Origin of the sequence: Kluyvera sp. 142486, assembly GCF_046569695.1 — a bacterium.
GTDB lineage: Bacteria > Pseudomonadota > Gammaproteobacteria > Enterobacterales > Enterobacteriaceae > Kluyvera.
Map to the genome: position 1 here is coordinate 1 of NZ_JBKHUI010000011.1, position 57,671 is coordinate 57,671.

Here is a 57,671-nt window from a genome sequence, read left to right on the forward strand (position 1 = left end):
AACGGCCACATCTGGCCCTGAAGTACAAAACGCCCGATGACGTTCATCAGGCGTTTTATCGACAGAAAACTGTCAACCTATATCAGGACTAGTCAGTTATAAAACTCGCGATACCAGTCGACGAAGTTTTTCACGCCTTCTTTGACCGAGGTTTGCGGGCGGAAGCCTACCAGGTCGTACAGCGGCTGCGTCTCTGCGCTGGTTTCCAGTACGTCACCTGCCTGCATCGGCATCATGTTTTTCTTCGCTTCAATGCCCAGCGCTTCTTCGAGCGCCGTGATGTAGTCCATCAATTCAACCGGCGCGCTGTTACCAACGTTGTAAACCCGGTATGGCGCTGAGCTGGTTGCCGGAGAGCCGGTCTCGACGGTCCATTCGCTATTGGCTGCAGGTATAACATCTTGCAGGCGGATAATAGCTTCTACGATGTCATCAATGTAGGTGAAGTCGCGCTTCATCTTACCGTAGTTGTACACATCGATGCTTTTCCCTTCCAGCATTGCCCTGGTGAACTTGAACAGCGCCATATCCGGGCGGCCCCACGGGCCATAGACGGTAAAGAAGCGCAGTCCGGTAGTCGGTAAGCCGTACAGATGGGAGTAAGTATGAGCCATCAGCTCGTTGGCTTTTTTCGTGGCGGCATACAGCGATACCGGATGATCCACGCTGTCGTCTGTCGAGAACGGCATTTTGCTGTTCAGGCCGTAGACCGAGCTTGATGAGGCGTACACCAGGTGCTGAACTTTGTTGTGACGGCAGCCTTCCAGAATATTCAGATGTCCAATCAGGTTCGCCTGCGCGTAGGCATGAGGGTTTTCCAGCGAATAGCGAACGCCTGCTTGAGCTGCCAGGTGGATGACGCGATCAAACTGCGCGTCGGCAAACAGTTCTGCCATGGCGGTATTGTCGGCGAGATCGATTTTCGCAAAATGGAAATTCGGCGATTGCAGCAGATCCAGACGTGCTTGCTTCAGGCTAACGTCATAATAATCATTGAGATTATCGATTCCGACAACGTGATGACCAGCAGCTAGCAGGCGTTGGCTGACGTGAAAACCGATAAACCCAGCGGCACCGGTGACCAAATATTTCATAGTAATCCTTCAATCTATTCAGATGCGAACATCCCTACTGGGCGCGATCATACCGTCTGTTAGCGAAAAAATATAATCGTTATATGCCATCAGGGTTATCGGAATGAGGACTAAATGAAAAACCCGGCGTGCAGGCCGGGTTAGGGGAGGCGGTTACTGATGCCGTTCGCGCAAATTATCGATAACGGTGGTCAAATCCAGCTCCTGATCCTGCAGCAGCACCAGCAGGTGATACATCAAGTCAGAAGCTTCGTTCTTCAGCTCGAACTTATCGTGCACCGTAGCGGCCAGCGCGGTCTCCACGCCTTCTTCACCCACTTTCTGCGCGATGCGCTTGGTGCCGCTGGCATACAGCTTCGCCGTATAGGAGCTTTCAGGGTCGGCAGTTTTACGCTCAGCCAGCAGTTGCTCAAGCTGATACAGGAACAGCCATTTGTGGCTGGTGTCACCGAAGCAGCTTGAGGTGCCTTTATGGCAGGTTGGGCCGATTGGGTTCACCAGAATCAGCAGCGTGTCATTATCGCAATCGGGCGCGATGCTGACGACGTTCAGGAAGTGGCCGGAGGTTTCACCTTTGGTCCACAGGCGCTGTTTGGTGCGCGAGAAAAAAGTCACTTTGCCCGTTTCCTGCGTTTTGGCCAGCGCTTCCTGGTTCATGTATCCCAGCATTAATACTTCGCCGGATACCGCGTGTTGGATAACGGCGGGCATCAGTCCGTCGGTTTTTTCCCAGTCCAGTTGTTCAGTTAACATACCCGTATCTCCACGCCCTGTGCTGCCAGGTACGCTTTTAGTTCACCAATATTAATGATTTGCTTGTGGAAGACCGACGCGGCCAGCGCACCGTCGACGTTAGCGTCGCGGAAGGCTTCCAGGAAGTGCTCCATGGTTCCCGCACCGCCAGAGGCGATCAGCGGTACGTGGCAGACGTCGCGCACTTTTTTCAGTTGTGCCAGGTCGTAGCCGTTACGTACGCCATCCTGGTTCATCATGTTTAACACGATTTCGCCTGCGCCACGTTTCTGCACTTCCTGCACCCAGTCCAGCGTCTCCCATTGGGTAACGCGAGTGCGGCTTTCGTCGCCGGTGTATTGATTGACGTGATATTTGCCGGTGTCGGCATCAAACCAGGTATCAATACCCACCACAATACACTGCACGCCGAAGCGATCCGCCAGGCGAGTAATCAGCTCCGGATCGGCCAGCGCCGGGGAGTTGATGGAAATTTTGTCTGCGCCGAAGGAGAGAATGCGCGCGGCATCGTCGATGGACTTGATGCCACCGGCAACGCAGAACGGAATATCAATCACTTCAGCAACGCGAGAAACCCAGCTTTTATCGACCACGCGGCCATCGCTGGAGGCGGTGATATCATAGAACACCAGCTCGTCAGCGCCTTCATCAGCGTAGCGTTTTGCCAGCGGAACGATATCGCCGATGATTTCGTGGTTGCGGAACTGTACGCCTTTAACGACCTGACCATCACGCACATCGAGACAAGGAATTATCCGTTTTGCCAGCATTGGATGGCCTCCGTTACGTTGAATTTACCTTCCAGCAGCGCACGCCCGACAATCACGCCGCGCACGCCGGTGCCGCGCAGGGCAGCGATATCGTTGAGGTCGCCAATACCGCCGGAAGACTGGAATGCCACCTGTGGATAGCGGGCGCAGACCTCTTCATACAGTGAGACGTTAGAGCCCGCCAGCGTGCCGTCGCGGGAGATATCGGTGCACAGTACGTGCTGTAGGCCAACCGGCAGATAGGTTTCAACCAGTTCTTCCAGCGTCACGCCGGAGTTTTCCTGCCAACCGCTGACCGCCACCTGTTTAGTGCCGTTCTCATCGATGCGCACGTCCAGCGCCAGCACCAGGTGTTCGGCGCCAAAACGCTTAAACCAGCCTTTGACTACTTCTGGCGATTTCACCGCCGTTGAACCCACTACGACGCGGGCGACACCGGCATCGAGCAGGGCGGCAACATCTTCTTCAGTACGTACGCCACCGCCAACCTGAACCGGCACCTTCACGCCGGCAACCAGCGTTTTCAGCAGTGGGATCTGCCGCTGTGCCGGGTCTTTCGCGCCGGTTAAATCGACCAGGTGCAGCACTTGTGCGCCCTGTGCCGCATAGTCCTGCAGACGCGGCAGCGGGTCGTTGCCGTAGTCGCGCTGCTGGCCGTAATCTCCCTGATGGAGACGCACCACTGTGCCGTTAATCAAATCTAAAGCAGGAATGATCATTACATCTCCAGGAAGTTTTTTAACAGCTGCGCACCCGCGCTACCCGAGCGCTCCGGGTGGAACTGCACACCGTAAAAATTGTCTTTCTGCACGGCGGCGGTGAACGGTTCGCCGTAATTGCACTGGGCGATGGTGTACTCATTGACCGGCATGGCGTAGCTGTGGACGAAGTAAAAATACGCGCCGTCCTCAATGCCGCGGAACAGACGATCGCCCGCTTTAGGGTAGACGCGGTTCCAGCCCATGTGCGGCAGCGGCAGACCAAAATCGGTCATCTTCGGTACGTCCTGGTCGATGATGCCGAGCAGGTCAACGCCGTTAGTCTCTTCACTGCGGCGGCCCAATAGCTGCATGCCAAGGCAGATACCCAGCACCGGCTGGGTACAGGCTTTGATTAAGTCGACCAGCTCGCGCTCGCGAATCTGGTCCATCGCGGCTTGCGCCGTGCCTACGCCCGGCAGAAAGAGCTTATCCGCGCGCAGCACCACCTCCGGGTCGCGGCTCACCACCGGCTCGTAGCCGTGGCGGGCAATCGCTGACTTCACCGAATTGAGGTTTGCGCAGCCGGTATCAAGGACAACCACGTTCATCACAGCACTCCTTTTGAGGAGGGAAGGGTGTTGCCGTCTACGCGAATCGCCTGGCGTAAAGTACGGCCGAAGACTTTGAACAGGCTTTCCACGCGGTGGTGATCGTTTTTGCCCTTGGTTTTCAGGTGCAGCGTGATGCCCATCGCGTAAGAAAGCGAGCGGAAGAAGTGCTCGATCATCTCGGTGCTGAGGTCGCCTACGCGCTGGTAGGTGAACTCTGCTTTATATTCCAGGTGCGGGCGGCCGGAGATATCCAGCGCGCAGCGCGCCAGACATTCATCCATCGGCAGCACAAAGCCGAAGCGGTTGATGCCGCGCTTGTCGCCAAGTGCCGCTTTCAGCGCTTCGCCGAGCGCCAGACCGGTATCTTCCACGGTGTGGTGATCGTCGATATACAGGTCACCCTTCACGGTGATGTTCATGCGGAAACCGCCGTGGGTGGCAATCTGATCCAGCATGTGGTCGAAAAAGCCGACGCCGGTGTTGATTTTGCTGCCGCCTTCGCGGTCGAGCCACACTTCGACATCAATCTGCGTTTCGCGGGTGTTGCGCTCGATGTGCGCGTAGCGGTCGCGGCGGGTCAGCTGATCGCCGATCATTGCCCAGTTCAACGTGTCGCGGTTATAGCGCAGGCCGGTAATGCCCATGTTGGTCGCCAGCTCAATATCGGTGGCGCGGTCGCCAATCACGTAGCTGTTGGCGGTGTCCATCACTTCATTCGCCAGCCACGCGGTCACCAGCTGGGTTTTCGGCTTACGACATTCGCAGTTGTCGGCCGGCAGGTGCGGGCAGATCAGCACATCGTCAAACACCACGCCCTGAGAGGTGAAGATCTGCATCATCAGGTTATGCGGGCCGTCGAAGTCTGCCTGCGGGAAGCTGTCGGTACCCAGCCCGTCCTGGTTGGTGATCATCACCAGCTTGTAGCCCGCTTTTTGCAGCTTGAGCAGCACCGGAATAGCGTCGGGTTCGAAGGCCAGCTTATCAAAACGGTCTACTTGATAGTCGCTTGGTGGTTCAGAAATCAGGGTGCCATCGCGATCGATAAAGAGAAACTTCTGGGTCATACGGTCTCCGCTTTCAAAGCGTCAATCACGCGCTGGCTTTCGGCACGCGTGCCGATAGTGATGCGCAAACAGCCGCTTAAAGAAGGTTGTTTATTCTGGTCTCGTAAGATAATGCCCTGATCCCACAAAGATTTAAATACGCTACTTGAGGCTTTGATGCGAGCCAGTACGTAGTTGGTCTCGGAATCAAAAACCTGCTCAACGCAGTCGATGGTGCGCAGCGCATCCACCAGGTATTCGCGCTCGCTTAAGATCTGTGCCACGCGTTCGCGCATCGCGGCAATTCCCTGCGCGCTAAGCGCCTGGGCGGCGATATCGGCAACCGGGGTCGAGAGTGGATACGGCGCAATCACCTTCATTAATAAGGCAATCACTTCCTCGTTGGCGAGCGTGAAACCGCAGCGCAGGCCAGCCAGAGCAAACGCTTTGGACAGAGTGCGCAGAATGACCAGGTGCGGATACTCCGCCAGCCATCCTGCCAGCGTCGCTTCAGGACAGAACTCAATATAGGCTTCATCGGCAACGACCAGCGCTTTGTCGCGGGTCATCTCCAGCAGGGTGCGGAAGTCCTGCGGGTTAATAATCTGCCCGGTCGGGTTGTTCGGGCTGCAGACGTAGACCACTTTCACATTGGTCAGGCTGTCGGCGATGGCAGGTAGGTCGAGCTGCCAGTCGGCTTTGGCCGGTACGGTGCGGCACTCTACGCCGATGGTTTCGGCGCTAACGCTGTACATGCCGTAGGTTGGTGGGCAGAACAGTACCGCATCGCGACCCGGTTCGCAGAAGGCGCGCACCAGCAGTTCGATACCTTCGTCCGCGCCGCGGCTGACCAGCACCTGCGTTGGCTTTACGCCCGCGTAGGCAGCGTAGTTTTCAATCACTGCTTTCGGCTGACACTCCGGGTAGCGGTTCAGCGTCTGCTGGCTCAGCTCGAAAGGGACCGCCGTTGGGTATTCATTGGCGTTCAGCCAGACGTCACCTTTGCCGCCAAGACGGCGGGCCGACTGATACGGGGTCAGGGCGCGAACGTTGTCGCGGGCTAACTGTTCAATGCTCATGCTTGCTCCTTCAGGGCGTTAACGCGCAGGGTGACGGCATTTTTGTGGGCGGTCAGCAGTTCGGCGGCGGCCAGCGTTTCAATCGTCGCGGCGAGAGCGCTAAAGCCTTCGCGGGACAGTTCCTGTACGGTCATCCGTTTCTGGAAATCGGCCAGCCCCAGGCTGGAACAGGTCGAGGTGTAACCATAGGTTGGCAGCACGTGGTTGGTACCAGAGGCGTAGTCGCCTGCGGACTCTGGCGACCAGTCGCCGAGGAAGACCGAACCGGCGCTGGTGATGTCGTCAACCAGCTCACGGGCGTTGCGGGTCTGAATAATCAGGTGCTCCGGGCCGTAGGCGTTGGAGATAGCCACGCACTGTGCCAGATCTTTTGCAACGATAAGGCGGCTGGCGGAGAGCGCCTGACGCGCGGTTTCGGCGCGGGAGAGCTCGGCGAGCTGGCGTTCTACGGCCTCAGCGACGCCTTCGGCAATCTTCGCGTCCGGGGTGAGCAGGATAACCTGGGAATCCGGGCCGTGCTCCGCCTGAGACAGCAGGTCTGAGGCAATAAAATCTGGCGTGGCACCGCTGTCGGCAATCACCAGCACTTCAGACGGGCCAGCGGGCATATCAATCGCCGCACCGTCGAGGCGCTGGCTGACCTGGCGTTTCGCTTCGGTAACGTAGGCGTTGCCAGGCCCGAAGATTTTATCGACCTTCGGAATGGATTCGGTGCCCAGCGCCAGTGCGGCAATCGCCTGCGCGCCACCGACCTTATAGACGTTCTCTACACCGCAAAGCTGCGCAGCATAGAGGATCTCATCGGCAATCGGCGGTGGCGAGCAGAGCACCACCTTTTTGCAGCCAGCAATGCGCGCCGGGGTTGCCAGCATTAATACGGTGGAGAACAGCGGCGCGGAACCACCGGGAATATAAAGGCCAACCGAGGCGATAGGGCGGGTAACCTGCTGGCAGCGCACGCCCGGCTGGGTTTCGATATCCACCGGCGGCAGGATCTGCGCCGTGTGGAAGGTATCGATATTGCGAACTGCCGCCTGCATCGCCTGCTTGAGTTCATCGCTCAGACGGCCGCTGGCCTGCTGAATTTCTTCTGCGGTGACTTTCAGCGCGCCGACTTCGGTCTTATCAAACTTCGCGCTGTATTCACGCAGCGCGCTATCACCGTTGGTTTTGACGTTGTCCAGAATCTCGGCCACCGTGCGGGTGATGCTGTCGGAGGCGGAGATGGCCGGGCGCATCAGCAGCGCTTGCTGTTGTTCGGGGCTACAGCTATTCCAGTCAATCAGGGTATTGAAGCTCATGGCGATTACTCCATCATCTTCTCAATCGGCAGCACCAGAATAGAGCTGGCACCCAGGGACTTCAGTTTTTCCATGGTTTCCCAGAACAGGGTTTCGCTGCTCACCATGTGCATCGCGACGCGCTGCTGATCGCCTGCCAGCGGCAGAATGGTGGGGTGTTCAGCGCCAGGCAGCAGGGCGATCACTTCATCCAGGCGCTCGGTTGGCGCGTGCATCATGATGTATTTCGATTCACGGGCCTGAATCACGCCCTGAATACGGGTTAGCAGGCGGTCGATCAACTGCTGTTTGGCTTCGCTCATCTCGCCGTCGCGCTGAATTAAGCAGGCTTTAGAGCGGAACATCACTTCTACTTCACGCAGGCCGTTGGCTTCCAGGGTTGCGCCGGTAGAGACCAGGTCGCAAATGGCGTCAGCAAGGCCAGCGCGCGGGGCGACTTCAACGGAACCGTTCAGCAGGCAGGATTTGAAGCTGATGCCTTTCTGGTCGAGGTAACGCTTGAGCAGGTGTGGGTAAGAGGTGGCGATACGTTTGCCGTCGAGCGCGGCCGGGCCGTTCCATGCTTCATCCGCCGGGGTGGCGAGAGAAAGACGGCAGCCGCCGAAATCCAGACGACGCAGGGTAAAGTAGCGCGGGTCTTCGCCCTGGGCGCGGCGGCTCAGCAACTCTTCTTCCAGCACGTTTTCACCGATGATGCCGAGGTCTACGACGCCGTCCATAATCAGGCCTGGGATATCGTCATCACGCACGCGCAGGATGTCGATTGGCATGTTCTCCGCCATCGCAATCAGGCGCTGGGTGTGGAGATTGATTTTAATGCCACAACGGGCCAGTAATTCGCGTGAATCATCGCTCAGGCGACCTGATTTCTGCATAGCTATGCGTAAACGGCTGTTATCTAACATTCTCTATTCCTCATTACCCTGCTGAATTTGGTTCAAAAAAAAGCCCCCGGAAGATATCTTCCGGGGGCTCTCTTGCGTTCATGCACCACTGGAAGATCTGAATGTCTCCCAGCACACATCGCCTGAAAGACTAGTCAGGGTGATGGTGATGATGGTGGTGTTTAAATTGAACGCGGCTCATAAATTTCTCGTTGAATGACTATTCACTTGATGTCTTTTAACCTAAACCACTTTTGTCATTGAACGCAAGCGCTTTTTACATTCATTAAATCAATTCATGTAGCGACTATAAATTGTCAGTTTTATCGTGGTGGCGTAGCCTTATAAAGGTAGTGCGGCAAGAACCAGGAGATAGCGCAATGAAGAAAGTGGCAATCGTCGGTTTAGGGTGGCTGGGTATGCCGCTAGCGCTGTCGTTGATGGCGCGTGGCTGGCAGGTGACTGGCAGCAAAACGACTGAGGACGGCGTGGAAGCAGCACGGATGTGCGGGATTGATAGCTATCCGTTGCGGCTCGACCCACAGTTGGTATGCGAGGCTGATGACCTCGATGCCTTAATGAATGTTGATGCGCTGGTGATTACCTTGCCAGCTCGTCGTAGCGGCCCGGGGGAAGATTTTTACCATCAGGCGGTGCAGGAGATCGTAGACTCGGCGCTGGCGCACCATATCCCGCGCATTATCTTTACCAGTTCGACCTCGGTATACGGTAATGAAGAAGGGACGGTCAAAGAAAGTTCGCCTCGCAACCCGGTGACCGCCAGCGGCAGGGTGCTGAAAGAGCTGGAGGACTGGCTGCATCAATTGCCGGGAACCTCGGTTGATATTCTGCGTCTGGCCGGGCTGGTTGGGCCGGAACGTCACCCTGGCCGTTTCTTTGCCGGGAAATCGGCATCGGACGGGCAGCAGGGGGTAAATCTGGTGCATCTGGAAGATGTGATTGCGGCTATTACGCTGCTGTTGCAGGCACCGAAAGGCGGCCACATCTACAACATCTGTGCTCCGCAGCATCCCGCCCGCGGCGTTTTTTATCCGCAGATGGCACGTGAGCTTGGACTGGCGGTACCCGTATTTAGCGACAGCGGTAAAGGGCAGGGGAAAATTATCGACGGTAGTCGTATCTGTCGCGAATTAGGCTTTGAATATCAATTCCCTGACCCATTGAGAATGCCTCTGGAGTAGCGCTTCATTGACATGTGGCGATGACATAACCGCCGTCGCCAAATCATTTAACATATAAATAGATACACTTTTCGCATGGGTATTGGTTATGGCAGCTAATTGCGTTTTAGCAAAAAGTGCTATAAATGTTCGCGCTGCTTTAGAGATTGCTTGTTAATCAGCCGGTTGGATGAGAAGTCGCATTATTACTTCTCTCACCGGCTTGTATTTTTACATTCGTTTGGTGCAAAATATGTCGAATGTAAAAAATGAGACTAACCGACGTGATTGCCACGTCGGTTATTTTTTTACATCAAAACAACCATCCAATAAAAGAGGCCGGGCTTCGTACCGGATAGATATTTACTTAAAAAACGACAGTTGTTGTCGCTGAGGAAACAGAAAAAAAATGGGGCAATTTTTCTTTTTTGCACCGGCAGTCGCCGTACAGGAGACTCACCGTGTCAAATAACGTTACTCCAAACACCTCTCGCGTGGAATTGCGTAAAACGCTTACGCTGATTCCGGTTGTCATGATGGGCCTGGCCTATATGCAGCCAATGACGCTGTTCGATACGTTCGGTATCGTATCTGGCCTTACCGACGGTCACGTTGCAACGGCGTATGCCTTTGCGCTGATCGCGATTCTTTTTACAGCGCTAAGCTACGGTAAACTGGTTCGCCGGTTCCCGTCCGCTGGCTCTGCATACACCTATGCTCAGAAATCCATTAGCCCGGTCGTTGGCTTTATGGTGGGCTGGTCATCGCTGCTGGACTACCTGTTCATGCCGATGATCAACATTCTGCTGGCTAAAATTTACTTTGAAGCGCTGATGCCTTCTGTACCATCGTGGATCTTTGTTGTCGCGCTGGTGGCCTTTATGACCATCTCTAACCTGCGCAGCATCAAAGCGGTGGCGAACTTCAACACGCTGATTGTGGTTCTGCAGATGGGTATCGTGGCGGTCATCGTCGGCCTTATCATTTACGGCGTAATGCACGGTGAAGGCGCAGGTACGCTGACTAGCACCCGTCCGTTCTGGTCTGAAGGCGCGCATGTTGTGCCGATGATTACCGGTGCGACCATTCTGTGCTTCTCGTTCCTGGGCTTCGACGGTATCTCTTCTCTGTCTGAAGAGACCAAAGACGCCGAGCGCGTGATCCCGAAAGCGATTTTCCTGACGGCGCTGATTGGTGGGCTGATCTTTATCTGTGCATCTTACTTCCTGCAGCTGTACTTCCCGGACATCTCTCGCTTTAAGGATCCGGACGCGTCTCAGCCAGAAATCATGCTGTACGTTGCGGGCAAAACCTTCCAGTGGGGCGTGCTGATCTTCTCCAGCGTGACCGTTCTGGCATCCGGGATGGCGGCGCATGCGGGCGTATCTCGTCTGATGTACGTGATGGGGCGTGACGGCGTGTTCCCGAACAGCTTCTTCGGTTATGTGCATCCGAAATGGCGTACCCCGGCGTTCAACGTGCTGCTGGTTGGCGCGATTGCACTGCTGGCGATTAAGTTCGACCTGGTGACCGCGACGGCGCTGATCAACTTTGGTGCGCTGGTGGCATTCACCTTCGTTAACCTCTCCGTGATTTCGCAGTTCTGGATCCGTGAGAAGCGTAACAAGACGCTGAAAGACCACTTCCAGTACCTGGTACTGCCAGTGTGCGGCGCGCTGACCGTTGGCGCACTGTGGATTAACCTGGAGCAGAGCTCAATGATTCTGGGCCTGATTTGGGGCTCCATCGGCCTGCTGTACCTGGCGTGCGTGACCAAGCGTTTCCGCAACCCGGTTCCGCAGTACGAAGACGTCGCATAATTCACGAACGTGAAATGATGAAACCGGAGGCCATGTGCCTCCGGTTTTTTTTGGTCTGAACAACACAGAATTAATAACCTTCAGGAATAATATAGAGCTTTTGGTTATTGGAGCCGAAAGGCGGGCTCGGGAATAATTTTACGACTGATAATATTGGGTTAATTAATTCTTATGTTGCACATGATAATAAGCGGAATAGTCTGCGGCGCGCTGCTGGGGTTTGTCATGCAGCGCGGACGCTTCTGCCTTACGGGCGGGTTCCGCGATATGTATATCACTAAAAATAACCGCATGTTCTATGCGCTGTTAATCGCCATCTGTATACAAAGCGTGGGTGTTTTTGCACTGATCCAGACCGGCCTGGTGCAGTACGACGCGGGCGCGTTTCCGTGGCTGGGCACGGTTGTTGGCGGCTTTGTCTTTGGTATCGGTATTGTCTATGCCGGTGGCTGCGCTACCGGGACGTGGTATCGCGCTGGGGAAGGGCTTATCGGCAGCTGGATTGCGCTGGTGACCTATATGGTGATGAGCGCGGTGATGCGTTCTCCACATGCCGCTGGCCTGAATAAATTCCTCGGTGAACATACCACGGCGCACAACGGTATTGCAGAAACGCTCAATATCTCCGTCTGGCCGATTATCGCGCTGCTGGTGGTGGTGACGCTGTGGTTTGTGCGTAAAGAGTTGCGTAAGCCAAAGCTCAAAGTGGCTTCATTACCGCCGCGCCGCAGCGGCCTGGCGCATTTGCTGTTTGAAAAGCGCTGGCATCCATTTTTCACCGCCGTGCTGATTGGCCTGATCGCATTGCTGGCATGGCCGATGAGTGAAGCGACTGGCCGTATGTTCGGTCTGGGCATCACATCGCCTACCGCCAATATTCTGCAGTTCCTGGTCGGCGGCGACAGCAAATACCTTAACTGGGGCGTGTTCCTGGTGCTGGGCATTTTCATTGGTTCCTTTATTGCCGCGAAAGCCAGTCGTGAATTCCGTGTGCGTGCCGCCGATGCGAGTACCACGCTGCGTAGTGCCGGTGGCGGCGTGCTAATGGGCTTCGGTGCAAGTATTGCCGGCGGTTGCTCGATTGGTAATGGTCTGGTCATGACCGCGATGATGACCTGGCAGGGCTGGATTGGCCTGGTATTTATGATCCTTGGCGTGTGGTGCGCGTCCTGGGTGTTGTATGTTCGCCCGCAGCGGAAAGCCAAACTGAAAACCGCGACGGCATAAGGAGTTAAAAATGGTTGTGAAGAAACTGGATGTAGTTACCCAGGTGTGCCCGTTCCCCTTAATTGAAGCCAAAGCGGCGATGGCCGAACTGGCTAACGGCGACCAACTGGTGATTGAATTCGACTGTACCCAGGCGACGGAAGCGATTCCACAGTGGGCGGCAGAAGAGGGCTATACGGTCACGGATTACCAGCAGTCCGGTGATGCAGCCTGGACCATCACGGTACAGAAGTAAATACGTCGCCCGGTTGGGCGACTATTGTTGAATGAACGGTAGGCCTGATAAGCGAAGCGCCATCAGATAATTTGGCGCAGATAGCCGGATGGCGGCATTGCCTTATCCGGCCTACAAATTACACAATTTCCTGCGCGTACTGATACAGCGCTTTCAGCAGCGATAGCTTCTCCGCATTCCCTTCATACTGCCCGTAGAGCATTTCGAGCTCCTGCGCGTAGGCCTGTAAAAACTCTGGTGTAAAGATCTGCCGACGGTGCTCTAACCAGCGCTGCTGCTCGCTTTCATCCAGGGTGCCGGGGAAATTGCGCGCCCGGTAGTTAAACAGCAGTTTCTCAATACGCTTATCGGCGAAGGTGATATCCAGCGCTGGAAGATTACGTGGCTCGGTCTCCAGTACGATTTTCATTGCCGTTTTGTCGGCATCGCTAAAGAAGCCGTTATAGAGTTGGGCATCAACGTTTTCCGACGGCACAAACGGCTCGGCTTCGGCAAAAATGGCTACCGCCTTCTCGCGAACCTGTGGGTTCTCACGCAGCTTTTTCAGATTATCCAGACAGTGCTGGCGGTTGATTCCCAGACGGTCGGCATCTTCCGGACGCAGCGTGTTGGCCTGAGCCAGCACCGGGCACTTGTTCAGGTGCACCAGCTTGATAGGGATCGGGGAGTTATCGCCAAGATCGGCTTTTGCGGTATAAAGACGCTCGCGCAGCGTATCGGCGTCAAGATCCAGCAGCGGGCTGATATCGCCGGCAAGATCCACCATGATCACCGCGTTGCGGTTATCCGGATGCCACGCCAACGGCGCCACCCAACTGGTGTTACCGCGCCAGGCGCCAAACATGCCGGAGACGTGTACCAGCGGCTTCATCTGCGGCACGTCAATCAGCGTCATCAGCTTGTTTTTACCGCGATAAGCATAGAGATAATCAAACAGCTTCGGCTGCTGCGTTTTCACCAGTTTCGCCATCGCAATGGTGGCGTAAACGTCGGCCATCGCATCGTGGGCGTTGCTGTGTTCAATGCCGTTGGCTTTGGTTAAATGCTCCAGGCGGAAACTTGGCAGGCCGTCATCGTTTTCCGGCCAGTTGATACCTTCCGGGCGCAGGGCGTAGCAGGCGCGCATCACATCCAGTAGATCCCAACGGGAATTGCGGTTCTGCCAGCTCCAGGCGTACGGGTCGTAGAAGTTGCGATAGAAGATATTACGCGTCACTTCGTCATCGAAGCGGACGTTGTTATAGCCCACCACGCAGGTATCCGGCACGGTGAAGATATCGTGGATACGCTTAGCAAACGCCGCTTCATTTTCGCCTTTGGCCCGCGCCTCCTGCGGCGTAATACCGGTAATTAACACCGCTTCAGGCTGCGGCAGATAATCCTCCGCCGGCTTGCAGTAAAAAACCTCAGGCTCACCGATTATCGTGAAATCCTTATCGGTACGAATGGCGGCGAATTGCGCGGGGCGATCGAGGGAAGGGCTGGTTCCGAAAGTTTCGTAGTCGTGGAACAGGAATCCCGGCGCGCTTGAAGTCTCTTGCATGGCGTTAACAGTGTCCGTCTATGGCATTTAAGGTTCATGGTAAACGATTTGGCGGTGCATCAGAAGGGCGTTAACCGAATCTGGAAGAGGGCGCGCAGGGTATTTTTTCGTGTCCAGATAGAGGCATGTCATATTTTCTTGCAATTTAAGCCTGTCACAAAGCACGAACTTCCGTAAAAAGGACGACGAATTTGTGAATGTTGAGGATTTACCGTTGAAAGCCCGTTTTCTTATTGCCGTTTCTTTGCTCGCTTCGAGCGTTTCTTGTGCCTTTGCTGGCGAATCCGCGATTCCTTCCGTCACGCCTCCGCCGATTAAGGCCGGTGCCTGGGTTTTAATGGACTACACCACCGGGCAGATCCTGACCGCTGGTAATGAGCACCAACAGCGTAACCCGGCGAGTCTGACCAAGCTGATGACCGGCTATGTGGTTGACCGCGCGATCGATAGCCACCGCATTACGGCAGACGATATGGTGACCGTGGGCCGCGATGCATGGGCAGCGGGTAACCCGGTGTTTGATGGTTCTTCACTGATGTTTCTCAAGGCGGGCGATCGCCTGAGCGTGCGCGATCTGAGCCGTGGCCTGATTGTGGACTCCGGTAACGACGCCTGTGTGGCGCTGGCGGATTACGTGGCGGGCGGGCAACCACAGTTCGTGAAAATGATGAACGACTACGTGCAGAAACTGAATCTGCGCGATACCCATTTCGAAACCGTTCACGGCCTGGATGCGCCAGGCCAGCACAGCTCGGCCTACGATCTGGCGGTGCTCTCCCGTGCGATTATTCACGGCGAGCCAGACTTCTATCACATGTACAGTGAAAAGAGCCTGACGTGGAACGGCATTACCCAGCAGAACCGTAACGGCCTGCTGTGGGAAAAATCGATGCACATCGATGGCCTGAAAACCGGTCACACTTCCGGCGCGGGCTTTAACCTGATCGCCTCATCGGTAGACGGCCAGCGTCGTCTGATTGCCGTGGTGATGGGGGCCGATAGTCCAAAAGGGCGTGAAGATCAGGCGCGTACGCTGCTGCGCTGGGGCCAGCAGAACTTCGATACCGTACAGATCCTGCAAAACGGTAAGAAAGTCGGCACCGAGCGTATCTGGTACGGCGATAAAGAGAAGATAGCCTTGGGCACCGACCAGGATTTCTGGCTGGCGCTGCCAAAGACGGAAGTGCCAAATATTAAAGCTAAATATGTGCTGGATACTAAAGAGTTGGATGCTCCGATTGCTGCGCACCAACGCGTTGGTGAGATCCAACTGCTCGACCGCGATAAGGTTGTTGCGCAGTGGCCGCTGGTGACGCTGGAAAGCGTTGGCAAAGGCGGGCTGTTCTCACGCATGAGCGATTATCTGCACCACAAAGCCTGACCCTGCGTCGCATAGCCCGGACGAGGTGCGTTAGTACCGACTCCGGGGTGGCTCGGTGCCACTCCCGGCGTCGCGATGCTCGGCCGGGCTACTCTCTTGCTGCAGGAGCAGGTACAATTCGCGCTTTAGTCTTGTCGGAGAGTGGGTGTGCGTCCGGATAAGTCACTCAGTCCTTTTGAAATTCGTTTATATCGTCACTATCGTACCGTGCACGGGGCGCGTATTGCGCTGGCCTTCGTCCTGACTTTTTTGATAGTCCGGCTGCTGGGTGTGCCCGATGGCTCCTGGCCGCTGATCACACTGGTTGTGGTGATGGGGCCCATCTCCTTCTGGGGCAACGTGGTGCCGCGTGCGTTTCAGCGTATCGGCGGTACGGTGCTCGGCTCCGCCCTGGGCCTCATCGCCCTCAAGCTTGAGCTTTTCTCCCTGCCGTTGATGCTTATCTGGTGCGCCGCGGCGATGTTCCTGTGCGGCTGGCTGGCGCTAGGCAAAAAGCCGTATCAGGCACTGCTTATCGGCATCACCCTCGGTGTGGTCGTTGGCGCACCGGCTGGGGATATGACTACCGCGCTGTGGCGAAGCGGCGACGTCATCTTCGGCTGTCTGTTAGCCATGCTCTTTACCGGCATCTGGCCACAGCGGGCGTTTATTCACTGGCGTATCCAGATGGCCTCGTTCGTGACGCAGTTTAACCGTATCTACCAGGCGGGACTGTCGCCGAACCTGATTGAGCGCCCACGGCTGGAAAAGCATCTGCAAAAGGTCCTTAACGACGTTGTGAAAATGCGTGGCCTGATTACGCCTGCCAGCAAAGAGACGCACATTCATAAGGGTATCTTTGAAGCCATTCAGACCGTCAGCCGCAACCTGGTTTGCATGCTGGAGTTGCAAATCAACGCCCACTGGGCGTCGCGTCCGGGCCATCTTCTGATGCTCAACGCCCATACGCTGCGAGACACGCAACTGATGACCCAGCAAACGCTGCTGGCGATTGCCCATGCGCTGTACGAAGGCAACCCGCGTCCTATCAAAGCGAACAGTGAAAAGCTCAATGAAATCGTCGCAGAGCTGCGCCAGTTGGTGCAAGAGGACAAGGACGACCATCTGGCAGAGATGTCCATTCATGGCTACGTCTGGTTGAGTATGGAACTGGCGCGTCAGCTGGAATTATTATCCAGCCTCATGTGTCGCGCATTGCGTAAATAAAAGGCAGATGCACACGCTTTTGCGCCAGGTTGTTTCGATTCAGCTAGATTTAGGGTTATGATGAACCCAAAGTAAAAATGATTGTTTGCTACAACGGCTGTACGAAAAATCATACAGGTTGAAGGGTATATGACTAATGTGTACCTTATCGTGTAGCCGTTGTTTAACGAATCCGACTCTCAACATATCAGGGGTATAAAAATGGAAACCACGAAACCTTCGTTTCAGGACGTACTGGAGTTCGTACGTTTGTTCCGTCGTAAGAACAAACTGCAGCGTGAAATTCAGGACGTTGAGAAAAAGATCCGTGACAACCAGAAACGCGTGCTGCTGCTGGACAACCTTAGCGACTACATCAAACCAGGCATGAGCGTTGAAGCCATTCAGGGCATCATCGCCAGCATGAAAGGCGACTATGAAGATCGCGTTGATGATTACATCATCAAAAATGCCGAGCTGTCTAAAGAACGCCGCGACATCTCCAAGAAACTGAAAGTGATGGGCGAGCAGAAAGGCGAGTAACCGTCATAAACGGGTGGCTGCGCCTGCGGCCGCCCGGTCTTTGTTTTATCCCCAGCAGTACCTCTCTTCTTCGACAATCCAGTGACATCGCGAGCAATGCGGAGTATAAACCTTCCTGTTTGATATATTAGCCACGGTTCGTGGGAACGTATTGATATCAAAGGATCTTACCGACATCGTTACGCCGGATAACGATTCTGCTGGCGTGCATCACGACGCTGGTCACCTACATCTTCTGCCTCGGGGAACGAGGGATTAATGGGACTTCGCTGCGCGGGTCGCACCCTGCCAGCGCTGCCCGCCGCCGATTGTGCTGGTGATCAATGAAGTGGGAATGGGCATTGTGCCTGAAAATCGTCTGGCCCGGCATTTTAGCGACATAGCCGGGCGCGTAAATCAAAAGCTGGCGCAGGCGGTAGAAAACGTCTGGCTGGTGGTATCAGGGATTGGAGTCAAAATAAAATGAGTCGACTGTTTTTCGCCACACTCTCCTTTATGAGCCGTCTACCGGTGCCACAGCGCTGGTCACAGGGGTTGGATTTGGATCGCTACGTTAGCGGCGTTATTACCTTCCCGTTTATTGGCCTGTTGCTAGGGGCGATAAGCGGCCTGGTCTTTATCATTGTGCAGAGCTGGTGTGGTATTCCGCTGGCGGCATTCTTTAGCGTTCTGGCGCTGGCGCTACTGACCGGCGGCTTCCATCTCGATGGTCTGGCGGACACCTGTGACGGCGTTTTCTCCGCGCGTCGCCGCGAGAAGATGCTGGAAATTATGCGCGATAGCCGACTGGGCACCCACGGCGGTCTGGCGCTGATCTTTGTGCTACTGGCGAAAGTGCTGGCTGTCAGCGAACTGGCGCTGCGCGACACTCCTATGCTGGCGGCAATTGCCAGTGCCTGTATCGCCGGTCGCGGCGCATCGGTGCTGATGATGTATCGCCACCGCTACGCCCGCGAAGAGGGGCTGGGCAATCTGTTTATCGGCAAAATCAGCTTCCGCCAGACTTGGGTGACGTTAGTGATTGCCGGGGCGTTCGTCACCGCCATGCTGGGCGTACATGGCCTGAAAGCACTGCTGGTGGCCTTTATCGGCGTCTTTATTCTGGGCCAGTTACTCAAGCGCACGCTAGGTGGGCAAACCGGCGACACGCTGGGCGCAAGTATTGAGTTGGGCGAAGTGATTTTCTTGCTGGCGCTTCTGTAAGCCAGCGTAACGGCTATTCTCCCGCCATTTGTTGTAAAAGCCATTCGCGTAGCGCCGCAATATCCCGGCGCTGCGCGTTCTCTTCGGTTGCCACCAGATAGTAGTTTGCGCCAGGCAACGACATCTCGAACGGCATCGTCAGCACTCCACGTCGCAGTAAGTCTCTCGCCAGTAACTCGCTGGCAATCACCACGCCTTGCCCGGCTACCGCCGCCTGCAGCGCATGTGTCTCATCGCTGAAGGTCAACCCAGCATGAAGATTTAATGTCTGAGGTCCATAGCGCTTTTTCCAGTTTGCCCAGCTAGGTTCATCGGCCGGAACACGGCGATTTTCCACGTGAAACAGGGTGACGTTGGCTAAATCTTCGGGCTTTTGCAGCGCTAGCGCGGGGCTCGCTACAACGATAAAGCGGTCCGCTTGCAGAAGAGTGCAGTGTAGTGCGGATTCCGGCATTTCACGATAACGGATAGCGACATCAACGGTACGCTGTCTGAGATCGACACGTTCGACGCTGGTATGCAGCCGCAGATCGATGGTCGGGCATTCCGCTTTGAAGTCCGCAAGCCTCGGCACCAGCCAGTGGGTGAGAAAATTAGAGGTGGTGGTGACCGTCAGCGCGGGTGGTTGATGGGCCTGTAGTACCTGCGCCGTCGCCTCTTCCAGCGCGCTAAAAGCGCGTTGGGTACCGGCATAGAGCACTTTCCCGCTCTCGGTCAAGGTAACGCCCTGAGCGCTGCGTTCACAGACCCGGCATTCCAGCACCGACTCCAGCAGCTTTATCTGGTGGCTGACCGCCGTTGCGCTCACGCCCAGGACATCTGCTGCACGCTTGAAGCTTAGCTGTTCCGCCAGTGCATGGAACGCCCTTAGTGCCCCAAGTGGTGGCAATCTAACCTTTCTCATGGCTGAGTTTTTCTCATCCGTTGCTGAAAACTATGCGTTTGTTTTACCCATTATAGAAGGCGTAGTCTAGCCAGCAGAAACAGAAGGGTGAATTAATCTCATGATAATGCCGAAGGGGAAAACGATGAGCGTATGGGTAAACGGCACTGCACCAAAGAACAACAATATCGCAGAGCGGGCGATAGCGATGAGTGCTGCGGTTGCCGGCGCTGGCCTGCTGGTGAAGCTATCGCTAGCGGTCAGCGTAATCCAAAGCCTGGTTCAGCTTTTTGCGCTGGGCCTGAGCTTTGCGGTAGGAATGATGCTGGCAAACAACGGCAGTATGGTGCGCTATGGTTTTCCGCTTTCGGCGTTGGGTTGGCTGCTGGTGTTGCTTAGCATACTGGCCGGACAAACGGGGCTGGTGCTATTGCCGGGCATTGTCGCTGGCGGCCTGGGGCTAGGGTTAGCCTATGGGCGATTGATGTCTGGCAACAGAGCAGTCAATGCGCTGAGCAGCGTAGCAGCGCTAGTCGCAGTATTGCTTATCCAGGCCAATTCGGCGCCGGGTATAAATGGCTATGGATTTGCCTTTGCGGTTGTCATCGATTTAACGCTGCTGGGGGTGGTGCTGGTGAAAATTGCTGAAACGGAGAGGGGCTGAAAAGCAAAAAGCCTGCTCGAAAGCAGGCTTCTTAAATATGGCTCCTCTGACTGGACTCGAACCAGTGACATACGGATTAACAGTCCGCCGTTCTACCGACTGAACTACAGAGGAATCGGTGTGGAGTCGTATCTTAGCGGCGAAAAAATTTTTGTCAAACATCAATTCTGGTCTTGTGACTCGACTGCCTAATTCATCAACAATTTGTCGCCATTCCAGACAAAAATTAAGGAAAAATGTTTTGCAGGATCGGCAATTCTCCATCATCATTTGAAATGGAGTTTCAACTTTTTGATCTAAGGCCCATTTTGAACGTCACCGCCGCACTTCGCCAGGCTGTCGCCCGTACGCCCTGGTACAAAAAACGCAAAAGTTATCGAGTTCTCTTCTGGCGTGAAATCACCCCCCTCGCCGTACCTATTTTTCTGGAAAACACCTGCGTTTTATTGATGGGGGTGTTGAGTACCTTCCTCGTCAGTTGGTTGGGTAAAGAAGCAATGGCGGGCGTGGGGCTGGCTGATAGCTTCAACATGGTGATCATGGCGTTCTTTGCCGCGATAGACCTTGGGACGACGGTGGTGGTCGCCTTCAGCCTCGGCAAGCGTGACCGCCGTAAGGCGCGAGCGGCGGCACGACAATCGCTGGTGATCATGACCCTCTTCGCCACCATTCTGGCGGCGGTGATCCACTATTTTGGCGCCGGGATTATCAATATCGTGGCTGGCGATGCTACGGAGGAAGTGAAAGGGCTGGCGCTGACCTACCTTGAGCTGACCGTGCTGAGCTATCCGGCGGCGGCGATTGCGCTTATCGGCAGCGGCGCGCTGCGCGGGGCAGGGAATACCAAAATTCCGCTGATGATTAACGGTGGGATGAACATCCTCAACATTATCATCAGTAGTTTCCTTATTTACGGCGCGTTCTCCTGGCAGGGGATGGGGTTTGCCGGGGCTGGCCTCGGGCTGACCATATCTCGCTATATTGGCGCGGTGGTGACCATTATTGTGCTGATGGTTGGCTTTAACCCAGCGCTGCGTATTCCGCTCAAAAGCTATTTCAAACCGCTCAACTTCGCCATCATCTGGGAAGTGATGGGGATTGGTATTCCGGCAAGCGTGGAGTCCGTGCTGTTTAACAGCGGTAAGTTGCTGACGCAGATGTTTGTCGCCGGGATGGGGACTGACGTTATCGCCGGCAACTTTATCGCCTTCTCCGTGGCGGCGTTGATTAACCTGCCGGGGAACGCCCTGGGTTCGGCATCCACCATTATCACCGGTAAGCGACTGGGGACCGGGCAGCTTGCTCAGGCGGAACGTCAGTTGCGCCATGTGTTCTGGATGTCGACCATCGTACTTACCCTGATTGCCTGGGGGACTGCGCCGTTTGCCGGACTGTTCGCGTCGTTCTATACCCACGAGCAGGACGTGAAGGACGTAGTGAAAATTCTACTGTGGATGAACGCTGCCTTTATGCCTATCTGGGCCGCTTCCTGGGTGCTGCCTGCGGGCTTTAAAGGGGCGCGAGACGTGCGCTTCGCCATGTGGGTCTCCATGCTCAGCATGTGGGGCTGTCGCGTGGTGGTGGGTTACGTGCTGGGTATTCTGCTGGGGTGGGGTGTGGTCGGCGTCTGGATGGGCATGTTCCTCGACTGGGGCGCACGCGCGGTGCTGTTCTACCGCCGTCTGATAACCGGCCGCTGGGCGTGGAAATACGCGCCGGCCAAGAAAACCGACACCGCGTAACAGCCTGATTGCGGTGAAAATCGGCAACGAAAGTCAATTTTCAGCCGAATCGAAGAATAAATCGGCAAACGAATTATTTTGTGCAAATCAGGCTTTGACAACAATGGGGCACATCGATAATATGCGCCTCGTTCACACGATTCCTCTGTAGTTCAGTCGGTAGAACGGCGGACTGTTAATCCGTATGTCACTGGTTCGAGTCCAGTCAGAGGAGCCAAATTTAAGAAGCCTGCTTAGGAAACTAAGCAGGCTTTTTGCTTTTTTGCATTTGGCAAAATAAAGCCGGACGAGAGTCCGGCTGGTGTTGGCTTAACGGAACGGTGGTTCGTTAAAGGTTCGCAGCTTGCGCGAATGCAGACGATCGCCTTCCGCGCGCAGCAGGTCGATGGCCCGAATGCCAATTTGCAGGTGCTCGGAAATCGCCCCTTCATAGAAACGGTTTGCCTGACCGGGCAGCTTAATCTCACCGTGCAGCGGTTTGTCTGATACGCACAGTAACGTGCCGTACGGCACGCGGAAACGGTATCCCTGCGCGGCGATGGTCGCACTCTCCATATCAATCGCCACGGCGCGGCTCAGGTTGAAGCGCAGCGCCGACGCGGAATAGCGCAGCTCCCAGTTGCGATCGTCGGTGGTAACTACCGTCCCGGTACGCAGCCGCTGTTTAACCTCTTCGCCCGGCATCCCACTAACCTGTTTGGTCGCGTCGTACAGCGCACGCTGCACCTCGGCAATGCTCGGAATGGGAATATCCGGCGGCAGTACGGCGTTCAGCACGTGGTCGTCGCGCAGATAGGCATGCGCCAGCACATAATCGCCAATCGACTGACTTTCACGCAGGCCGCCGCAGTGGCCGATCATCAGCCATACATCCGGGCGCAGCACCGCCAGGTGGTCGCAGATATTTTTGGCGTTCGACGGGCCTACGCCGATGTTAATTAAGGTGATCCCTTGCCCATCTTTGGTGATCAGATGCCAGGCCGGCATCTGATGCTTTTTCCACGCCAGATCGGAAATGGCCTGTTCCGGCGCTTCGGTATCGGCGGTGATCCAGATCCCGCCGGCGCACGAGAGTGATACGTACGGGCTGTCAGGATCGAGGATCTGGCTGCAGCCCCAGCGTACGAACTCATCGACGTAGCGGGTGTAGTTGGTGAACAAGACAAACGGCTGGAAGTGTTCGACCGGGGTGCCGGTGTAGTGACGCAGACGCGCCAGTGAGAAATCCACGCGGCGGGCGTCAAAGTGCGAAAGCGGATAGAAATCGGTGGAGTGGGTCAGACCATCCGCGGTTTCATCGCCAATCTGCGACAGCTCGGTAGTGGGGAAAAAGCGCGTCAGGTCGGCGCTCATCGAGCGATCGAGGTTCAGGCCATCAATCACGTACGGATAGGGAATTTCATGCTGCGACAGGCTGACTTCAATATGGGCGTCGTAATCTTCGTGCAGCAGGCTTAGCTGCTCCAGCAGATAGCTGCGGAACAGCACCGGGTGAGTGATGGTAGTGGTGTAGCAGCCGGAGTGGGTAAAGCGGCCAAATGCGCGGGTTTTCTGCGCCTTATGCGCGTTGCCGCTCCAGGAGACCGAAAGCTGAGGGTAGACAAATAACCCGTTTGCCCGCGCTTCGGCGCTCGGCAATGAGCGGTCGTCGATAAACAGACGGATAGCATCACGTAATGCACTTACCGATTGATCGTACAGCGCCTGGAGTTTCTCCAGCGCTTGTTCTGGGGTCAGACTCACGCCCGTATTACTCATCGTTCGCTCCTTGTGTGCGGCTTTTACTGATAGTATGCCAGCCGATGTTGAAACAAAAGCGTAAGCCGGTTTCAAGGTAACAACTGATTAACGTTTAAGCGGGTGATTTCTCATCCGGTTAAAGGCTGCGCGTCGGAGTTAAAAAGCTATAATCAAGCGATATCTGCTGTGATTTGAGGAAAGGGAAATGAAACCTCGTGTAAAACTCTTGTGTGCGTTCGCACTGGCATTCTGTAGCCAGGACGCGCTGGCTGTGACCTATCCGCTTCCTCCTGAGGGAAGTCGTCTTGTGGGAAGCACGTTGAATATCACGGTGCCGCAGGACAACCACCTGCCGCTGGAGGCCTTTGCGGCGCAGTACGGGCAAGGGCTTAGCAATATGCTGGAGGCGAATCCGAACGTGGATGTCTTCTTGCCAAAATCGGGTTCCACGCTGGTGGTGCCGCAGCAGCTGATTCTGCCAGACACGGTGCGTCGGGGAATTGTGGTGAACGTCGCAGAAATGCGCCTTTATTATTATCCGCCGGAGGGGAACACCGTTGAAGTGCTGCCCATTGGTATCGGACAGGCAGGGCGAGAAACGCCGCGTAACTGGGTGACGACCGTCGAGCGCAAACAGGAAGCGCCAAGCTGGACGCCAACGCCAAATACCCGTCGCGAATACGCCAAGCGCGGCGAAAGTCTGCCCGCGTTTGTCCCCGCCGGGCCGGATAACCCAATGGGCCTTTACGCCATCTATATAGGTCGTCTGTACGCCATTCACGGAACCAATGCGAATTTTGGCATCGGGCTACGCGTTAGCCAGGGCTGCATCCGCCTGCGCAATGATGACATCAAGTATCTGTTCGATAACGTGCCGGTCGGCACGCGCGTGCAGATTATCGACCAGCCGGTGAAATACACCGTTGAGCCAGACGGCAGTCGCTGGGTGGAAGTACACGAGCCATTATCGCGCAACCGCACAGAATATGAGTCTGATAACAAAGTTCCGTTGCCTATTACGCCTGCGCTGCGTAGTTTTACTCAGGGTGAAGGCGTAGATGGTAGCCGGGCAAGAGGCGCGCTGGAAAGGCGCTCCGGCATGCCGGTCAATATCAGTACCTCGCATAACGCGTTGTAAGCCTGTCTATATTCAGCGCCAAAAGCCCGCGATTTGCGGGTTTTTGACTTTTTAACCAGGGTTGGCAAAAGGAGCAATGAATGAGTGATGTCGTGAACTGGGGCGTGCTGGGCTATGCCCGAATCGCAAAAAATTCCATTATTCCGGCGATTCAACGTGCCGATAACGCGCGCGTCTACGGCGTGGCATCGCGTCATCAGGACGAACTGCCGGTGGGAGAGTGGCAGAAAAGCTACGGCGATTACGCCGCGCTGTTAGCCGACGAGGCTATTCAGGCAGTCTATATCCCTCTGCCTAACTCGCTGCACAAAGAGTGGGTGATCCGGGCGCTGGAAGCGGGTAAACATGTGCTGTGCGAGAAGCCAATTGGCCTTACCGCCGACGAAGCGCGCGACATGCAGCAGGCGGCGCAGAAGCATAACCGCCTGCTGATGGAAGCTTTTATGTATCAGTACACCGACCGGGTGCGGGTCATTAAACAGGTGCTGGAGAGCGGTGAGCTGGGTGAGCTGCGCCATATCAACGTTTCGTTCCGCTTCTTCCTCGACCGGCCTGGTACCATCAAAATGCAGCCCGCACTCGGCGGCGGGGCACTGTATGACGTTGGCTGCTACCCGGTGAACTTTGTCGGTTTGGTGACTGGACGTCTGCCGGTGAGTTGCAAAGCGGTGAGCGAAACGGACCAAGGGGTGGATACCAATCTCTCTGCACTGCTGCAATATGACGATGGCTTGATTGCCAATATTCACTGCGGCTTTAACGCTTTTGGTCGCAACTACGCGGAGATTATTGGCAGCAAAGGGATGCTGATTATCGATAAGCCATTCCTCGATGATGCCGGCGCGCTGGAGTTGCATACCAGCGAAGGCGTACGCGAACTGCCGGTGAGTGAATCGGATCGCTACCAGGCGGAAATCCGCCACTTCTCCAGCGCGATCCTCAACGAGCCGTCGCGGCTGATCCCGCTGGACGAAACCGTGCGTAATATGCAGGTGCTGGATATGATCCGCGCCGCGCTATAGTGGAAACGCCCGGCCGGCATCGCGCCGCCGGGCTTTGCTATCGGGCAAATTTTTTTGATCCGATAACGCAAAGGATCACCCCAAGCGTAATCAGCAGCATCAGCGGGTTCACCGCTTCGTGCAGCAGTAGGGCGCTCAGCGCTAGCCCTAAAAACGGCTGCAAAAGTTGAAGTTGACCTACCGCGGCAATCCCGCCCTCTGCCAGACCTTTGTACCAGAAGATAAAGCCAATCAGCATGCTGAACAGCGAGACGTAGCCGAGCGCCAGCCACGCTTGACCTGTTATAGTGCCGGGGTCGGCGGGTAACGTCAGTAACGTCGCCAGCAGCATCATCGGCAGCGATAAAATCAGCGCCCAGCTAATCACCTGCCAGCCGCCCAACTGGCGCGTCAGCGTGGCCCCCTCCGCATAGCCCAGCCCGCAGACCATTACGGCGGCAAGCATCAGCAGATCGCCGGTTAATGATGCGCTAGCGTTTTGTGACAGGGCAAACCCGGCTACCAGCAGGCTTCCCAGCAGCGAGAAGATCCAGAACGCCGGATGAGGCCGCTCTCGCCCGCGCAGCACGCCGAAAATCGCCGTAGAGAGTGGCAGGAGCCCAAGAAAGACAATCGAATGTGCCGCCGTTACGTAGCGCAGCGCCATTGCTGTGAGCAGAGGAAAGCCTACCACCACGCCGAGTGAAACGGTCAGTAGTGGAAGTATTTGCCTGACCGCGGGGCGCCGCTCGCGAAAGATGACAATCAGCGCCAGGGCGAGAAGCCCGGCAATCGACGCCCGCAGAAAGGTCAGAAAAAACGGGTCCATAGAGCCGACCGCGATACGCGTTGCCGGCAATGAACCGCTAAAAATCACTACCCCCAGCAGCCCGTTAAACCAGCCGGATGCTGTGTGTGCTTGAAATACCGCTGCCTTCATTTTGTGCACCTCACCGTTGAGTCATTAACGGCGCGATGGTAGTTTTCTTAATCTAATACAATCAAATTATTGTCATGGATACATTGTATGAAGGCGCGATACAAAACAATCGTCGACAGATATGCTGCGCTGATACGCGATGGACAACTCACCGCCGGAACCCGGCTGCCCACGCACCGTCGACTGGCGGCGACGGAACGTATTTCTCTTGCCACCGCCACCCGCGTCTATGCTGAACTGGAGGCGATGGGGCTGGTCAGCGGTGAAGCCGGGCGCGGCACGTTTGTGCGTGAAATTACCCTCGCGGCGGGTCATGGCGTGGATCAGCAGGCGATGATGCCGGCCGTACTCGACCTGAACTTTAACTATCCGTCGCTGCCGGGGCAGGGTGAACAGTTGCGCGACGCGCTGCGCCAGCTCGCCAGCGTTGGCGATATTGAATCTCACCTGCGCTATCAGCCTCACGCCGGGCGAAAAGCGGAGCGCGAGGTTGTCGCCCGATATTTTACCCACCAGGGTTTCACTCCCGATCCCAACAACCTTTTGCTGGTTAACGGTGCCCAACACGGATTGACCGTCACGGTAATGGGGCTGCTACAGCCCGGAGATGTAGTGGCGGTAGACGCGTTAACCTACCCCGGATTTAAAGCGCTGGCGGCGCTGTATCATCTCGAACTTCTGGCTGTCTCTTCACTTGCCGATGGCCCGGATCTTGATGCCCTCGATACACTCTGCCAGCAGCGCCATGTGCGGGCTATTTACACCATGCCGACGCTGCATAACCCGTTGGGCTGGGTGCTCAGCCACCAACAGCGCCAGCGGCTTGTTGCCATTGCCCGTCAGCATGATCTGCTGATTATTGAAGATGCCGCCTATGCCTTTCAGTTGAACAACCGCCGCCGCCCGTTGCCAGCTACGCGCCGGAAAGAACGGTCTATATCAGCGGGTTTTCAAAGAATGTGGCGACCGGACTGCGCGTTGGCGTAGTGATTTGCCCCGGCCCGCTAAAACCGGCGCTGGAGCGGGCTATTCGGGCTACCACCTGGAATACGCCGTCGCTGCTCACCGCGTTGATGAGCCACTGGATTCAGGATGGGACGGTGGCCCGGACAACGATTTTAAAAAGAGACGACGCTCGCCAGAGACAGGCGCTGGCTCGTGAATGTCTGCACCCGCTAACCTGTATCGGTCACCCAAACTCCTGGTTTGTCTGGCTGCCGCTGGCCGATGAATGCCGCGCCGATCGCATCGTCAAAGCGCTGATGGATAAACATATTTTGATCTCGACTGCGGAACCATTCTCTACCTCAACCAATGTGCCTCAGGCGCTACGGCTGGCTTTAGGGTCGGTATCAATGGAGAACCTTCGCGAGGCGCTGGTGGTTGTGAGGGAAGCGGTGGAGTACGAATTGAGTCGGTAAGCGCCCGGAGCATCTGTCCTGGATTGAGATGCGAGTCAGACTGGAAGTGATTCTGAGCGGATACTGCGGCGATGGCGGATAAACGCAGAAAAGCAAAAAGCCTGCTTAATTTCCTAAGCAGGCTTCTTAAATTTGGCTCCTCTGACTGGGATCGCCTTTGCCAGTAACTGGCTAATAAGTAAGCTAAACCTGAATTCCCTGTTTGTCAAGACCACCAGAATGACCACCTTTTTACTACTGACTTTTCCTTCCGTCATGCAAGCCAAGTACAACGAACCAGCATATCATCTATACCATATTTGCCCGCATATCCAGACGTAGCTTAGCGGTGAGATATGAACCAATTCGAAGCAAATCAATCAGCAGCAGACATGAATTTTTAACCATATAAAAATATGGGATTAAGTTTCTGATGTTTGCATAATGTCAGGTAAAATACGCACTTAACTACCATAACGGTTGCGATTGGGCGTAGCATAATAAGTGCTCGTACCACCTTTCGAATACAAGCCGTCTCAGCGAGTATTTCACATAGCCCTCTAACGCTGTGTTTGGTGCGTTAATACGTCCATACCCGATTTTCAAAATGCAGTTGCGCCAGAAGGAATTGAAGACATGCAATCCGAACTAAATCACAACATTCGACATCTTCCATTACCACAAAGTGTCAAAGAAGCCATTACTGCAGCAAGAAAACAGGCCGGTACGTTTTATGCTTTTACCGAAGCAGATACACCACTACTGATTCAATCCCAGGATGGTACGGCGAGCGGTAAAAGCTATAACGTTTTCGCTCAATACATCGAAAGCGTAAATCCAGCAATCAACCCTGGCAATAGTCATCGTAATCTGGTGTTTATTACACCCTTGAAATCACAAATTGACATCCCGGAACAACTCATCGCTCGCGCCCGAGATAAGAAGATTGAATTGTTACCTTATCTTTCGCAAGGGGATATCGCAGATCTTGGTTTTACGTCATGGGTCAAATCTCCTGAAGGGAAAACACCTACAAACCGGGAACGGTATCGTCGCTGGATCAAGCAAGCCAACGAATTGATGTCGGGTGAAATTCAGCTTATTTTTCAACGCCTGAAAGCAGAAGTTGATGCGCGTAATAGTTTGGAAGTACGTCTGGAAACAGAGATTAAAGTAGGGGCAATGTTTGAACAAAAACGTCTGGAGGATGAGTTACGTCTCAATAGTTTTCATTTAGCAGGTCGCTTACAGGAAGCGACTGTGGCGATGCTTAATGTCTTGAATCAGGATCTGACGGTTTTACTTGATGGGGAAGCAACTAATCCTCGATATGCACTGGCTACGGAAATGGTTAAACACCTTTTCCCATTTCAGATTGCACTGTATCGCCGATGTATCCTGCTGGCTACAACGAAAAAGTTCGATGGCAGTGTGCTGTTACTGAAACGCGGTAAAGAAGACGACTATCACCTGAGTTCACAACAACTGGACCACGTTCTGGGCCAAAAAAAAAGCCTCAAAGTAAATCCATTAGGCGAGATTGCTAACCAGACTAATCCACAGCGAATTGAGAGCTTAAAAGAGCAATATTGGATAACCGACGAAGACTCACCTTTTGCACAACGTGATATTCGTTTCACATTAGTTCTAGATGAAGAGCACGAAGCCTACCGTATCTTCCAGCAGAATGTTTGCCAGACATTAATGAACGACGATCAGCAACTTCCTTCGTTACTGGCAATTTTACATCGTGTACTGGAATATGTAGATGAATGTTCTTCAGATGAAAGAGCACCAGGGTATACCCCTCTGAAAAATTATGTCGATGAGATCAACAAAGCCTTATTACAATGTGATTTACGACCTGATTTCGATCTTAAGAAGCTGACCAGACTCTTTAGAAATAGTTTGCTTGATATCGTCGTCGATAGTCGTAATGCTGAGCAGGTTATCGCGTTAATTGGTAATATTTTCAGTTATCAGATTCAGCGATTTTACCGTGAGTCAGATCTTCGTCGTATTCATTTACGTAGTCACGGGCGTCATTCATACACTGAAGTCTATGTTTCTGAAGATGACAAAAAAATTCCAGATGAATTTAACTTATATGAACTGTATCAGACACTGACTGCTCTATTATTAGCCTCTGCCCGGTTGGAAACACCCAAACATGTCTGCGATTTGCTGGCACAGCAGGAGATGGCAAATCAGAATAATCCATTATCAGTTTTCATTCGTAAAGCCCAAAGTATTAAAGGAGATATAGAACATTTATCTTCCAGTGAGCCTCAGAAAGAACAGTTGATAGATGAATTTTTTACCTATTTTCAACCCAAAACATTGTTTTCCCTTTCGCCACGTGAACAGGTAAGAATTGAGGCTGAACAACTAAGGGGGTGGGTATTACTCAAATTTCGGATGGAGTTAATTAAGGAGTTACCCGAAATAGCATTATTACGTGTACTTTATAATACACGTAATACTATTATTTTACTGTCTGCTACAGCAGGATTTCCTGCAACGTATAATGGGCAATACAGCCGCCCGTTTCTGGATAAATACGCCCGTGACTTGAACTATCTCATCAGGCAGCGGGATGTTGATTCTGCCTCGCCCCTGTCGGCGATCCGTGACAACAGAAACCTTCATCGTCCTGTAGCACTGGAGGTATTTGACGATCAGGAACTAGAGTTTTTACCACAAAACGAGGAGTCTGAGTTCAGGAATGCATATCGTCTCTGGCTCAATATGCTCGAACCATACTCTACAGCAGTTCAGTTTAATCGCTACCATAAACGAGAGTTTCATCGTCAGTTACAGAGTATGTTACTTGCGGCCTATACTGGCCGGCACATTTTATGTATTGGGATCAGTAGCCGTTTTTTTGCGATTATAGGGAATTTTGTTCGTGCCAATAAGTTAAGTGCAAATCCCTATCGTGGGGTTGCTATTCTTGACAATGAAACACGTCGGGGAAACGATTTACCTCGTGTATTTGAAATCACTCCTTTTGCTGAGCGGCATAGATTGCGCGTCGTCATGTTTGATTCTAAACTCAACCGGGAAGATCCGGTAAGAGACTATCTACAAATTGATCACCAAAATTTAGCAATATGCATGGTTTCCCATTTCCAGGGGGCCGGGACAGGGCTTAATTATTATGTTACTTATCCGGCTCCGTCAGAACCTGCCGGAGCAGATTCAGAGCAAATCGACTTTGATGAATTAGCAATGGTCTGCGGTAGCTACTGGAGTCAGATTAATGCAACTCCATCGCGAAACACGCTTGAAAATTATATTACCTTACTCAAGCATTATGCTCATGGAAGTGTGCCTCGTCAGGTTGGTGATTTCGATACGGATCTAGTTGATTCTGATGCGGCCCAATTGCTGGATGCTGAACATACCGTCGAACTTCATAAAATTGCAATGCAAACCATTGGCCGTACAGAACGGCGCGATGCCCAAATGAATGGGATTATTCGTTTACCTTCTGGTGTTCATCATAATGCATTGTGTGTTTTTCGGGATTTGGATCGTCACCCAAATGCACAATCGTTACTTGCTTCCCTAAGTCTGCATAACCATCTATGGTTCAAACGCTCAAAAGAGGATTTATTAAAAGCCAGTTTTTCTTCCGATAGTCAACGTAGCGAATTCGAAAATAAAGTTGCTAAAGCAATAGATATGTATAGCGACTTTGAGGCTGAACTGAAAAATAAAATTCTGCCACTGGCAAGACAAGGTGATCGAGATGCAATTGAGTTAAATGAAGCATTACGTCACCGGGACAGCTTTACCGATCCTCAGTCATATATAAAACGTCTTAAACGCAACGCGATTATTAAGAAAAATGCTTACCTTAGCGACTGTGTAAGCCATTTTTATCTGAAGCGTACTGCCGATTGGAAGAATGTAATACTGGCTAAAACCTTAGATGGTTATGGACTAACAGATATTTCAACTGGGGCAAATCCATACAAACCGGAATATTGTTTACCCCAATATCATGAAGCCATGGCTGAAGAATCATCCGGAACTGAACAGCGTATTTTTGCGAAGATTCTGGGATTAGAGGCCACGCCTTTACAACAATACATCCCCATTCCCTCATTGATGCCACTTCTAATTGGCAATATTGGTGAATGGCAATTACACCTTGTGCTCCAGGAAATGAATATTACGCCCATTCCATCACAAGAGCTATCACACTATCTGGACAGTCATTGTTATGAATTGTTTGATGTGTATTGCATTCACAAGAACCGAATTGTTGCAATCGATGTAAAAAACTGGCGAATGCAAGGAAATAACCGTCAATTAGCGAAAAAAATGCATAATAACTCATTGGGAAAAGTCAGTGAGTTGCAGAAAATAGTTGCAGCAAAAACACAGTTTGATGGTGTTGACGTCGTTTATCTTAATACCCGATATGCTTTAAACAGCCTCAACATTCGTGCCGAACATTCTAACCATAAAGGTATCTGCTATTATAACCTTTTTAAAAATATTTCATCTTATGAAAAAGATAATGGCAAAAATCCTTATGATGCAAAAATAAAATCAGAATTAAGAATAAATCAATACTTACTTAATCTTTTAGGAGTGAATTATGACTGATGTAACTGATAGTTTACAGCATAATGAAACGGATGTTGTGATGGCTGCCGAATGGGACCTTCAGCCTCCAGATTATGCACCTAAAGCACGAACACAGCTCTTTGATATTCATGATACTGCAGATGTAATGTTGGAAAAGCTTCTGCAATTACCCTTGGCAAATGGTTGGGGAATTGATGCAATCTGTATCACCAAGGTAAAAGAATACACCATGAAATGGGATGATTTTTTTATTGAATTGCACAGAGAGATTCAAAATATATTATCCTTAAAACTAGGCGTGAAGAATAACAGAGATTTCCAGTATCAAACGTTAAGAAAAGAAAACAGCTATCTTGTGATGTTCCTGTCACCTGATGCCCGTCCGTATCATCAATGGGTTAATGAACTAAAAATTAAGGGCTTTGATCAATATAAAATTGCTCAAACTGTGCTCGGGTTGCGTCTGAAACTACATTTTTTAGAGAATGCCGGGAAGTATTTTGAGGTGAGTCATGGGGCCTATAATAGCGAAGTTTTTCTGGGTGCCGTCGTACAAAAAGAAGAACCAGACAAGAGAGGAAACTATTACGTCGATGCATTGCAAAGTGACCTCTTTTACAGCCCGGATTATGGTGACCTCACCTTTACCCTAAAAGGGATCTGCTTCAGAGCTAAAGCGGAAGAGCTTGGTGTACTCAGCGATTATGGTCGGATTATGATTAAGGGTAAAAAATCATTGCAGTTGCTCGAAAAAGTAGATGGCAGAAAATACCGGAAAATGCCCTATATGCGTTTTGTCAGTAAAACTTATTCTGGCTGCAAAAATCACGCAGAAAATCTGGTTCAGGGCGTGCTCGGTGGTATCTTGTCTCAGGCTGACATCGTTTTTTCACCACGTGTTTTTTGTGCAACCCACTGTCAGTTAAACTTTTTAACGGCCGATACTAAAATATTTCAGCGCCCGTTAGTTATTATAGATAATATTAATAGTGGTGAAGATCCTGAGACACATCAGCGATTCATTCACTATCTGAAAAAAGAATTCGGCGCAGTAGATATAATTTCACCTCGGGAACTTATTGATCTTGATAAAGATGTTAACTATCTGGTACTGAATCAGTCCAAAAAAATAAACGGGTCCAGCATTACCCTTGGTGAAGATACCTTTTTAAACTCTACGTGGCAGGCACTGAATGAGGCAAAAGCGGGTAAAAAAGATCTTTTAGATTATTATTCAAGGCTAAAAGTGGATTTTATCCTTGATTTTGAGAAAAATCATCAGCGAGTATTTCAGGGATGTAATATTGAATCCATAGAGCAGAATAAAAAAGATCCTGTTACCCAGGTGGTTAAAAAGGTTATTAATCCTGTATCTGTCGCTAAGCTGAAAATGATCCGCAGCGAACTCTGGCTAAAAGAGGCTGTACTGGTGAGAAAGAAACTTACCGGTTTTAGCATTAACGATGGTGAGTATATTCTTGTCTCAATTCGGTGCTCCTCTTCCGGAAACAAAAGAGGGAATGATTTTTATGGCGTTGCTACGCCCGTCGTATTCAGCCATGGCGTAATGAACATCGCAGAGCCGAAAATGTATACCAATGAGGTCGATTTTCGTAATAATGTTCCAGGGATGAATGTCAACTGTATTGATAAATTGCGTGATGATAATTTTTATCTTGTTGATACAATAAATAAGGTTGTGATTAAACGATACAATACCGTTCGTATTCCAAGATTATTAGGTTCTGCGGAGCGTTGTTCTCTTCAGGTAGCAGAAGAGAATCAGGATAAAATTAATAAATTTGGTGCAGCGGATAAAACATGTTTGCCTTACTACTTAACGCCAAAACCTAAAAGTCATGCTGTCAGTCAGTATCAACAACTCTTTATTGAAAAACGAGGTAATGAAGCATTACTTTTTTGTACTAAAAGCAACCAGCCCAACCAGATTATGGACAGGGCAACCTTAGTTTATAATTTGGTGGCGACAACATTTGACGGTAAAGAGGCTGATGTGATGACGCAACCAGCAGCTGAATTACTGTTGCGAACTTTAACTTACGATACCACCCGTTATAATGAAGTCAGTCAGACATCTCTTCTGGAAAAAATATCGCGTCTGATGCTGCATAACTAATTTTATCAGAGTTTAGCGTGGGTTATTCTTGTTCAGGCTATGTGCTATGGCCTGAACATTTTTAATGTCTGATAGTATTTATTCTGTTTGTGCACTGAATCAATTCCGGCAACCTATAAAGTAAACGCCTGGCAGATGGCCAACCTGCATCCATAAAAATATCCAGACTTTCTATCAAAAAGGTGCGTCGATGTTCTTCTTCAAAAATGATTTTATAGTCGGCAAGAAACATCCTCATCATTTTTACCAGTTGTTCCATTCCCATATTTTCATTCTGGAAACCAAATTTTGCTACGTGATGTAATGCATAGGCCATCAGATCAAAAAATTTTGAAGGTTCGACAAGATCCAGAGTTTCCAGCAGTTCCAAGAGGTAGTAAATAGTGTGTGGCGTGCTCTCTGGTGGTGGATTTTAAACCCGTTACAGGAGGCTGCCACTATGGCTACTACCCCAATCCCAACACATCCGCTACCTGCCATTCCCTTTAATGCCGCCACAGACTTCACAGCACTCACTGGTCACTGCGAAACTTTTGCCGAAACCTTGATAGAAAGCAACGATCCCACGCTGAAAATGGCGCTCTGCGGCAGACTCAATGCATGTCTGTCGCTACTGCAACCCACGCTTTGATCCTGAATGCATTGAACTTTGCCACTGCTATATTGCTCTGACCCAGACCCTGGCAGGGCAAGGATTTTCCTCTTAAACGGAGAAGTTCCTTAGCTGGTTGCTGTATGACCTGATCAACTACTTCGCTGCGGAAATGAAAGCCACGCGCTGGCTGCGTAGTGCCGGTGGCCTGAAGTTTATTGATGGTGTGAAGATCAAAGCATGACGCAGTTTGACTGGCATCCTCCACGCTGGCTAATGCGCTACCGCTGATGTTCCTGCGGCGCAGACCGGATACGGAAGCTGCGCCGCATTTTGTTTATCCGATCCGTCATAATCCTTGGAACCGTAGAAACAGTTTTCTATTATCGGCCTTCTTACCACGAACTAAGCTCCCGCCTGCGCGAAATGCTTCATGACCTGAAAGAAGCGCCTCATGTGTCAGGACGGTTGCCCTTTTACCGGCAATGTCGCCTTTGAAAACTGCCTGATCTGTCTTCCGATGGATTAAAGCTTTTTCACGCTTTCTTACGCTAAGGAAATCACAATGAATCTGATGAATAATTGTGCATCGCCTGCCGTGGATGTTATATTAAAATATAATATCCGGAGGTGCTCTATGTATACGACTCGCCTGAAAAAGGTCGGCGGATCCATCATGTTGGCGGTTCCTCCCGCCGTGTTGAAAACGCTGGAGCTGTCGACGGACAGCGAAGTGGGCATGACTATTGATAATGGTTGCCTGATTATTGAACCTCAAAAACGTCCCCGCTATTCGCTCGAAGAACTGTTGGCGAAGTGCGATCCGCATGCCGAAATGAGCGAAGAAGATCGGGAATGGATTGATGTGCCTGCGGTGGGCAAGGAGATCCTGTAAATGGATAGAGGGGAAATCTGGCTCGTTTCACTAGACCCGATTGCCGGGCATGAACAAAGCGGAAGGCGCCCAGTGTTGATTGTTTCTCCGGCGTCCTTTAATCAGTTTACCCGGCTACCTGTGGTTGTTCCCGTGACCAACGGCGGAAACTTTGCCCGCGCAGCGGGATTTGCTGTTTCACTAGATGGTGCAGGAACAGAAACAACGGGGGTCATTCGTTGTGACCAGCCGAGGACCATTGATATGGAAGCCAGGAACGGTATGTGTCTGGAGCGAATACCTGACGTTATTGTGAATGAAGTGCTGGCCAGACTGGAAGCCATTCTGAGCTGAGACTTTAGGTTCAGAAGGCAAACGCACAAAAGTAAAAAGCCCGCTCGAAAGCAGGCTTTTCTAAATTTGGCTCCTCTGACTGGACTCGAACCAGTGACATACGGATTAACAGTCCGCCGTTCTACCGACTGAACTACAGAGGAATCGTGTGAACGGGGCGCATATTATCGATGTCACCCCGGCTTGTCAAAGGGTGAAAAGCGCTAATAAGTTCGTTTGCTGACAATTTCAGCAATTCCGCGCCATTTGCTGTTTTTTTGACTGTTCTGCACCGTGAAAGTGCAGAATTACCCCTTATGGGGCAGATCGTAAACTTCTGATAGCCGCAAAAAAGGGCCTCAGCGATAGGTTTACACGGTTTTACGGGCAATTTTAAAACTGGCAAGCATCTTGCAACTCCTCCGATTACTTAACGCCAGCGTGGCAGTGATTCCGAACCGGAGGCAAAAATGAACTTAAGACGGCTGAAGTACTTTGTGAAAATCGTCGATATCGGCAGCCTGACTCAGGCCGCTGAAGTGTTGCATATCGCGCAGCCCGCTTTAAGCCAGCAGGTGGCGACGCTGGAGGGAGAGCTCGATCAGCAGCTGTTGATTCGCACCAAGCGCGGCGTCACACCAACGGAAGCGGGTAAAGTGTTATATACCCATGCCAGGACAATTTTACGCCAGTGTGAACAGGCGCAGCTGGCGGTGAATAACGTCGGTCAGACCCTCAGCGGCACGGTATCCATCGGCCTTGCGCCGGGTACGGCGGCGTCATCTATTACCATGCCGCTGCTACAGGCGGTGCGTAACGAACTGCCGGAAGTGCTGGTGTATCTACATGAAAATAGCGGCACCGTGCTGAATGACAAATTGTTGAACGGTCAACTGGATATGGCGGTGCTTTACGATCGCGCGCCGCTGGCGGGGATCGTCAGCCAGCCGCTGCTGAAAGAAGATCTCTATCTGGTGGGTACTCGCGATTGCCCAGGTCAAAGCGTCGATCTCACCGCGGTGGCGGAGATGAACCTTTTCCTGCCGCGGGATTACAGCGCGGTTCGCGCCCGTGTCGATGAGGCCTTCTCGCTGCGTCGCTTAACGGCAAAAATCATCGGTGAAATTGAGTCTATCTCTACGCTGACTGCCGCGATTGCTAGCGGAATGGGCGTGACGGTACTGCCAGAATCGGCGGCGCGTTCGCTGTGCAGCGCGGCAAACGGCTGGATGGCGCGGATCACGACTCCGTCGATGAGCTTGCCGCTGTCGTTAAACGTATCGGCGCGTGGTCAACTGAGCCCGCAGGCGCAGGCGGTGAAAGAGATCCTGATGTCGCTGGTCAGCCGACCAATGCTGGATAACCGTGAACTGCTGCTGGTGAGCTAAGCTTATATTCCATTCAGATATAACTTGCTGGTTTTTATTATTTGTTCACAAGGGCATCAGACTTTAACAATAGTTCAACGTCTGATTGACCCGGAGAGAAGCGTGAACTTCCAGCAGCTCAAAATAATTCGTGAAGCGGCACGGCAGGATTACAACCTGACCGAAGTTGCCAATATGCTTTATACATCGCAGTCCGGCGTGAGCCGGCATATTCGTGAGCTCGAAGAAGAGCTGGGGATTGAGATTTTCATCCGCCGCGGTAAACGCCTGTTAGGGATGACGGAGCCGGGTAAAGCCCTGTTGGTGATTGCCGAACGCATACTGAATGAGGCCAGCAACGTCCGACGTCTGGCCGATCTTTTTACCAACGATGCGTCCGGCGTGCTGACGATTGCCACCACGCACACTCAGGCTCGCTATAGCCTGCCGCCGGTAATTAAAGCCTTCCGGGAAATTTTCAAAGACGTGCGCCTGGAGCTGATTCAGGGCACGCCGCAGGAAATCGACGCGCTGCTGCATAACGGCGGGGCGGATATCGGGATTGCCAGTGAACGCCTCAGCAATGACGCGACGCTGGTGGCCTTCCCGTGGTTCCGCTGGCATCACAGCCTGCTGGTTCCGCAGGATCATCCACTGACTCAAACCTCGCCGCTGACGCTGGAGGACATCGCCCGCTGGCCGCTTATCACCTACCGCCAGGGGATCACCGGGCGTTCCCGTATTGATGAAGCCTTTAACCGCAAGGGGCTGACGCCAGATATCGTACTGAGCGCGCAGGATTCTGATGTGATTAAAACCTACGTTGAGCTGGGGCTCGGCATTGGCCTTGTGGCTGAGCAGTCCGGCGACCCGCAGGAGTCTGGCAGCCTGGTGCGCCTGGATACCCATCACCTGTTCGACGCAAATACCGTCTGGCTGGGGCTTAAGCGCGGGCAATTGCAGCGCAACTATGTATGGCGCTTTATTGAGCTCTGTAATGCCGGGCTGTCGCTTGAGGAGATTAAACGCCAGGCGATGGAGCTGGAAGAGTCGGTGCTGGATTACCAGATTTAACGCCGCGCCCTCTGGGGCGCGCTGCTTCTTACCCCGCCGTTTCTTCTCATCACCTCATCATATTCTGGGCCAGAAAACTGGCACCTGGTTTAGTCTATGTTTAAAAGGCACATCGCAGGATCGCAGGTGATTTTACGATAACCCCTTATGAACAGAGAGATAATCCGGATAGCACTATGGCAATGATGCGTTTAACCCGACTGCTGAATACGTCTGGCAAGAGAATGATCTCATGGGCGAAAAAGGCGTTTATCGGCCTGGTCGTAGTCATCATTGTCTTTTTTATCGGTCGCATCTATGAATCCCAGCGCGGTCCGGCGTTGCACCGTTGGCATACCTGGACGGCGGATGAAATGACCGCCGGTGAGATCGATAATGCAACGTTTGCCGACTATCAGGCACGGGAAGCGTCGATTTTCCGTGATATGAAAAACAAGATTACCGATACGCTGAGCGCTGATGAAAAAACGGCGATCAACCGTTTTTATGCCCAAAGCCTGGTCTATCCCGATAAGTTTCAGCCTGACTGGAATCGCTCCTTTATTTTGCTGCCTGAGGGCAACCCTCGCGGTGCTGCGGTGCTGCTTCACGGCCTGACGGACTCTCCCTACAGCGTGCGCTATCTGGCACAACGTTATCAGCAGCAGGGGTTTATTGCCGTTGTTCCCAGACTACCGGGGCACGGTACCGCGCCGGGGGCGTTAACCGGCGTCGACCGCGAACAGTGGATAGCGGCAACGCGCATGGCCGTGCGCGAAGCGACGCGGCTGGCGGGAAATGATGTTCCGCTGCATATTGTCGGTTACTCCAACGGCGGGGCGCTAGCGATGAAATATGCCCTCGATAGCCTGGAAGATGCCTCGCTGCGTCGGCCGCAGCAGATAATCCTGCTATCGCCGATGATCGGTGTGACCGCCTTTGCCCGTTTTGCGGGGCTCGCCGGGCTGCCAGCGATATTCCCCGCCTTTGCTCGTGCGGCGTGGCTTAACGTCGTGCCAGAGTTTAATCCTTATAAATATAACTCGTTCCCGGTTAAGGCCGCGCGCCAGTCGTGGTTGCTATCTCAGGCGCTGCAGCAGCAAATCGTGCAGGAATCGCAAAATAAGCGGCTGGCTGAGCTGGCGCCGGTGCTGACGTTTCAATCGGTAATGGACTCCACGGTGAGCACCCGGGCGGTGGTCGATTCGCTCTATCGCTATTTGCCGGATAACGGCAGTGAGCTGGTCATTTTTGATATTAATCAGGCGGCGAATTTACGCGCGCTGTTCAGACCGTCGTCCTACTCGGCGGTGAACACTTTGCTGCCGCCAGCGCCAGGGTTATACACGACCACGGTTATCACCAACACCGCGCCGGACACCAATCAAACGGTGGCGCGCTCGACGAAGGCTGGTGCGCTGACGGAGACCGTGACGCCTCTGCATATCGCCTGGCCGCAGGATATGTATTCGTTGTCGCACGTGGCGGTGCCTTTCCCGCTGACCGACTCACTTTATGGCCGGGACCCGCAACAGAGAAATCGTTACGGCATTAGTCTGGGCACAATTTCGCTGCGCGGAGAGACGGCGACGCTGAGCGTGGGGCTGGATACGCTGATGCGCGTCACCTCTAACCCCTTTTTCCCGTGGATGATGGCGCGTGTTCAGCAGCATATTGCCTGTAGTGAGCGGCCTGACGTTATCGCCTGCCTCCGGGAAGCCGTGTCAGAACAGAGCAAGGTGCAAAAGGGTGCGGACAGCGATTCCGGCGAGCGCGCCGGTGGCGGCGTAGCGGAACAGGCGCACGAAGCGGGAGCTCACGCCCAGAAAAATGCCGATGCCAGGAAGATCGAAGGTCTGAACTAGCAGCCCGGCTGAGGCGTTAATCTGACTCACGGTGATTTTCCCCTGCTGAACCAGTTCAGAGACGACGCCAAAGTAGGCCGTGCCGCCAGCTACGCATTTGACCAGCGCGGGGAGTACAAAGTTAACCGGAATATGCAGCCACACCAGTAACGGCATCAACAGTTGTTGGAGCATCTCAATCAGGCCAGCTGATTTCATTACGCCGACGATAGCCAGCGACAGGATAAGCATGGGCACTGCGCCAAGCGCCAGACGAATGGCATCGGAGCCCGCGCTGTTAATAACCGAAATAATCCCCTGATTGTTTTTCTCGGCGTCAGGCAATGCCTCGGCTCGGGCGTTCTCTAACACCGATAGCCGACGCCCCGTGACGTGCCAGGTGACCGCTGCGGCGAATAGTCCCCCTGCGATTGAGATAACGATGGAGGCCAGCCAGTGCAGGCCAAACGGGGTGAGCGGATAGAAGACGTTGCCCTGGCCCATCGCGAAGAGCATCGCCAGCGTTGCGGCCATCTGCCGGTCTGAAACGCCGCGCTTATCCATAATGGCGAGAGTTGCCAGCGGAGCGGCAAAGCTGACGAAATTCATCTGGATAAGCGCAAAGGCGCTCATCCCAGTGAGACCAAACGGTTTAAGCAGCGGGGCGAGCCAGCGCACGATAACGTCCAGTACGCCGCGCACTTCCAGGTATTTCATGACGATGAGCATAACCACCATGATCGGCAGCAGCGTATAGAGCGCTACATCGACGGAGGTTTTCCCCGCCGACATAATGATGCTGATGAAATCCATCTATTTCTCGGTGACAGCAAGCGGAAAAAATAATGAGCGTCATCATAGTCCTCATAGGGAGGAAATGAAATTGTCGTTGCGGGCTAATCTGTCCTGAAGGGCGCGGTGAACTGTACCGGGGTATAACAAATGCAGAAAAGCAAAAAGCCCGCTTAGTTTCCTAAGCAGGCTTCTTAAATGTGGCTCCTCTGACTGGACTCGAACCAGTGACATACGGATTAACAGTCCGCCGTTCTACCGACTGAACTACAGAGGAATCGTGTGAACGAGGCGCATAGTACTGGCACCCGATAATTGTGTCAACACTAAATTTAACTCGCTGATTCAAATGGATGAATTTAGCGCAAGATGTTGTTTTAGTGAACTACTGGGGGATTTTCATCCTGTTCGCTGTTATCGCGCAACCGCTGCAGTGGATCCTGGCGGTAGAAGCCGCAGAAACGCTGCCACAGCGCCGGGAAGCGTGGGGCGAAAAGTTCAGGTGCGCTGAAAAAGTATTCAGAGAGTACGGCAAAGCATTCCGCGGGGTCAGTAGCGGCATAGGCATCGATGCTGGCCGCATTTTCGCCAACTAAATCAATCTCATCCTGAATGTTATTCATCGCCGCATGAAGGTCATGCTCCCAGCCTGCGACTTCGCGCAGCGGGATAAAGGGCACGCCGCTGGCGCGATCGCCGTTGCGGGTATCCAGCTTATGCGCCACTTCATGAATGATGAGGTTAAAACCGGAGGCATCGAACGAGTCCTGAATATCCAGCCAGTTGAGCACAATCGGCCCCTGCTGCCAGCTTTGACCAGACTGAACAACGCGTTGATTGTGCACCAGGCCGATATCATCTTCCCATTCGTCGTCAACGATAAAAGGCGCCGGGTAGATCAACACTTCATGGAAACCGTCGAGCCACTCGATCCCCAGTTCCAGAATCGGTAGACAGAAGAGCAGGGCAATACGTGCTTCGATAATAGGTTCCGCCGTCAATCCTTGCAGAAACACCAGCCGCTTTTGCTGTAAAAAACGGTCAGCCAACTGCACCAGTTTGACCTGTTCGTCGTCCGACAAATTCGCTAACAGAGGTATCGCCAGAGCTTCCGCCCACGGTAAGTCGGTTATCTCGGCAGTGTCACTTGCTTTCCAGGGCCATTTAATCATCGTTTTGCTCGCAAACTCGTCACTTGAACGCAATTGAAGAGACTGGGTCTGTTAAAATGCCAAATAACCTGGCATGATGGCAACCATCAAAACGGAGAGATGCCAGAGCGGCTGAATGGACCGGTCTCGAAAACCGGAGTAGGGGTAACTCTACCGGGGGTTCAAATCCCCCTCTCTCCGCCACTTTTCAACGAGTTATATCCCCTCAGTTCTCCAGTAAATTTCCCTTTTCTGAAACGTCCGTAGAATATTTTCGTAACCGCCGACCGTCACTTCATTCTGTCCGCAATTGTGACATTGAACACAGGAATATCGCGTTTCCGGTTTATTACCTGGATCGATTCAACGTCGCTTCCCCGCGTTCCTTCTACCTAGCGCAAAGCACATCAGCGGCAGCGGCAGGGTCACAATCAGCAGCATCCACAGCAGCGTATACACCGCATCCACGCCGTCGTTTTGCAGATTGGTATAGAGTTTGACCGGGATCCCTTGAGGAAAATAGGCGAAAATCATCACAATGCCAAATTCACCGACGGCCCGCACCCAGGCAAGAGTAACGGCAGAAGCGAGGCCGGGGAAGGCGATGGGGAGCGTGAGGTAGCGAAAGCGATTCCAGCCCGAAGCGCCGAGAGTCTGGCCGGCTTCGAGAATATCTTTGGGCACGGTAACGAACGCTGAGCGGGCGACCACAATGAAGTAGGGTAGCGAACCGTATATCTGCGCCAGCACAAAGGCTGCCGGATTGTTGACCAGCGTCACGCCAAGTTTTGAGATCCACGTGCCGACTAACCCATAGGGCCCCAGCGCCGAGACCAGCAGGATACCCATTGCCAGCGGTGGCGTGAGCAAGGGGATCATCACCAGCAATTCACCCAGTAAACGGCGGCGTCCACTTGCCTGCGAAAGCCACCAGGCGACGGGGAGCCCAATCGCGACCGTGATGCATAGCGCTACGCCTCCGAGCCCCATCGAGACGGCGATGGCATCCCCGTCTCGCCATGCCAGCTGCAAATGGTGCCACGGCGAAACGCTAACCAGAGTAATAAAAGGAATGCTCAGCAGGAGAATAGCGGGCAAAGAGAGCCAGCCCGCTATTTTGCCAGGGCGGTTTAGCGGGCGTATAACGCGTCCCCTTTTGGTTCCGCGTAACCGTACTGTTTAAACAGCGCCTGACCCTGTGCGCTTTGCATAAATTTGACGAATTTTTCGCCTTGTTCCACGCCATTAGGCGCATTTTTCAGTACCGCGGCGTAGAACACCATCGGCTGGGTATGCAGAACCTGGTCTTTGCCCTGGGCGTCTTTAATGGTGAAGCTGACGGTGTCATACCACTGTTTTGCCATGGCCGGGTTGCTCAGGTTAATCTCATCCGGCAGCGCTACGTACGGCAGGTGCGCAGAGCGGATTTCGCTCTCATAGCCTGCGGCAGCGTCCACCTGACCGCTTTCAAGACGGGAGATCAGGCCGCCTTCCTGGTGGGTTTGCTGTGGATTTTGCAGGCTGTCGAGGATTTTCATCGCGATGCCCGGCTGCTGGTAATATTTCTCCGCCAGCATCAGCGTAAAGACGATGTTCTGACCTTTCGGATCAACGTACGGGTCGGTGCGCCCGAAGCTGATATCTTTTTGTGCCAGCAGATTAAGCCATGAGCCATCGTGTTTCTGATTGGCGGCGGCAAACTGGGCGCCATATTTTCCTTTCGGATTGTACGCTACCACCATGCTGGTGCTGGCAACGGGCACGGCTTTATCAATCAGCCCGGCATCTTTGAGGATCTGCATTGGACCTGGGTTGATGGAAACAAACACATCGGCCTCAATCTTGTGGCTGGCTAACAGACGAGCCATACCGTATGCCCCCTGACCTTGCCCTTGATAGTCACCGTTATCGGCTTTACTGAACGCAGGACCGAGCCCTTGATCCATGACTTTGCCCATTGAACCGGCGTAGGTGACGCGGATATCTTTTGCGAACACCGCTGGGGTGCATACCATCAGCGCCAGAATCCCGTACTTCATTTTTCCTGAAACCATCGACTTGTCTCGTTATGTAGTTTTTTACATAGCGATTTTTCATGAAAAAGACGGCGCTGGCAACGACGATACAACGGTCGTTGAGCTTAAATTGAAAAAATACTCACTATGGAGTAAATCCTGTGTCTAACTAATTCTAAATATTAATATTTTATGATGATGTTAAATGATTGAACGGCATGATATTGAGGCTTTAATATCTAAAAATGGTGATAAATATGACAGCGGTACTTACTTTACTGAATTATTCGGAAATGACGAATATTAAAAATAATATTTTTTTGTAGTGGATGAAATGAAATTCGTCAAATTAAAAAGCACTTTTAATTAATTGATTAAAAAGGACTAATTCTAATCATAAAAACCATTTTTAATCTGGGCTTTTCCCTTGCGCAATGGTGATTCCTGGTTATGTTTTTATAGGGCGAGGAAATATATCGTATCTCAACCAATTACCTTCTGGGGTTATATCAAATACTGAAAAATCGAGGGTCATAATGAAAATAAAGCTTATTGTCAGAAGCCTGGCGCTGGCAGGTTTTATGTCGACAATTATCCTCCCGGCCTATGCCGACGTGACGCCAAAAGAGGCGACGGACACCACGCAAAAAGCTAACGATGCACTCTTAACTCAACTGCCTTTCTCCGACAATACCGACTTCACCAACGCCCACAAAGGCTTTATCGCCGCGCTGCCAACCGACGTAATTAAAGGCGAGCAGGGCAACGTTATCTGGAACCCTCAACAGTACGCTTTTATTAAAGAGGGTGAAAAAGCCCCGGCTACCGTTAACCCGAGCCTGTGGCGTCAGTCGCAGCTGATTAATATCAGCGGGCTGTTTGAAGTGACCGATGGCGTCTACCAGATTCGCAATCTCGATCTTTCCAATATGACTATTATCGAAGGGAAAGAGGGGATCACGGTTGTTGACCCGCTGGTTTCGGCGGAAACCGCCAAAGTGGGGATGGACCTGTACTACAAAAACCGTGGCAAAAAGCCGGTGGTCGCGGTGATTTATACCCACAGCCACGTTGACCACTACGGCGGCGTGCGCGGAGTGATAGACGAAGCCGACGTAAAAGCCGGTAAAGTTAAAGTGTACGCGCCGTCCGGCTTTATGGAAGCGGCGGTAGCGGAAAATATTATGGCCGGTAACGTGATGAGCCGCCGCGCCAGCTACATGTACGGCAACCTGTTAAAACCGGATGCGAAAGGGCAGGTTGGCGCAGGCTTGGGGACCACCACCTCTGCGGGAACCGTGACCTTAATTGCCCCGACCAACATCATCGACAAGGACGGGCAGAAAGAGACGATCGATGGCCTGACCTATGACTTTATGCTGGCTCCTGGCTCAGAAGCGCCGTCTGAAATGCTGTGGTTTATCGAAGAGAAAAAGCTCATTGAATCGGCAGAGGACGTGACGCATACGCTGCACAACACCTACTCGCTGCGCGGCGCGAAGATTCGTGAACCGTTGCCATGGTCGAAGTACATCAACGAAGCGATCGTCCGCTGGGGTGACAAAGCTGAAGTGATTATGGCGCAGCACCATTGGCCGACCTGGGGCAATGAAAACGTGGTGAACCTGCTGAAGAGCCAGCGTGACCTCTATCGTTACATCAACGACCAGACGCTGCGCATGGCAAACGAAGGGCTGACCCGCGATGAAATCGCCGCTAACTTCAAGCTGCCGGACAGCCTGGCGAATACCTGGGCCAACCGCGGTTACTATGGATCGGTTAGCCACGACGTGAAGGCGACCTACGTGCTGTACCTCGGCTGGTTCGACGGCAACCCGGCGACCCTCGACGAGCTGCCGCCTGAAGAAGCGGCGAAGAAATTTGTCGACTATATGGGCGGCGCTGAGGCGATTCTGAAAAAAGCCAAAGAGGATTACGACCAGGGCAACTACCGCTGGGTGGCGCAGGTGGTCAGCAAAGTGGTCTTTGCCGATCCGCAAAACCAGGAGGCGCGTAATCTGGAAGCCGATGCGCTGGAGCAACTGGGCTATCAGGCCGAGTCAGGCCCGTGGCGTAACTTTTACCTGACCGGCGCGCAGGAGCTGCGTAACGGCGTGGTGAAAGGGCCAACGCCGAACACCGCCAGCCCGGATACGGTACGTGCGATGACGCCGGAGATGTTCTTTGACTATCTGGCCGTGCATATCAACGGTGAGAAGGCAGGGAAAGCGAAGTCGGTGTTTAACATCGACCTGGGCAACGATGGCGGCAAATATAAGCTGGAGCTGGAAAACGGTGTGCTGAACCATACCGCCAACGCGGAAGCGAAAGATGCCGATGCGACGCTGACCCTAGATAGGGCAACCCTGAACAAAATCATCCTGAAAGAGGAAACGCTTAAACAGGCTGAAGATAAGGGCGAAGTGAAGATCAGCGGCAACGGAGCAAAACTCGACGAAATGCTGGGCTATATGGACAAGTTTGATTTCTGGTTCAATATCGTCACGCCATAATCCTGTAGGCCGGATGGCGCTAAGCTACTCCGGCCTACCTTCATGGCAAGCTTTTATTGGTTTTAATTTAAACAACGTTGCGCTTTTGGCGCATCTGCCGATGTGCGTAAATGCAACGTTGTGTCATTTTTACAGGTAGGACTATGCAGAATTTACCGCCGATTCGCCCGGAGCAGAGCATTCAACGATTGACGGCGCTGCTGCAGCCGATAGCTGAAAAAATGAAGGTGGTTCCCCGTAAACGGATGACCTGGACGCACAAAAACCAGCCGCAGCTTTTTCTCTTTCTGGAAGGTGAACTCTCCATCTTACGGGCATCAGACGGCCTGCTGATTGTCACCGTCTATGACCCCCATCTGTTCGGTATTGCCGAGATGATCCAGCCGGTGCGCGGCCATTTGCTGCGGGCAGAGTCGGAATCGACCATTCTACGCGTGAATGCACAAACGGCGATGCAGATGTTCCGTGAAGAGGGCGTATGGGAAGATGTGGCTTCGGTGTTGTCGTATCATACCGCCTATCTTTTTTATCGTGACGCGCTGGTGGTTCAGCAACGCACCTACTCGGTCATTCGTAATCATCTGCAGGAGATGATTTTACTGCCTGAAGAGACGCGTATGAAAATATCGATCCTTGATTATATTCAGGAGCGCACGCATCTGTCGCGCAGTAGCGTATTAAATGTATTATCGGCGCTTAAAAATGGTAATTATATTGAGTTTAAACGTGGCGGTTATTTAATGTCGGTTAGTAGTTTGCCCGAGCGATTTTAGTTTAATGAAGAAAGCTCACTCATCAATGATGAGTGAGTTTTTTTTATCCTTTTTCCAGCGGCTGCAATGAACTGCCCACGTGGTTAAGGCCGTCGAGATTCTGCGCTTTCAGATAATAGCGATTGATAAGCTGCAGCTGGTCGAGCTTGGACAGCGCCGCGTAGACCTGATGCGCCTCGCTATGAACGTCAAAAATATCACGGCTGCTAACATTTTGTAGATACTCTGTTTTTAGCGCTGCCGTGACGTTTTCTATGATGCGCTCATTGTTCTGATATTGTGCAGTGAGCGCGGCGGGTTCCGCAGGGTGCAGGCTCTGTGCGACCACCGGAACTTGCAGGGCATCAATTTTGCTCAACGTTTGCGGTTTATCAGCGCTACAGGCGGTTAATGTGGCGGCCAGAAGAATAGCCGTCGCTTTATACATGACATTTCCTGTTCTAACGAATAATGCTGCCTATTATCTTTTTATGCCGCGCGCTGGCGATAATCAATTTATTTATTTTTAAACAAGCTGGGGCTTGTGTATAAGTTTAAATTTAAATGGCTCTTATTTTTTTCACGTAAGTCGACGATGTTAATCTTGCCTCATCGTTATTCAATCGAAAACGCTCCCGCCGCGGATTATATCAATAAGCCACTTCCTTTGTGCGGCGCAATGTTATGAATAGAGGCTTTATGAAACTGAATAAATTAGCGGGCTATATGGCCATCGCTGGCGTGTGCTCGAGCGCTGTCATTTCCCTGCCGGCAATCGCCCAGGAACCTGGTAAAGCGGCAACGGCACAGACCAAAGAGGCGAATGATGCTCTGTATACGCAACTGCCTTTCGCGGATAAAACCGATTTCGCTAATGCGCACATTATCCTTAAGGAAGAGACGCTGAAGCAGGCGGAAAACCAGGGCGATGTCCGTATCTCCGGTAACCACGCCAAAGTGGTTGATTTGTTGAGCTATATGGATAAGTTCGAGTTCTGGTTCAATATTGTGACGCCATAATCGTCTGCCTTCCCGGCGGCGCTACGCTTGGCCGGGGTACAGGATAAGTAGCCCGGTCAAGGCGTTCACGCTGACTCCGGGATCAGGCACCGGAACTACGTCGCACCACTAATTCCACCGGCAGCATCACGTTCGCCTCCATTCGCTCACTGAGCAGAATGTCCAGCGCTTCCCGCGCTAACTGCTGTTTATCCACCGCCAGCGTGGTTAGCGGTGGCTGTGACCAGGCCGCCGGCTCGATATCATCAAACCCCACTATCGCGACATCTTCTGGCACCCGTAGGCCGCGCTCGGCGCACACCTGCAGTACCAGCAGCGCGGTGGCATCGTTGTAGGCAAAAAGGGCATCCGGCGGTTCGGCAAGGCTGAACAGCTCGTTTATCGCCCGTAGCAGCGACTGCTCGGTATCCAGTTGCGGCAGGGCAATGGCTTCGTACTCCGGCGGCATCAACAGCTTCGCGTCGTACAGCGCCTGACGATAGCCTTTTTCACGCTGACGAATGCTGTAATGGCCTAGCGTGCTGGCTAAAAATGCGATACGCGTGCGCCCTTGCTCCAGCAAATGTCGGGTGGCGAGATAGCCGCCCAGTAGGTTATCCGGGTTGACGCAGGGCAGACCGGGCGACCAGAGATCGACCAGTACTAACGGCAGCTTGAGTTGTTCGAGCACCGCCAGCAGTTCCGGCTCGAAGAACCCCGCGCAGATTAATGCATCCGGCTGGTGGAGCATCACCTGATCGGCGACGGCATCGCCAGGGCCAACGGATAAAAAGCTTAGCGCAATGCTCTGTTCACGGCATGCGGACTCCAGCCCCAAAAACAGCGGTGAGTAAAACGGCAGCGCGCGGCTGATATTGTGCTGACGGTGCAGTAAAAACAGCACCCGTTTGATCTTCTCGCTGCGCAGGCGGCCAAAGTCGTAGCCCTGCTGCTCCGCCACTGCAATAATGCGCTGCCGCGTCTCTTCCCGCAGGCCTGGCTGGCCCTTTAACGCGCGGGAGACTGCACCCGGCGACACGCCGCAGGCGGCGGCGATATCTCTGATTCTGACGGCTTTCACCTGTTCACATCCTGTCTTTATGCTTTACGTTGGGCACCGAGCCAGGCCGCGCCGCGAACGCCGCTGCTGTCGCCGTGGCGCGCCTGTAGAATTGAGGTGCAGCACTGTTTGCCGAAGACATACTGCGCAATACGCGCCTGCAGCCCGTCGTAGAGTTGTGGGATATTCGATACGCCTCCACCGATGACAATCGCATCCGGGTCGAGGGTGTTGACGACGCCTGCCAGCGCCCGCGCAACCTGATCCTGATAGCGTTCCCATAGCGCAGCAACCTGCTCATCACCGCCGTTCAGCCGCGCAACGATCTGTGGGACTTTATCATGTTTACTAAACGATTTGGCATATTGACGCTCCAGGCCACTGCCGGAGATAAAACTCTCGATACAGTTGCTTTGGCCGCAGTAGCACTGTGCTGACTCGCCGTCTTTTACGGGATGATAGTGGGGCAGGACGTTGTGACCCCACTCACCGGCACAGGCGTTCGGCCCCGTGATCAAACGGTTATCCACGCACAGCCCGCCGCCGCAGCCGGTGCCGAGGATCACGCCAAACACCACGCCGTAGCCTTTCCCCGCGCCGTCTATGGCTTCTGACAAGGTGAAGCAGTTAGCGTCGTTGGTCACCGCAACGGGCATACTGAAATGTTGTTCGAGTTGCTGTACAAAGGGTTGTTGGTTCAATACCAGAATATTGGAATTCTTGATAAGCCCGTCGGTGGCAGAGGCGCCGGGTATGCCAAGCCCGATGGAGAGTGAGTGCGTGGTTGCCGCTCTGGCGGCGTCAATTGCCGCGATAACCGAATGGAAAAAAGCCTCGTAGCTCTGCTTTTGCGTACTGTAGCGCTGGCGGTAAAGCGTTTCGCCCTGGTCATCCAGCACCACCGCCTCAATTTTGGTCCCGCCTATATCCAGCCCTAATCTCATTGCCGTCTTCCTGATAGTCAGTAGGTTAATGGCAACGCAGTTTAGGTATTTTGTTTACTATACAAAATAGACGGACGGTAATTTTGTGATGGTGTCCGGAAAAATTCACCGTGACGGAGGCTGGCGGCTTCTCACCCGCAATAGCAAGAAGCCGCACGGCAGAGTGGCTTAGAAACGATAGCCGACGCCGATGTTGAAACCGTTGATCTGGTATTTGTCTTCGATATCGGCGGTGGTGCCTTCATAGCCGACGTTTACCGTCAGGTTTTCGATCGGATTGATGATAACTCCTGCGCCGTAGGCAAAGGAGGTGGAATGGCGAGACTCGCTCTCACGATAAATTTCGTTGTTGCTCGACTCCAGCCATTTTACATCGATGTCGGCTTTGGTTCGTGCCGCGCCGCCCAATGCATAAAGGGAGACGTATTCGTTGATGCGGTAGGCCGGGCCGACCATCAGTGAATAATATTTAACGTCAATATTGGTATTAACCGAGTCAGAATCAACATAATAATTACGGTCTTCGCTGCCGCTCATATAGGTAAATGAACCGACAACGCTGAACGGAGAATCAAATTCGTAGCGATATTGCAGGTTAACGCCGCGAATATTATTGAAGTCCTTAACATCGGCCTGAGCATAGCCAATAGAAACGCTTTGGCTATCCGCAATAGCCATTCCACTTGCCAGGCTCCCCATAACCAAAACTGCCAGAGATAGTTTTTTCACTTATTAAAATCCTTTAAAATTATTGTGTTGCGTATATCAGTGAGTTTTAAAAGCGAAGGGAGTATATCGGTAATAATATTATTGATGAACTACCTGAATTTATGGGCAATAGCTGGAGTATTGTTTTTAGTATAAGGTTTGAGGGCTAGGAATAATCTGAGAATATAGCAGGATAGAGGCTGGCTCTGGAATACCAGAGCCAGCAGTTTAATTAGAAATGATAGCTCATCCCAGCTTGAACGCTGGCATCGTTATCGACATCACCGGTGCCGAAATAGACGCCAGTATTGAGAGAGAAATCGTTTCCAATAGTGGTATTAATACCCGCACCGAAAATCCCCATTTTGGCGTTATGACCGTCGGTGTTGTGATAATCAGCCGCTTTGATATTGGTGTTATCGCTAAATTCGGTCTGATAGCGTGCATCCAGCCATGGATAGAGCGCGACATTTTTGTTGAGGTCTGCCAGTTTGGTGGTGATACGCATCCCAAATCCGGTATTCCACTCGGAAACCTGACTGTCGCCAAAGGTGATATCCTGGTCGGAGAAACCGTTTTCCTGTGCTTTATCCCAGCCTACAGTTGCATAAGGTTGTAACACCGTATCGCCTGGTAACAGTACGTTCACGCCGGTACGCGCCTGGGTGGTATACAGTGAACCATCGGACGAACCATTCAACGCTTGGGTCATGCCGGTGGTCGCATTGCTGACGTTATTGGCGGATGTGGAATAGCGCATATCGCCATAGCTGAAGCTGCCGTCAACGAACATTCCCCACAAGTTATTGTGCAGTGATTGCTGCCATCCGCCATACAGGCTGTAATAGTTGCCGTAGACGCTATCATTGAAGTTGTTGCTGCCGCCGGTATTGCTGCGGTCGCGGCTGCGGGTCCATCCCAATGCAATACCACCGGTCAGGCTGTCGCCGTTGGTCAGATGTGAAGTCCAGTCGACGCCACCCTGAACGCCCTGAGTGATATCTTTGTAATCGACATCGTCGCTGTAGTCGCCGTTCTGGTAGAGGAAATCTCCCCAGACCTGTGCGCCGTCTACGCCGTGGCCGAATAGGTTTTGCAGATGAACCTGGTTGAGACGGTCTGCCAGATCGTCGGTAATCATGCGGCCAGCCTGTTTCGCGGCATCCAGACCCGCAATCATACCCTGAACGTCGCTCGCCAGTTCACGGCGGGAGCTGCTGAAGTACAGGTTATAGGTGTTAGAGGCCTGGCTGCTATCGGTCAAGCCATCGGCAGCGCTGGTTACCTGCTGCTCTGAGAGGGTGTCTTCGTAGTTGTAAGCTCCGCTACGGCTCTCAACCTGTTGAGCGCCGTTAGAGAAGGTGGCGGAGACGGCGTCTGACGGGTTCTCAGATGTCGTATCAAAGCTTGCGATCTCAACGTTTTGTTGGTTTGACGCGTCGACAGGGGCACTGGTTACGACCAATGAATCTCCTGCGTTGGCGCTTACATCGCCGAGCGAAGCCTGGCTATCAGCAGACATGTTGATTTGGACACCATCACCGGTAGTTGTTGCTACAAGCGTTGAATCATCATCGATGTTCCAGGTTGAGCCATCTTCGATAGTATCTGTGTTGATATCATTATTGCCGGCGGTATTGATAGTGCTGAAATTAGTGATATCGCCATTGATTGAGCTACTGTTATCCAGGGTCAGTGTATTCGCGCCATCACCGCCGTCAACACTGCCCGTGACCTTTGCATCGTTAACAAGCGTGACTGAATCATCGCCAGCACCGGTGCTGATGCTGCCGTTGACCGTGCTATTATCGAGGACAATTTCGCTATTCGCATTCCCTTTCAGAGTAATATCACCATTAATGGTAGAGCCATCGGTGATATTGATGTTTGTGGTACCCGCTGTTTGCGTGTTTTCATTTAACAGAGCAATATCGCCTGTCACATTGCTGTTACTAATATTCAGATTAAGCGTATTTGTGCTGTAAGCTGCGATACCTACATCGTCAAAACCTCTGCCATCACCGGTTTCGGCTTTATCATTATAAAGTGGCAGCATCTCTGCGACTTCACTACCCTGTGCGTCGAGTGTTGAATTGCTCAAGGAAATGGTTGTTTCAGATTTTGCGCTACCCGCATAAATACCCGCGTGGTTAATGGCACTCCCGCTTACTGCGATATTTTGCTCACCTTTACCTGCGCTAATGATACTGCCGTTTAGCGTACTACCATTCATAACATTAATGTTATGAGAGCCTGCATCCTGCGGATCAACATAAATTGCTGCACCGTGCATGTAATCTTTGTCACCAGCTTCCGGTGTGCCATCCTGGCCATTATCGTAGGCAACGCTGCTGTTTTCTCCGTTTAACGTTGAGTTATCAACGGTAATGGTGGTATCGGTGGTTGCACCCTTTGCGCCGACTTCGACCATATCTGCAGTTGAGTTATTTTCTAAGGTAATATTGGCAATGCCCCCATTACTACCCTCAATATAATAACCACTCATATCCGAGTTATTGATCACTAATGATTGGGTATCATTATCTCCGCGCTGACCATCCATAAATACATCTGCGTGAGGCACAGATTCATTGGCGATAACGGCATTTGTGACACCTGCATCCTGGTAGTAGTTATGGTCCGTATAGGTTGTTAAACCACAGGTCTGAGAAATGTCGTTACCCGCACAATTGTCAGCAAGGGCAGAGCCTGAGAAAGACGCGAGTGAGATAAAAATACATTGAGATAGTAGTGTTAGTTTAGTTTTATGGCCCATTTTTGGTCTCTTTAATAATGCATGTGAACAAACGCATTGATAATAGCCCTATTAAGAAAAATCTCATTCCATGAAATGTAATGGTGTTTATTTTTATTTTTTTGAATTTCATCTCGGTAATTTATTAATAAATCTAAAATGGCTTTATTTTTTATTTGTATTGTGAATGGTTGCGGCGATGAAATGATCTTTTCCAGGTGGTTTTATGAATATTTATAAAATGCACTTATGTTTTAACATTTCATTAGCATTGTCCGTTAGGTCAGATATGAAACTTGATGGTAAGTTTTCACATATTTTGCAATGTCAGGAAGTTAAGATATTCAACTTTAAGGAAAAGAGGGTATTGGATGTTATGACGGGGAATAAGAACTTAAGGTAAAAAAAAAGCCCCCAGAAAGGGGGCTTTCGTACCTGCTCACTTAACGTTGAGGGCACCCTGTGCACTGCTTGTTCTGAATCTGCTGGAAGAAGTCATTGCCTTTATCGTCCACCAGAATAAAGGCCGGGAAGTTTTCCACCTCGATTTTCCAGATAGCCTCCATCCCCAGTTCAGGGTAGGCCACGCATTCCAGGCTCTTGATGCTGCTCTGCGCCAGAACGGCTGCCGGGCCACCGATGCTGCCAAGATAGAACCCGCCGTGTTGATGGCAGGCGTCGGTCACCTGCTGGCTGCGGTTGCCTTTTGCCAGCATCACCATACTTGCGCCGTGAGACTGCAGCAGGTCAACGTAAGAGTCCATACGCCCCGCGGTGGTTGGGCCTAAAGAACCTGAGGCGTAACCTTCAGGCGTTTTGGCTGGGCCCGCGTAGTAGATCGGGTGATCTTTTACGTACTGCGGCAGTGCCTCACCGTTATCCAGCAACTCTTTCAGTTTGGCATGGGCGATGTCGCGGGCAACGATAATGGTACCGTTCAGCGACAGGCGGGTGGAGACCGGGTGGGCGGAAAGCTGGGCCAGGATGTCACTCATCGGTTGATTGAGGTTAATGCTGACCGCGTCGCCTTCACCCTGTTCGCGCAGCGCTTCGGGAATGTACCGCGCCGGGTTATGTTCCAGCTTCTCAATCCAGATACCGTCGCGGTTGATTTTGGCTTTAATGTTACGGTCAGCGGAGCAGGAGACGCCCATGCCGATCGGGCAGGACGCACCGTGACGCGGCAGACGGATCACGCGGATATCGTGGGCGAAGTATTTGCCGCCAAACTGCGCACCCAGGCCCAGATTCTGCGCCTCGATCATCAGCTCTTTTTCCAGATTCACGTCGCGGAACGCCTGACCGTGCTCGTTGCCTTCGGTTGGCAAACCATCGTAATAGCGGGTAGAAGCCAGTTTTACCGTTTTCAGCGTCACTTCCGCCGAGGTGCCGCCAATCACAAAGGCGATATGGTACGGCGGGCAGGCTGCGGTGCCGAGGGTGCGCATTTTTTCCACCAGATAGTTTTTCAACTTCGCCGGTGTGATCAGCGCTTTGGTTTCCTGGTAGAGATAAGTTTTGTTGGCTGAGCCGCCGCCTTTGGCGATGCACAGGAACTTGTATTCATCGCCGTCGACGCTGTAGAGGTCAATCTGCGCCGGCAGGTTGGTACCGGTGTTCACCTCTTTGTACATATCCAGCGCCGCGTTTTGCGAGTAGCGCAGGTTGTCGGAAATGTAGGTGTTGTACACGCCTTGAGACAACGCCGCTTCATCGCCGCCGCCGGTCCAGACGCGTTGGCCTTTTTTCCCCATGATGATCGCCGTGCCGGTATCCTGACAGGTTGGCAGCACGCCTTTGGCGGCAATTTCAGAGTTACGCAGGAACTGCAGGGCAACGTATTTATCGTTTTCGCTGGCTTGTGGGTCACTCAGAATGGCAGCAACCTGCTTCTGGTGGGAAGGGCGCAGCATAAAGGCGGCGTCGTGGAAGGCCTGCTGGGCAAGCAGCGTTAGAGCTTCGGGTTCCACTTTTAGCACGTCCTGGCCGTCAAACTGGGCTACGGAGACGTGCTCGCGGCTAAGCAGGTAGTATTCGGTATCGTCGTGAGACAGCGGGAAGGGGTTCTGGTAGAAAAACGGTTTGTTCGACATAGCTCTTCACTCCATAAAAATAAAACCGCCGGAGGTTGCCCGCCGACGGTTATGAATCAGAACATCATAGACATCCATGGGTAGCCGATGACCAGCAGCGCCACCAGGAAGATGCCCCCAAAGATGGTGCCGAGGCGCCAGTAGTCTTTGGTCGGCAGATAGCCACTGCCATAGTAGATTGGGCTTGGGCCGGTGCCGTACGGGGTGATGATCCCCATGATACCCAGCGAGGTCACCATCAGCAGCACGAAGACGTTCATGTTCATGCCTGGGATGGTTGAGGCGATGGTCAGCACCGCTGGCAGCAGCGCGGTGGTGTGCGCGGTGGTGCTGGCAAACAGATAGTGCAGCAGGTAGAACGCCAGCAGTAGCACGATGGTGGCCACGCCCGGAGAGATACCGCTCATCAGCATACCGCCTTCTTTACCCAACCAGCCGATAAAGCCGGTAGAGGAGAGGCCATCGGCGAGAGCGACCAGGGTGGCGAACCACACGAAGGTGTTCCACGCGGCTTTATTACCGGTGATGTCGCTCCACTCCAGTACGCCGGTCCACAGCATCAGGCCGATAATCAGCAGAGCAGCCATCGCAGGTTCAATCCACTGAGCGGCGAAGATCCACATCATCAATGCGCAGCACACGAAGACCAGCAGCAGGATTTCGTTACGGGACAGTTTGCCCAGTTTTTCCAGCTCACGAGCAGCCCACAGCGGCACTTCATCGTTCACTTTCACTTCTGGTGGATAGAACCAGTAGGCCAGCAGCGGCATGGTGAGGATCAACAACAGGCCCAGCGGCAGGAAGGCGATAAACCAGGTGCCCCAGGAGATGTTGATACCGACGATGCTTTTCACCAGCGCCAGCGCCAGCAGGTTAGGCGCCAAAGCGGAAAGGAACATAGAACTGGTGATACAGGCGGCGGTAATCGCCACCCACATCAGGTAAGAGCCAATTTTACGCGCGCTTGGGTCGTTTGGTTTTGAGCCGTACAGCGGTGGCAGGTTGGCAATAATCGGGTAGATAGT

General features: G+C 52.8%; 47 protein-coding genes, 5 tRNA genes, 4 pseudogenes and 1 other annotated feature (1 of these 57 running past the window's edge). Of the genes and pseudogenes, 27 read left to right on the top strand and 29 right to left on the bottom strand.

The annotated features are described in order from the left end of the window. Positions 1 to 92: 92 nt before the first annotated feature. From ACLGE8_RS13195 to hisL, 10 genes are all read right to left on the bottom strand, one after another. Complete coding sequence (locus ACLGE8_RS13195; protein WP_410999085.1) at positions 93 to 1,094, bottom strand: NAD-dependent epimerase; 1,002 nt, start codon at positions 1,092 to 1,094, stop codon at positions 93 to 95. Positions 1,095 to 1,247: 153 nt separating this feature from the next. Further along, entirely contained in the window at positions 1,248 to 1,847 is a 600-nt protein-coding gene (gene hisIE, locus ACLGE8_RS13200; RefSeq protein WP_410999087.1) for a bifunctional phosphoribosyl-AMP cyclohydrolase/phosphoribosyl-ATP diphosphatase HisIE, read from the bottom strand. Then, positions 1,841 to 2,617, bottom strand: a complete 777-nt coding sequence (hisF, locus tag ACLGE8_RS13205; RefSeq protein ID WP_368301612.1) for an imidazole glycerol phosphate synthase subunit HisF — start codon at positions 2,615 to 2,617, stop codon at positions 1,841 to 1,843. Before hisF ends, hisIE begins: the two co-directional genes overlap by 7 nt. Further along, the gene (gene hisA / locus ACLGE8_RS13210; RefSeq protein WP_410999089.1) at positions 2,599 to 3,336 is read right to left on the bottom strand and encodes a 1-(5-phosphoribosyl)-5-[(5-phosphoribosylamino)methylideneamino]imidazole-4-carboxamide isomerase; all 738 of its coding nucleotides are present in this window, start codon (positions 3,334 to 3,336) and stop codon (positions 2,599 to 2,601) included. The genes hisF and hisA overlap by 19 nt, the downstream gene beginning before the upstream one ends. Beyond that, the gene (hisH, locus tag ACLGE8_RS13215; RefSeq protein ID WP_410999091.1) at positions 3,336 to 3,926 is read right to left on the bottom strand and encodes an imidazole glycerol phosphate synthase subunit HisH; all 591 of its coding nucleotides are present in this window, start codon (positions 3,924 to 3,926) and stop codon (positions 3,336 to 3,338) included. The genes hisA and hisH overlap by 1 nt, the downstream gene beginning before the upstream one ends. Beyond that, complete coding sequence (gene hisB, locus ACLGE8_RS13220) at positions 3,926 to 4,993, bottom strand: bifunctional histidinol-phosphatase/imidazoleglycerol-phosphate dehydratase HisB (RefSeq protein WP_410999093.1); 1,068 nt, start codon at positions 4,991 to 4,993, stop codon at positions 3,926 to 3,928. The genes hisH and hisB overlap by 1 nt, the downstream gene beginning before the upstream one ends. Continuing rightward, complete coding sequence (hisC, locus tag ACLGE8_RS13225) at positions 4,990 to 6,051, bottom strand: histidinol-phosphate transaminase (RefSeq protein ID WP_410999095.1); 1,062 nt, start codon at positions 6,049 to 6,051, stop codon at positions 4,990 to 4,992. The genes hisB and hisC overlap by 4 nt, the downstream gene beginning before the upstream one ends. Next, on the bottom strand, positions 6,048 to 7,352 hold the full coding sequence (hisD, locus tag ACLGE8_RS13230) for a histidinol dehydrogenase (protein ID WP_410999097.1): 1,305 nt from the start codon (positions 7,350 to 7,352) through the stop codon (positions 6,048 to 6,050). Before hisD ends, hisC begins: the two co-directional genes overlap by 4 nt. Before the next feature lie 5 nt (positions 7,353 to 7,357). Continuing rightward, complete coding sequence (hisG, locus tag ACLGE8_RS13235; protein ID WP_410999099.1) at positions 7,358 to 8,257, bottom strand: ATP phosphoribosyltransferase; 900 nt, start codon at positions 8,255 to 8,257, stop codon at positions 7,358 to 7,360. Between the two features lie 34 nt (positions 8,258 to 8,291). Then, positions 8,292 to 8,412, bottom strand: a sequence feature (His leader region). Beyond that, complete coding sequence (gene hisL / locus ACLGE8_RS13240; protein WP_071594744.1) at positions 8,388 to 8,438, bottom strand: his operon leader peptide; 51 nt, start codon at positions 8,436 to 8,438, stop codon at positions 8,388 to 8,390. Its footprint overlaps the feature before it by 25 nt. A 178-nt stretch (positions 8,439 to 8,616) precedes the next feature. Here hisL and ACLGE8_RS13245 point away from each other — a divergent pair, with 178 nt between their 5' ends. From ACLGE8_RS13245 to tsuB, 4 genes are all read left to right on the top strand, one after another. Then, a complete protein-coding gene (locus tag ACLGE8_RS13245) occupies positions 8,617 to 9,438 on the top strand; it encodes an SDR family oxidoreductase (protein ID WP_410999101.1) in 822 nt (273 codons plus the stop codon). 440 nt (positions 9,439 to 9,878) lie between these two features. Continuing rightward, positions 9,879 to 11,237, top strand: coding sequence for an APC family permease (locus ACLGE8_RS13250; protein ID WP_410999103.1), 1,359 nt, complete (start codon positions 9,879 to 9,881; stop codon positions 11,235 to 11,237). Between the two features lie 171 nt (positions 11,238 to 11,408). Next, entirely contained in the window at positions 11,409 to 12,464 is a 1,056-nt protein-coding gene (gene tsuA, locus ACLGE8_RS13255) for a thiosulfate utilization transporter TsuA/YeeE (protein ID WP_410999105.1), read from the top strand. A gap of 10 nt (positions 12,465 to 12,474) precedes the next feature. After that, positions 12,475 to 12,699 (top strand): thiosulfate utilization sulfurtransferase TsuB/YeeD, encoded by a 225-nt coding sequence (tsuB, locus tag ACLGE8_RS13260; protein WP_035894857.1) that lies wholly within the window; start codon positions 12,475 to 12,477, stop codon positions 12,697 to 12,699. A 118-nt stretch (positions 12,700 to 12,817) separates the two neighbouring features. On the opposite strand, the gene sbcB is transcribed toward tsuB, so the two are convergent. Continuing rightward, positions 12,818 to 14,242: an exodeoxyribonuclease I gene (gene sbcB, locus ACLGE8_RS13265; RefSeq protein ID WP_410999107.1), complete on the bottom strand. Its 1,425-nt coding sequence runs from the start codon at positions 14,240 to 14,242 to the stop codon at positions 12,818 to 12,820. Positions 14,243 to 14,456: 214 nt separating this feature from the next. On the opposite strand from sbcB, the gene dacD reads away from it, so the two are divergent. From dacD to cobS, 5 genes and pseudogenes are all read left to right on the top strand, one after another. Next, positions 14,457 to 15,623, top strand: coding sequence for a serine-type D-Ala-D-Ala carboxypeptidase DacD (gene dacD, locus ACLGE8_RS13270; RefSeq protein ID WP_410999109.1), 1,167 nt, complete (start codon positions 14,457 to 14,459; stop codon positions 15,621 to 15,623). Positions 15,624 to 15,770: 147 nt separating this feature from the next. Next, positions 15,771 to 16,829: an FUSC family protein gene (locus tag ACLGE8_RS13275; RefSeq protein ID WP_410999111.1), complete on the top strand. Its 1,059-nt coding sequence runs from the start codon at positions 15,771 to 15,773 to the stop codon at positions 16,827 to 16,829. A gap of 201 nt (positions 16,830 to 17,030) precedes the next feature. Continuing rightward, complete coding sequence (locus ACLGE8_RS13280; RefSeq protein ID WP_035894853.1) at positions 17,031 to 17,351, top strand: DUF496 family protein; 321 nt, start codon at positions 17,031 to 17,033, stop codon at positions 17,349 to 17,351. Positions 17,352 to 17,631: 280 nt separating this feature from the next. Continuing rightward, positions 17,632 to 17,817 (top strand): annotated as a pseudogene (locus tag ACLGE8_RS13285) (bifunctional adenosylcobinamide kinase/adenosylcobinamide-phosphate guanylyltransferase); the annotation flags it as partial. Next, positions 17,814 to 18,554, top strand: a complete 741-nt coding sequence (gene cobS, locus ACLGE8_RS13290) for an adenosylcobinamide-GDP ribazoletransferase (protein ID WP_410999113.1) — start codon at positions 17,814 to 17,816, stop codon at positions 18,552 to 18,554. The pseudogene ACLGE8_RS13285 and the gene cobS, both read left to right, overlap by 4 nt. A 13-nt stretch (positions 18,555 to 18,567) precedes the next feature. Here the strand turns inward: cobS and ACLGE8_RS13295 are convergent, their stop codons facing one another. After that, complete coding sequence (locus tag ACLGE8_RS13295) at positions 18,568 to 19,458, bottom strand: LysR substrate-binding domain-containing protein (protein ID WP_410999115.1); 891 nt, start codon at positions 19,456 to 19,458, stop codon at positions 18,568 to 18,570. A gap of 681 nt (positions 19,459 to 20,139) precedes the next feature. Further along, positions 20,140 to 20,215: transfer RNA gene (locus ACLGE8_RS13300), tRNA-Asn, on the bottom strand. A 6-nt stretch (positions 20,216 to 20,221) separates the two neighbouring features. Between ACLGE8_RS13300 and ACLGE8_RS13305 the strand changes: the two genes are divergently transcribed. The 3 genes from ACLGE8_RS13305 (at position 20,222) to ACLGE8_RS13315 (ending at position 22,060) form a co-directional block, all read left to right on the top strand. Beyond that, on the top strand, positions 20,222 to 20,293 hold the full coding sequence (locus ACLGE8_RS13305) for a DUF5951 family protein (protein ID WP_410999323.1): 72 nt from the start codon (positions 20,222 to 20,224) through the stop codon (positions 20,291 to 20,293). Positions 20,294 to 20,376: 83 nt separating this feature from the next. Beyond that, complete coding sequence (locus ACLGE8_RS13310) at positions 20,377 to 21,843, top strand: EmmdR/YeeO family multidrug/toxin efflux MATE transporter (RefSeq protein ID WP_410999117.1); 1,467 nt, start codon at positions 20,377 to 20,379, stop codon at positions 21,841 to 21,843. A 141-nt stretch (positions 21,844 to 21,984) separates the two neighbouring features. Then, a tRNA-Asn gene (locus ACLGE8_RS13315) sits at positions 21,985 to 22,060 on the top strand. 92 nt (positions 22,061 to 22,152) lie between these two features. On the opposite strand, the gene ACLGE8_RS13320 is transcribed toward ACLGE8_RS13315, so the two are convergent. Further along, the gene (locus ACLGE8_RS13320; RefSeq protein WP_185670130.1) at positions 22,153 to 23,601 is read right to left on the bottom strand and encodes an AMP nucleosidase; all 1,449 of its coding nucleotides are present in this window, start codon (positions 23,599 to 23,601) and stop codon (positions 22,153 to 22,155) included. Between the two features lie 187 nt (positions 23,602 to 23,788). Here ACLGE8_RS13320 and ldtA point away from each other — a divergent pair, with 187 nt between their 5' ends. Both ldtA and ACLGE8_RS13330 read left to right on the top strand, forming a co-directional pair. Then, a complete protein-coding gene (gene ldtA, locus ACLGE8_RS13325) occupies positions 23,789 to 24,721 on the top strand; it encodes a L,D-transpeptidase (protein ID WP_410999119.1) in 933 nt (310 codons plus the stop codon). Between the two features lie 80 nt (positions 24,722 to 24,801). Next, positions 24,802 to 25,743, top strand: coding sequence for a Gfo/Idh/MocA family protein (locus tag ACLGE8_RS13330; protein ID WP_410999121.1), 942 nt, complete (start codon positions 24,802 to 24,804; stop codon positions 25,741 to 25,743). A 37-nt stretch (positions 25,744 to 25,780) separates the two neighbouring features. On the opposite strand, the gene ACLGE8_RS13335 is transcribed toward ACLGE8_RS13330, so the two are convergent. Continuing rightward, positions 25,781 to 26,662, bottom strand: coding sequence for a DMT family transporter (locus tag ACLGE8_RS13335; RefSeq protein WP_410999123.1), 882 nt, complete (start codon positions 26,660 to 26,662; stop codon positions 25,781 to 25,783). Between the two features lie 87 nt (positions 26,663 to 26,749). Between ACLGE8_RS13335 and ACLGE8_RS13340 the strand changes: the two are divergent. The 3 genes and pseudogenes from ACLGE8_RS13340 to ACLGE8_RS13350 all read left to right on the top strand — a co-directional run bounded on the left by ACLGE8_RS13340 (position 26,750) and on the right by ACLGE8_RS13350 (position 34,801). Then, positions 26,750 to 28,083: pseudogene (locus tag ACLGE8_RS13340) on the top strand (PLP-dependent aminotransferase family protein). A gap of 615 nt (positions 28,084 to 28,698) precedes the next feature. Then, a complete protein-coding gene (locus ACLGE8_RS13345) occupies positions 28,699 to 32,682 on the top strand; it encodes a hypothetical protein (RefSeq protein WP_410999125.1) in 3,984 nt (1,327 codons plus the stop codon). After that, positions 32,675 to 34,801: a hypothetical protein gene (locus ACLGE8_RS13350; RefSeq protein WP_410999127.1), complete on the top strand. Its 2,127-nt coding sequence runs from the start codon at positions 32,675 to 32,677 to the stop codon at positions 34,799 to 34,801. The genes ACLGE8_RS13345 and ACLGE8_RS13350 overlap by 8 nt, the downstream gene beginning before the upstream one ends. Before the next feature lie 61 nt (positions 34,802 to 34,862). On the opposite strand, the gene ACLGE8_RS13355 is transcribed toward ACLGE8_RS13350, so the two are convergent. Next, positions 34,863 to 35,171, bottom strand: a complete 309-nt coding sequence (locus ACLGE8_RS13355) for a hypothetical protein (RefSeq protein ID WP_410999129.1) — start codon at positions 35,169 to 35,171, stop codon at positions 34,863 to 34,865. Between the two features lie 69 nt (positions 35,172 to 35,240). On the opposite strand from ACLGE8_RS13355, the pseudogene ACLGE8_RS13360 reads away from it, so the two are divergent. From ACLGE8_RS13360 to ACLGE8_RS13370, 3 genes and pseudogenes are all read left to right on the top strand, one after another. Next, a pseudogene (locus ACLGE8_RS13360) lies at positions 35,241 to 35,637 on the top strand (hypothetical protein). A gap of 393 nt (positions 35,638 to 36,030) precedes the next feature. Further along, positions 36,031 to 36,288: an AbrB/MazE/SpoVT family DNA-binding domain-containing protein gene (locus ACLGE8_RS13365; protein WP_410999131.1), complete on the top strand. Its 258-nt coding sequence runs from the start codon at positions 36,031 to 36,033 to the stop codon at positions 36,286 to 36,288. Further along, positions 36,289 to 36,621: a type II toxin-antitoxin system PemK/MazF family toxin gene (locus tag ACLGE8_RS13370; RefSeq protein WP_410999133.1), complete on the top strand. Its 333-nt coding sequence runs from the start codon at positions 36,289 to 36,291 to the stop codon at positions 36,619 to 36,621. A gap of 67 nt (positions 36,622 to 36,688) precedes the next feature. Here ACLGE8_RS13370 and ACLGE8_RS13375 read toward each other — a convergent pair. Next, positions 36,689 to 36,764: transfer RNA gene (locus ACLGE8_RS13375), tRNA-Asn, on the bottom strand. Positions 36,765 to 37,070: 306 nt separating this feature from the next. On the opposite strand from ACLGE8_RS13375, the gene nac reads away from it, so the two are divergent. From nac to ACLGE8_RS13390, 3 genes and pseudogenes are all read left to right on the top strand, one after another. Next, positions 37,071 to 37,988 carry a nitrogen assimilation transcriptional regulator NAC gene (gene nac / locus ACLGE8_RS13380; protein ID WP_185670136.1) on the top strand — a complete coding sequence of 306 codons (918 nt, stop codon included), beginning with the start codon at positions 37,071 to 37,073 and terminating at the stop codon, positions 37,986 to 37,988. A gap of 102 nt (positions 37,989 to 38,090) precedes the next feature. After that, positions 38,091 to 39,041 carry an HTH-type transcriptional regulator Cbl gene (gene cbl / locus ACLGE8_RS13385; protein WP_410999135.1) on the top strand — a complete coding sequence of 317 codons (951 nt, stop codon included), beginning with the start codon at positions 38,091 to 38,093 and terminating at the stop codon, positions 39,039 to 39,041. A gap of 182 nt (positions 39,042 to 39,223) precedes the next feature. Further along, positions 39,224 to 40,822: pseudogene (locus ACLGE8_RS13390) on the top strand (alpha/beta hydrolase); the annotation flags it as partial. Here the strand turns inward: ACLGE8_RS13390 and ACLGE8_RS13395 are convergent. The 3 genes from ACLGE8_RS13395 to mtfA all read right to left on the bottom strand — a co-directional run bounded on the left by ACLGE8_RS13395 (position 40,745) and on the right by mtfA (position 42,828). Continuing rightward, entirely contained in the window at positions 40,745 to 41,677 is a 933-nt protein-coding gene (locus ACLGE8_RS13395; RefSeq protein ID WP_410999137.1) for a nucleoside recognition domain-containing protein, read from the bottom strand. The pseudogene ACLGE8_RS13390 and the gene ACLGE8_RS13395 sit on opposite strands and share 78 nt — an antisense overlap. A gap of 180 nt (positions 41,678 to 41,857) precedes the next feature. Beyond that, positions 41,858 to 41,933 (bottom strand) — tRNA-Asn (locus ACLGE8_RS13400). A 100-nt stretch (positions 41,934 to 42,033) separates the two neighbouring features. Beyond that, positions 42,034 to 42,828 (bottom strand): DgsA anti-repressor MtfA, encoded by a 795-nt coding sequence (gene mtfA / locus ACLGE8_RS13405; protein WP_410999139.1) that lies wholly within the window; start codon positions 42,826 to 42,828, stop codon positions 42,034 to 42,036. A 93-nt stretch (positions 42,829 to 42,921) separates the two neighbouring features. On the opposite strand from mtfA, the gene ACLGE8_RS13410 reads away from it, so the two are divergent. Further along, a tRNA-Ser gene (locus ACLGE8_RS13410) sits at positions 42,922 to 43,011 on the top strand. A 159-nt stretch (positions 43,012 to 43,170) separates the two neighbouring features. On the opposite strand, the gene ACLGE8_RS13415 is transcribed toward ACLGE8_RS13410, so the two are convergent. After that, positions 43,171 to 43,923, bottom strand: coding sequence for a molybdate ABC transporter permease subunit (locus ACLGE8_RS13415; RefSeq protein ID WP_410999325.1), 753 nt, complete (start codon positions 43,921 to 43,923; stop codon positions 43,171 to 43,173). A 14-nt stretch (positions 43,924 to 43,937) separates the two neighbouring features. Further along, a complete protein-coding gene (locus tag ACLGE8_RS13420; RefSeq protein WP_410999141.1) occupies positions 43,938 to 44,846 on the bottom strand; it encodes an extracellular solute-binding protein in 909 nt (302 codons plus the stop codon). A gap of 512 nt (positions 44,847 to 45,358) precedes the next feature. On the opposite strand from ACLGE8_RS13420, the gene ACLGE8_RS13425 reads away from it, so the two are divergent. Both ACLGE8_RS13425 and ACLGE8_RS13430 read left to right on the top strand, forming a co-directional pair. Next, a complete protein-coding gene (locus ACLGE8_RS13425; RefSeq protein WP_410999143.1) occupies positions 45,359 to 47,335 on the top strand; it encodes an alkyl/aryl-sulfatase in 1,977 nt (658 codons plus the stop codon). A gap of 143 nt (positions 47,336 to 47,478) precedes the next feature. Continuing rightward, on the top strand, positions 47,479 to 48,108 hold the full coding sequence (locus tag ACLGE8_RS13430; RefSeq protein ID WP_410999145.1) for a helix-turn-helix domain-containing protein: 630 nt from the start codon (positions 47,479 to 47,481) through the stop codon (positions 48,106 to 48,108). A gap of 43 nt (positions 48,109 to 48,151) precedes the next feature. Here ACLGE8_RS13430 and ACLGE8_RS13435 read toward each other — a convergent pair whose 3' ends face one another. Further along, a complete protein-coding gene (locus ACLGE8_RS13435) occupies positions 48,152 to 48,535 on the bottom strand; it encodes a hypothetical protein (protein WP_410999147.1) in 384 nt (127 codons plus the stop codon). A gap of 251 nt (positions 48,536 to 48,786) precedes the next feature. On the opposite strand from ACLGE8_RS13435, the gene ACLGE8_RS13440 reads away from it, so the two are divergent. Continuing rightward, on the top strand, positions 48,787 to 49,107 hold the full coding sequence (locus ACLGE8_RS13440) for an alkyl sulfatase C-terminal domain-containing protein (RefSeq protein WP_410999149.1): 321 nt from the start codon (positions 48,787 to 48,789) through the stop codon (positions 49,105 to 49,107). A gap of 82 nt (positions 49,108 to 49,189) precedes the next feature. On the opposite strand, the gene ACLGE8_RS13445 is transcribed toward ACLGE8_RS13440, so the two are convergent. The 6 genes from ACLGE8_RS13445 to ACLGE8_RS13470 all read right to left on the bottom strand — a co-directional run. After that, entirely contained in the window at positions 49,190 to 50,167 is a 978-nt protein-coding gene (locus tag ACLGE8_RS13445; protein ID WP_410999151.1) for a LacI family DNA-binding transcriptional regulator, read from the bottom strand. Between the two features lie 17 nt (positions 50,168 to 50,184). After that, positions 50,185 to 51,090 carry an ROK family protein gene (locus ACLGE8_RS13450; protein WP_410999153.1) on the bottom strand — a complete coding sequence of 302 codons (906 nt, stop codon included), beginning with the start codon at positions 51,088 to 51,090 and terminating at the stop codon, positions 50,185 to 50,187. A gap of 168 nt (positions 51,091 to 51,258) precedes the next feature. Then, complete coding sequence (locus ACLGE8_RS13455; protein WP_410999155.1) at positions 51,259 to 51,819, bottom strand: Ail/Lom family outer membrane beta-barrel protein; 561 nt, start codon at positions 51,817 to 51,819, stop codon at positions 51,259 to 51,261. Positions 51,820 to 52,030: 211 nt separating this feature from the next. Continuing rightward, the gene (locus ACLGE8_RS13460; RefSeq protein WP_410999157.1) at positions 52,031 to 54,574 is read right to left on the bottom strand and encodes an autotransporter domain-containing protein; all 2,544 of its coding nucleotides are present in this window, start codon (positions 54,572 to 54,574) and stop codon (positions 52,031 to 52,033) included. Between the two features lie 422 nt (positions 54,575 to 54,996). Continuing rightward, positions 54,997 to 56,646, bottom strand: coding sequence for a class I fumarate hydratase FumA (gene fumA, locus ACLGE8_RS13465; protein ID WP_410999159.1), 1,650 nt, complete (start codon positions 56,644 to 56,646; stop codon positions 54,997 to 54,999). A gap of 56 nt (positions 56,647 to 56,702) precedes the next feature. After that, positions 56,703 to 57,671, bottom strand: partial view of a DASS family sodium-coupled anion symporter gene (locus ACLGE8_RS13470; protein WP_410999161.1) — the 3' portion only. The gene runs 546 nt beyond the window's last position; the window shows 969 of its 1,515 coding nt (coding positions 547–1,515); the start codon falls outside the window, past its right edge; its stop codon occupies positions 56,703 to 56,705.

Coding starts and splice junctions, on each gene's coding strand:
- ACLGE8_RS13365 (WP_410999131.1), top strand. CDS start 36,031: ATGTATACGACTCGCCTGAAAAAGGTCGGCGGATCCATCATGTTGGCG.
- ACLGE8_RS13295 (WP_410999115.1), bottom strand. CDS start 19,458: ATGAGAAAGGTTAGATTGCCACCACTTGGGGCACTAAGGGCGTTCCAT.
- hisF (WP_368301612.1), bottom strand. CDS start 2,617: ATGCTGGCAAAACGGATAATTCCTTGTCTCGATGTGCGTGATGGTCAG.
- ACLGE8_RS13370 (WP_410999133.1), top strand. CDS start 36,289: ATGGATAGAGGGGAAATCTGGCTCGTTTCACTAGACCCGATTGCCGGG.
- ACLGE8_RS13450 (WP_410999153.1), bottom strand. CDS start 51,090: ATGAGATTAGGGCTGGATATAGGCGGGACCAAAATTGAGGCGGTGGTG.
- ACLGE8_RS13310 (WP_410999117.1), top strand. CDS start 20,377: ATGGAGTTTCAACTTTTTGATCTAAGGCCCATTTTGAACGTCACCGCC.
- ACLGE8_RS13435 (WP_410999147.1), bottom strand. CDS start 48,535: ATGTATAAAGCGACGGCTATTCTTCTGGCCGCCACATTAACCGCCTGT.
- hisB (WP_410999093.1), bottom strand. CDS start 4,993: ATGACCCAGAAGTTTCTCTTTATCGATCGCGATGGCACCCTGATTTCT.
- cobS (WP_410999113.1), top strand. CDS start 17,814: ATGAGTCGACTGTTTTTCGCCACACTCTCCTTTATGAGCCGTCTACCG.
- ACLGE8_RS13395 (WP_410999137.1), bottom strand. CDS start 41,677: ATGGATTTCATCAGCATCATTATGTCGGCGGGGAAAACCTCCGTCGAT.
- ldtA (WP_410999119.1), top strand. CDS start 23,789: ATGAAACCTCGTGTAAAACTCTTGTGTGCGTTCGCACTGGCATTCTGT.
- hisD (WP_410999097.1), bottom strand. CDS start 7,352: ATGAGCTTCAATACCCTGATTGACTGGAATAGCTGTAGCCCCGAACAA.
- fumA (WP_410999159.1), bottom strand. CDS start 56,646: ATGTCGAACAAACCGTTTTTCTACCAGAACCCCTTCCCGCTGTCTCAC.
- ACLGE8_RS13425 (WP_410999143.1), top strand. CDS start 45,359: ATGAAAATAAAGCTTATTGTCAGAAGCCTGGCGCTGGCAGGTTTTATG.
- hisA (WP_410999089.1), bottom strand. CDS start 3,336: ATGATCATTCCTGCTTTAGATTTGATTAACGGCACAGTGGTGCGTCTC.
- hisH (WP_410999091.1), bottom strand. CDS start 3,926: ATGAACGTGGTTGTCCTTGATACCGGCTGCGCAAACCTCAATTCGGTG.
- tsuB (WP_035894857.1), top strand. CDS start 12,475: ATGGTTGTGAAGAAACTGGATGTAGTTACCCAGGTGTGCCCGTTCCCC.
- tsuA (WP_410999105.1), top strand. CDS start 11,409: ATGTTGCACATGATAATAAGCGGAATAGTCTGCGGCGCGCTGCTGGGG.
- ACLGE8_RS13440 (WP_410999149.1), top strand. CDS start 48,787: ATGAAACTGAATAAATTAGCGGGCTATATGGCCATCGCTGGCGTGTGC.
- nac (WP_185670136.1), top strand. CDS start 37,071: ATGAACTTAAGACGGCTGAAGTACTTTGTGAAAATCGTCGATATCGGC.
- ACLGE8_RS13245 (WP_410999101.1), top strand. CDS start 8,617: ATGAAGAAAGTGGCAATCGTCGGTTTAGGGTGGCTGGGTATGCCGCTA.
- ACLGE8_RS13460 (WP_410999157.1), bottom strand. CDS start 54,574: ATGGGCCATAAAACTAAACTAACACTACTATCTCAATGTATTTTTATC.
- ACLGE8_RS13335 (WP_410999123.1), bottom strand. CDS start 26,662: ATGAAGGCAGCGGTATTTCAAGCACACACAGCATCCGGCTGGTTTAAC.
- ACLGE8_RS13195 (WP_410999085.1), bottom strand. CDS start 1,094: ATGAAATATTTGGTCACCGGTGCCGCTGGGTTTATCGGTTTTCACGTC.
- ACLGE8_RS13350 (WP_410999127.1), top strand. CDS start 32,675: ATGACTGATGTAACTGATAGTTTACAGCATAATGAAACGGATGTTGTG.
- hisC (WP_410999095.1), bottom strand. CDS start 6,051: ATGAGCATTGAACAGTTAGCCCGCGACAACGTTCGCGCCCTGACCCCG.
- ACLGE8_RS13430 (WP_410999145.1), top strand. CDS start 47,479: ATGCAGAATTTACCGCCGATTCGCCCGGAGCAGAGCATTCAACGATTG.
- ACLGE8_RS13420 (WP_410999141.1), bottom strand. CDS start 44,846: ATGAAGTACGGGATTCTGGCGCTGATGGTATGCACCCCAGCGGTGTTC.
- sbcB (WP_410999107.1), bottom strand. CDS start 14,242: ATGCAAGAGACTTCAAGCGCGCCGGGATTCCTGTTCCACGACTACGAA.
- mtfA (WP_410999139.1), bottom strand. CDS start 42,828: ATGATTAAATGGCCCTGGAAAGCAAGTGACACTGCCGAGATAACCGAC.
- ACLGE8_RS13330 (WP_410999121.1), top strand. CDS start 24,802: ATGAGTGATGTCGTGAACTGGGGCGTGCTGGGCTATGCCCGAATCGCA.
- hisIE (WP_410999087.1), bottom strand. CDS start 1,847: ATGTTAACTGAACAACTGGACTGGGAAAAAACCGACGGACTGATGCCC.
- ACLGE8_RS13345 (WP_410999125.1), top strand. CDS start 28,699: ATGCAATCCGAACTAAATCACAACATTCGACATCTTCCATTACCACAA.
- ACLGE8_RS13320 (WP_185670130.1), bottom strand. CDS start 23,601: ATGAGTAATACGGGCGTGAGTCTGACCCCAGAACAAGCGCTGGAGAAA.
- ACLGE8_RS13280 (WP_035894853.1), top strand. CDS start 17,031: ATGGAAACCACGAAACCTTCGTTTCAGGACGTACTGGAGTTCGTACGT.
- hisG (WP_410999099.1), bottom strand. CDS start 8,257: ATGTTAGATAACAGCCGTTTACGCATAGCTATGCAGAAATCAGGTCGC.